At 71.8% G+C, this 57,230-nt stretch carries 48 protein-coding genes (1 of these 48 running past the window's edge); 18 read left to right on the top strand and 30 right to left on the bottom strand.

Going from position 1 to position 57,230, the window contains the following annotated elements; all coding sequences use genetic code 11:
• Together ACFWY5_RS43380 and ACFWY5_RS43375 are read right to left on the bottom strand one after the other, a co-directional pair.
• Positions 1–104, bottom strand: partial view of a sensor histidine kinase gene (locus ACFWY5_RS43380; RefSeq protein ID WP_379638339.1) — the beginning only. It extends 1,708 nt beyond the left edge of the window; the window shows 104 of its 1,812 coding nt (coding positions 1–104); its start codon is at positions 102–104; its stop codon lies off the left edge, out of view.
• A complete protein-coding gene (locus tag ACFWY5_RS43375; RefSeq protein WP_379638338.1) occupies positions 91–774 on the bottom strand; it encodes a response regulator in 684 nt (227 codons plus the stop codon). Before ACFWY5_RS43375 ends, ACFWY5_RS43380 begins: the two co-directional genes overlap by 14 nt.
• An 80-nt stretch (positions 775–854) precedes the next feature.
• Here ACFWY5_RS43375 and ACFWY5_RS43370 point away from each other — a divergent pair, with 80 nt between their 5' ends.
• On the top strand, positions 855–1,388 hold the full coding sequence (locus ACFWY5_RS43370; RefSeq protein ID WP_379612044.1) for a hypothetical protein: 534 nt from the start codon (positions 855–857) through the stop codon (positions 1,386–1,388).
• Here the strand turns inward: ACFWY5_RS43370 and ACFWY5_RS43365 are convergent.
• Together ACFWY5_RS43365 and ACFWY5_RS43360 are read right to left on the bottom strand one after the other, a co-directional pair.
• Positions 1,385–2,509, bottom strand: a complete 1,125-nt coding sequence (locus ACFWY5_RS43365) for an MFS transporter (RefSeq protein ID WP_379612045.1) — start codon at positions 2,507–2,509, stop codon at positions 1,385–1,387. The two genes, ACFWY5_RS43370 and ACFWY5_RS43365, sit on opposite strands and share 4 nt — an antisense overlap.
• Before the next feature lie 150 nt (positions 2,510–2,659).
• Positions 2,660–3,160: a TetR/AcrR family transcriptional regulator gene (locus ACFWY5_RS43360; RefSeq protein WP_379612047.1), complete on the bottom strand. Its 501-nt coding sequence runs from the start codon at positions 3,158–3,160 to the stop codon at positions 2,660–2,662.
• Between the two features lie 54 nt (positions 3,161–3,214).
• Between ACFWY5_RS43360 and ACFWY5_RS43355 the strand changes: the two genes are divergently transcribed.
• A complete protein-coding gene (locus ACFWY5_RS43355; RefSeq protein WP_379612048.1) occupies positions 3,215–4,378 on the top strand; it encodes a cysteine desulfurase family protein in 1,164 nt (387 codons plus the stop codon).
• Entirely contained in the window at positions 4,375–4,866 is a 492-nt protein-coding gene (locus tag ACFWY5_RS43350; RefSeq protein WP_379612049.1) for an HIT family protein, read from the top strand. The genes ACFWY5_RS43355 and ACFWY5_RS43350 overlap by 4 nt, the downstream gene beginning before the upstream one ends.
• A 48-nt stretch (positions 4,867–4,914) precedes the next feature.
• Here ACFWY5_RS43350 and ACFWY5_RS43345 read toward each other — a convergent pair whose 3' ends face one another.
• The 12 genes from ACFWY5_RS43345 to ACFWY5_RS43290 form a co-directional block, all read right to left on the bottom strand.
• On the bottom strand, positions 4,915–5,868 hold the full coding sequence (locus tag ACFWY5_RS43345; RefSeq protein ID WP_379612050.1) for an electron transfer flavoprotein subunit alpha/FixB family protein: 954 nt from the start codon (positions 5,866–5,868) through the stop codon (positions 4,915–4,917).
• Positions 5,869–5,887: 19 nt separating this feature from the next.
• Positions 5,888–6,667 (bottom strand): electron transfer flavoprotein subunit beta/FixA family protein, encoded by a 780-nt coding sequence (locus tag ACFWY5_RS43340; RefSeq protein ID WP_379612051.1) that lies wholly within the window; start codon positions 6,665–6,667, stop codon positions 5,888–5,890.
• A 199-nt stretch (positions 6,668–6,866) separates the two neighbouring features.
• Entirely contained in the window at positions 6,867–8,090 is a 1,224-nt protein-coding gene (locus ACFWY5_RS43335; RefSeq protein WP_379638337.1) for a serine/threonine-protein kinase, read from the bottom strand.
• 35 nt (positions 8,091–8,125) lie between these two features.
• On the bottom strand, positions 8,126–9,901 hold the full coding sequence (locus ACFWY5_RS43330; RefSeq protein ID WP_379612054.1) for a serine/threonine-protein kinase: 1,776 nt from the start codon (positions 9,899–9,901) through the stop codon (positions 8,126–8,128).
• A gap of 16 nt (positions 9,902–9,917) precedes the next feature.
• On the bottom strand, positions 9,918–11,984 hold the full coding sequence (locus ACFWY5_RS43325) for a protein kinase (RefSeq protein ID WP_379638335.1): 2,067 nt from the start codon (positions 11,982–11,984) through the stop codon (positions 9,918–9,920).
• A 191-nt stretch (positions 11,985–12,175) separates the two neighbouring features.
• The gene (locus ACFWY5_RS43320) at positions 12,176–12,706 is read right to left on the bottom strand and encodes a YbaK/EbsC family protein (RefSeq protein ID WP_379638334.1); all 531 of its coding nucleotides are present in this window, start codon (positions 12,704–12,706) and stop codon (positions 12,176–12,178) included.
• Between the two features lie 25 nt (positions 12,707–12,731).
• Positions 12,732–14,276 carry a flavin monoamine oxidase family protein gene (locus ACFWY5_RS43315; RefSeq protein WP_379638333.1) on the bottom strand — a complete coding sequence of 515 codons (1,545 nt, stop codon included), beginning with the start codon at positions 14,274–14,276 and terminating at the stop codon, positions 12,732–12,734.
• The gene (locus ACFWY5_RS43310) at positions 14,273–15,124 is read right to left on the bottom strand and encodes a M55 family metallopeptidase (protein WP_379638332.1); all 852 of its coding nucleotides are present in this window, start codon (positions 15,122–15,124) and stop codon (positions 14,273–14,275) included. Before ACFWY5_RS43310 ends, ACFWY5_RS43315 begins: the two co-directional genes overlap by 4 nt.
• Positions 15,112–16,317, bottom strand: a complete 1,206-nt coding sequence (locus ACFWY5_RS43305) for a DUF6395 domain-containing protein (protein WP_379612059.1) — start codon at positions 16,315–16,317, stop codon at positions 15,112–15,114. Before ACFWY5_RS43305 ends, ACFWY5_RS43310 begins: the two co-directional genes overlap by 13 nt.
• Complete coding sequence (locus ACFWY5_RS43300; protein WP_379638331.1) at positions 16,314–16,601, bottom strand: hypothetical protein; 288 nt, start codon at positions 16,599–16,601, stop codon at positions 16,314–16,316. The genes ACFWY5_RS43305 and ACFWY5_RS43300 overlap by 4 nt, the downstream gene beginning before the upstream one ends.
• Before the next feature lie 20 nt (positions 16,602–16,621).
• The gene (locus tag ACFWY5_RS43295; RefSeq protein WP_379638330.1) at positions 16,622–17,245 is read right to left on the bottom strand and encodes a class I SAM-dependent methyltransferase; all 624 of its coding nucleotides are present in this window, start codon (positions 17,243–17,245) and stop codon (positions 16,622–16,624) included.
• 14 nt (positions 17,246–17,259) lie between these two features.
• Positions 17,260–17,829, bottom strand: coding sequence for a TetR/AcrR family transcriptional regulator (locus tag ACFWY5_RS43290; RefSeq protein WP_379638329.1), 570 nt, complete (start codon positions 17,827–17,829; stop codon positions 17,260–17,262).
• A gap of 68 nt (positions 17,830–17,897) precedes the next feature.
• On the opposite strand from ACFWY5_RS43290, the gene ACFWY5_RS43285 reads away from it, so the two are divergent.
• Positions 17,898–18,722 (top strand): alpha/beta fold hydrolase, encoded by an 825-nt coding sequence (locus ACFWY5_RS43285; RefSeq protein ID WP_379638328.1) that lies wholly within the window; start codon positions 17,898–17,900, stop codon positions 18,720–18,722.
• A gap of 72 nt (positions 18,723–18,794) precedes the next feature.
• On the top strand, positions 18,795–19,247 hold the full coding sequence (locus tag ACFWY5_RS43280; RefSeq protein WP_379638327.1) for a hypothetical protein: 453 nt from the start codon (positions 18,795–18,797) through the stop codon (positions 19,245–19,247).
• A gap of 1 nt (position 19,248) precedes the next feature.
• Here ACFWY5_RS43280 and ACFWY5_RS43275 read toward each other — a convergent pair whose 3' ends face one another.
• Positions 19,249–19,851, bottom strand: a complete 603-nt coding sequence (locus ACFWY5_RS43275) for a TetR/AcrR family transcriptional regulator (RefSeq protein WP_379638326.1) — start codon at positions 19,849–19,851, stop codon at positions 19,249–19,251.
• A 93-nt stretch (positions 19,852–19,944) separates the two neighbouring features.
• On the opposite strand from ACFWY5_RS43275, the gene ACFWY5_RS43270 reads away from it, so the two are divergent.
• Both ACFWY5_RS43270 and ACFWY5_RS43265 read left to right on the top strand, forming a co-directional pair.
• The gene (locus ACFWY5_RS43270; RefSeq protein WP_379638325.1) at positions 19,945–21,138 is read left to right on the top strand and encodes a glycoside hydrolase family 1 protein; all 1,194 of its coding nucleotides are present in this window, start codon (positions 19,945–19,947) and stop codon (positions 21,136–21,138) included.
• 185 nt (positions 21,139–21,323) lie between these two features.
• On the top strand, positions 21,324–21,935 hold the full coding sequence (locus ACFWY5_RS43265; protein WP_379638324.1) for a class I SAM-dependent methyltransferase: 612 nt from the start codon (positions 21,324–21,326) through the stop codon (positions 21,933–21,935).
• Here ACFWY5_RS43265 and ACFWY5_RS43260 read toward each other — a convergent pair.
• The 6 genes from ACFWY5_RS43260 to ACFWY5_RS43235 are packed head-to-tail and all read right to left on the bottom strand — an operon-like array spanning position 21,932 to position 28,539.
• Positions 21,932–22,705 carry an enoyl-CoA hydratase/isomerase family protein gene (locus tag ACFWY5_RS43260; RefSeq protein ID WP_379638323.1) on the bottom strand — a complete coding sequence of 258 codons (774 nt, stop codon included), beginning with the start codon at positions 22,703–22,705 and terminating at the stop codon, positions 21,932–21,934. The two genes, ACFWY5_RS43265 and ACFWY5_RS43260, sit on opposite strands and share 4 nt — an antisense overlap.
• A gap of 19 nt (positions 22,706–22,724) precedes the next feature.
• Positions 22,725–23,741 carry an ABC transporter ATP-binding protein gene (locus ACFWY5_RS43255; RefSeq protein WP_379638322.1) on the bottom strand — a complete coding sequence of 339 codons (1,017 nt, stop codon included), beginning with the start codon at positions 23,739–23,741 and terminating at the stop codon, positions 22,725–22,727.
• Positions 23,738–25,228: an ABC transporter permease gene (locus ACFWY5_RS43250; protein ID WP_379638321.1), complete on the bottom strand. Its 1,491-nt coding sequence runs from the start codon at positions 25,226–25,228 to the stop codon at positions 23,738–23,740. The genes ACFWY5_RS43255 and ACFWY5_RS43250 overlap by 4 nt, the downstream gene beginning before the upstream one ends.
• Complete coding sequence (locus ACFWY5_RS43245; protein ID WP_379638320.1) at positions 25,228–26,226, bottom strand: iron ABC transporter substrate-binding protein; 999 nt, start codon at positions 26,224–26,226, stop codon at positions 25,228–25,230. Before ACFWY5_RS43245 ends, ACFWY5_RS43250 begins: the two co-directional genes overlap by 1 nt.
• Complete coding sequence (locus ACFWY5_RS43240; RefSeq protein WP_379638319.1) at positions 26,213–27,586, bottom strand: hypothetical protein; 1,374 nt, start codon at positions 27,584–27,586, stop codon at positions 26,213–26,215. Before ACFWY5_RS43240 ends, ACFWY5_RS43245 begins: the two co-directional genes overlap by 14 nt.
• Positions 27,553–28,539, bottom strand: coding sequence for an NAD-dependent epimerase/dehydratase family protein (locus tag ACFWY5_RS43235; RefSeq protein WP_379638318.1), 987 nt, complete (start codon positions 28,537–28,539; stop codon positions 27,553–27,555). Before ACFWY5_RS43235 ends, ACFWY5_RS43240 begins: the two co-directional genes overlap by 34 nt.
• 79 nt (positions 28,540–28,618) lie before the next feature.
• Between ACFWY5_RS43235 and ACFWY5_RS43230 the strand changes: the two genes are divergently transcribed.
• Together ACFWY5_RS43230 and ACFWY5_RS43225 are read left to right on the top strand one after the other, a co-directional pair.
• A complete protein-coding gene (locus ACFWY5_RS43230) occupies positions 28,619–30,202 on the top strand; it encodes a lysylphosphatidylglycerol synthase domain-containing protein (protein ID WP_379638317.1) in 1,584 nt (527 codons plus the stop codon).
• A 25-nt stretch (positions 30,203–30,227) separates the two neighbouring features.
• Positions 30,228–32,123, top strand: coding sequence for a histidine kinase (locus ACFWY5_RS43225; RefSeq protein ID WP_379638316.1), 1,896 nt, complete (start codon positions 30,228–30,230; stop codon positions 32,121–32,123).
• On the opposite strand, the gene ACFWY5_RS43220 is transcribed toward ACFWY5_RS43225, so the two are convergent.
• Positions 32,049–32,654, bottom strand: coding sequence for a DNA-binding response regulator (locus ACFWY5_RS43220; RefSeq protein ID WP_379638315.1), 606 nt, complete (start codon positions 32,652–32,654; stop codon positions 32,049–32,051). The genes ACFWY5_RS43225 and ACFWY5_RS43220 overlap by 75 nt on opposite strands.
• 90 nt (positions 32,655–32,744) lie before the next feature.
• Between ACFWY5_RS43220 and ACFWY5_RS43215 the strand changes: the two genes are divergently transcribed.
• A complete protein-coding gene (locus ACFWY5_RS43215; RefSeq protein ID WP_379612080.1) occupies positions 32,745–33,182 on the top strand; it encodes a VOC family protein in 438 nt (145 codons plus the stop codon).
• On the opposite strand, the gene ACFWY5_RS43210 is transcribed toward ACFWY5_RS43215, so the two are convergent.
• Positions 33,183–34,532, bottom strand: coding sequence for an FAD-dependent oxidoreductase (locus tag ACFWY5_RS43210; RefSeq protein WP_379638313.1), 1,350 nt, complete (start codon positions 34,530–34,532; stop codon positions 33,183–33,185). It lies immediately after the preceding gene.
• A 136-nt stretch (positions 34,533–34,668) separates the two neighbouring features.
• Between ACFWY5_RS43210 and ACFWY5_RS43205 the strand changes: the two genes are divergently transcribed.
• Complete coding sequence (locus tag ACFWY5_RS43205; RefSeq protein WP_379638312.1) at positions 34,669–36,576, top strand: N-acetylmuramoyl-L-alanine amidase; 1,908 nt, start codon at positions 34,669–34,671, stop codon at positions 36,574–36,576.
• Between the two features lie 33 nt (positions 36,577–36,609).
• On the opposite strand, the gene ACFWY5_RS43200 is transcribed toward ACFWY5_RS43205, so the two are convergent.
• Positions 36,610–37,689: an alkene reductase gene (locus ACFWY5_RS43200; protein WP_379638311.1), complete on the bottom strand. Its 1,080-nt coding sequence runs from the start codon at positions 37,687–37,689 to the stop codon at positions 36,610–36,612.
• 102 nt (positions 37,690–37,791) lie between these two features.
• Here ACFWY5_RS43200 and ACFWY5_RS43195 point away from each other — a divergent pair, with 102 nt between their 5' ends.
• Positions 37,792–40,710, top strand: coding sequence for an AAA family ATPase (locus tag ACFWY5_RS43195; RefSeq protein ID WP_379638310.1), 2,919 nt, complete (start codon positions 37,792–37,794; stop codon positions 40,708–40,710).
• On the opposite strand, the gene ACFWY5_RS43190 is transcribed toward ACFWY5_RS43195, so the two are convergent.
• Together ACFWY5_RS43190 and glgP are read right to left on the bottom strand one after the other, a co-directional pair.
• On the bottom strand, positions 40,707–41,582 hold the full coding sequence (locus ACFWY5_RS43190) for a MurR/RpiR family transcriptional regulator (RefSeq protein WP_312896764.1): 876 nt from the start codon (positions 41,580–41,582) through the stop codon (positions 40,707–40,709). The genes ACFWY5_RS43195 and ACFWY5_RS43190 overlap by 4 nt on opposite strands.
• Before the next feature lie 22 nt (positions 41,583–41,604).
• A complete protein-coding gene (gene glgP / locus ACFWY5_RS43185; protein ID WP_379612085.1) occupies positions 41,605–44,175 on the bottom strand; it encodes an alpha-glucan family phosphorylase in 2,571 nt (856 codons plus the stop codon).
• 248 nt (positions 44,176–44,423) lie between these two features.
• Here glgP and ACFWY5_RS43180 point away from each other — a divergent pair, with 248 nt between their 5' ends.
• The 3 genes from ACFWY5_RS43180 to ACFWY5_RS43170 are packed head-to-tail and all read left to right on the top strand — an operon-like array spanning position 44,424 to position 49,636.
• Positions 44,424–46,556 carry an alpha-1,4-glucan--maltose-1-phosphate maltosyltransferase gene (locus ACFWY5_RS43180; protein ID WP_379638309.1) on the top strand — a complete coding sequence of 711 codons (2,133 nt, stop codon included), beginning with the start codon at positions 44,424–44,426 and terminating at the stop codon, positions 46,554–46,556.
• 23 nt (positions 46,557–46,579) lie between these two features.
• A complete protein-coding gene (treS, locus tag ACFWY5_RS43175; protein ID WP_379612088.1) occupies positions 46,580–48,292 on the top strand; it encodes a maltose alpha-D-glucosyltransferase in 1,713 nt (570 codons plus the stop codon).
• A gap of 3 nt (positions 48,293–48,295) precedes the next feature.
• Positions 48,296–49,636: a phosphotransferase gene (locus ACFWY5_RS43170; protein WP_379638308.1), complete on the top strand. Its 1,341-nt coding sequence runs from the start codon at positions 48,296–48,298 to the stop codon at positions 49,634–49,636.
• On the opposite strand, the gene ACFWY5_RS43165 is transcribed toward ACFWY5_RS43170, so the two are convergent.
• The gene (locus tag ACFWY5_RS43165) at positions 49,633–50,493 is read right to left on the bottom strand and encodes an NAD(P)-dependent oxidoreductase (RefSeq protein WP_379612090.1); all 861 of its coding nucleotides are present in this window, start codon (positions 50,491–50,493) and stop codon (positions 49,633–49,635) included. The genes ACFWY5_RS43170 and ACFWY5_RS43165 overlap by 4 nt on opposite strands.
• Before the next feature lie 58 nt (positions 50,494–50,551).
• Here ACFWY5_RS43165 and ACFWY5_RS43160 point away from each other — a divergent pair, with 58 nt between their 5' ends.
• On the top strand, positions 50,552–53,668 hold the full coding sequence (locus tag ACFWY5_RS43160; RefSeq protein WP_379638307.1) for a BTAD domain-containing putative transcriptional regulator: 3,117 nt from the start codon (positions 50,552–50,554) through the stop codon (positions 53,666–53,668).
• On the opposite strand, the gene ACFWY5_RS43155 is transcribed toward ACFWY5_RS43160, so the two are convergent.
• Entirely contained in the window at positions 53,653–55,203 is a 1,551-nt protein-coding gene (locus ACFWY5_RS43155; RefSeq protein WP_379638306.1) for an MFS transporter, read from the bottom strand. The genes ACFWY5_RS43160 and ACFWY5_RS43155 overlap by 16 nt on opposite strands.
• A 124-nt stretch (positions 55,204–55,327) precedes the next feature.
• Here ACFWY5_RS43155 and ACFWY5_RS43150 point away from each other — a divergent pair, with 124 nt between their 5' ends.
• Both ACFWY5_RS43150 and ACFWY5_RS43145 read left to right on the top strand, forming a co-directional pair.
• Positions 55,328–55,981, top strand: coding sequence for a hypothetical protein (locus ACFWY5_RS43150; RefSeq protein WP_379638305.1), 654 nt, complete (start codon positions 55,328–55,330; stop codon positions 55,979–55,981).
• A 1-nt stretch (position 55,982) separates the two neighbouring features.
• Complete coding sequence (locus tag ACFWY5_RS43145; RefSeq protein WP_379612093.1) at positions 55,983–57,134, top strand: copper amine oxidase; 1,152 nt, start codon at positions 55,983–55,985, stop codon at positions 57,132–57,134.
• Positions 57,135–57,230: the final 96 nt, after the last annotated feature.

Below are 57,230 nucleotides of genomic sequence, written 5' to 3'. Positions count from 1 at the left end.
GAGGTCAGGGTGCCGACGACCCAGGCGGTCGCGGCGACGGAGCAGACGGCCACGAGTACGGAGGCGGCGAGCAGCTTGACCCGCAGCCCGCTACGGCGCCGCATCGACGAGCTTGTAACCGACGCCGTAGACGGTCAGCAGGGTGACGGGGCGGCGGGGGTCGGGTTCGAGCTTCTTGCGGAGGTTCATCACGTGCATGTCTGCCGTGCGTTCGGTGATGTAGCGGTCGAAGCCGTGGATGTGCTCCAGGAGCTGGCGGCGGGTGAAGACCCGTTCCGGTTCCGCCGCCATGGCCGCCAGGAGCTGGAACTCGCCGGGGGTGCACTCGACGGGCCGTCCGCCCTGCCGTACCTCGTGGCGGAGGGGGTCGATGAGCAGGTCGCCGATGGCGTGCACCGGGGCGGCGGCGCGCACGCGGCGGCGCAGGAGGGCGCGGGCGCGCGCCATCAGCTCGCGCGGGCTGAACGGCTTGGTCATGTAGTCGTCGGCGCCCAGGTCGAGGCCGAGCAGCAGGTCGTCCTCGGTGCTGCGGGCGGTCAGCATGAGCAGGGGCACGTCGGACTCGGCGCGCAGCACGCGGCAGACGTCCAGGCCGTCAACGCGGGGCAGCATGAGGTCGAGGATGACGAGGTCGGGCTCGGCGGCGCGGGCCGCGTCGATGGCGGCGCGGCCGTCGTGCACGGCGGTGACCCGGTGGCCCTCGTGTTCGAGGTAGCGGCGGATCAGCTCCGCCTGGCCCTCGTCGTCCTCGGCGATCAAGACATGTGCCCCCATGCGCTTCACGGTATGTGACAAGACAGGTTCCCCATGTCATCCTGACAAGTCCCTTAAAAGCGGGCGGCAGGGTGAGGCCCATGAAGCTCACCAAAGCACTCGCCGTCGCCGGTCTCACCGCCGTCACGCTGGGCGGCGGCATGGTCGCGGCGCACGCCGCGACCCCCACCCCGGCACCCGCGCCTGTCAAGACCCCCGCGCCCGCGCCTGTCGCGGACAAAGCGGAGAAGGGGGTACGGCTCCCGCTCGACTACACCGAGGCCCGGCTCCTCCGCCTCAGGGAGGCCTACAACCGCTGCCTCAAGGCGCAGGGCGTGAAGTTCACCTCGGCCCCCGCGGTCATGGGACAGGGCGGCATCGGCGTCCCGGCCAAGGGCCAGGAGGCCAAGGTGAAGCGCTGCGCGGACAAGCGGGTGCTGATGCCCAAGGCGATGGACCCCAGGTACAACCGGAACTACGACGCCGACCTCCGTGAGTGGGTACGCCTGCTCAACGCCGCCGGGGTCAAGGTGAAGGCCGTGAAGGGCGGCTGGAACTACACCGAGACCCCGAAGATGGGCAAGGCGGAGCGCCTGGAGATCGAGCGGCGCACCCGCGTCGAGGCCTTCTCCTAACCGGCCTTCGCCAGCTCGCGCTCCTCGCCCCGCTCCGGCATCCTCACGGGGGCGAGGAGGCGCGGGCGCGGCAGGAAGCGGGCGGCCAGCGCGATCAGCAGGCCGAGCACCACGGCCAGGCCCAGCGCGGTGCGCAGTGAGGTCACGTCGGACAGGAACCCGATCACCACGGGGCCGAGCAGCAGTCCGGCGTACCCCATCGCGCCCGCCTGGGCGATCGCGCGCCCGGGGGTGTCCGTGGCGGTTCCCGCCAGGGACATCGTCACCGGTGCGATCGTGGCGACGCCGAGGCCGACGAAGAACATCGCGGCCAAGGCCATGATCGGCGTCGCCGCGGTCAGCACGATGGCGAAGAAGGCGGCCGTGGCCAGCCCGGAGGCGGTCATCAGGCCCTTCACCCCGAAGCGGGACCGCAGGCGGTCACCGGTGAGCCTGGCCAGCAGCATGCCGGCCTCGAAGATCGGGTAGCCGAGCGCGGCCAGCGCCTCGGGGGCGCCGAGCGAGTCGCGCATGAACAGGCCGTTCCAGTCGGCCACGGTGCCCTCGACCATGAAGGCGAAGAACATGATGGCGCCGAGCAGGTAGACGACCGGGGGCAGGCGCTTCTTGCCGGTCTCGGTCACCGAACCCGCGACGGGCTTGTCGGCCAGGTACGAACGGCTCACCCACACCATGACGGGCAGCGAGACGAGGGCGATGAGCGCCAGGTTGGCGGTCAGCGACAGCCCCGAAGCGATCGACAGGGAGCCGATCACACCCGCGCCGATGGCGCCGACGCACCAGCCCGCGTGCATGCTGTTCATGAGCGGCCGGCCGTACGCCTGCTCGACCGCCGAGCCCTGGGCGTTCATGGCGATGTCGACCGCGCCGAACGCCATGCCGAACAGCACCGCGGTCACCAGCAGCACCGGCAGGTTGGGCGCGAAGGCCAGTCCGAGCAGGGAGAGCGCGGTCATGGGACCGCCGACCCGCAGGACCGCCCTGCTGCCCGCGCGGCTCATGACGCCGCGCATCGCCTGCATGCTGACGAGCGCGCCGAGACCCCAGGCGAGCAGGACGCCGCCCACCTCCGCCGCGGACAGACCGAGTTTGTCGGTCAGCGCGGGGATGCGCACGGTCATGGTGCCCACCATCAAGCCGGCAAGGACAAAGGTGAGGATTGCCCCGAAACGGGCAGTCCTCAGGTCGCGGGTCATCACAGGTTCCTTTCACACGCACAAAGAAGAGGGGCACGGCCGCCGGGCCGTACCCCCTGTCAGGAAGGGTTTCGCTCAGAGGAGCGCGAGCAGTCGCCGCTCGAGCGCGGCGAGCTCCTCCTCCGAATGCAGGCTCGGGTCGTGGCTGGCTACGTCCCACAGGCCCTCACAGGCCAGGCGGACGATCTGGGCGGCGACCGGGTCGGGCTCGTCCTTGACGCCCTCGGAATGCCAGCGGCTCATGGCCTCACGCAGCGGCGTGAGCAGGAACATGTTCCCGGAGGCTCCGGTCACCACGGCCCATCGTCGGAGCCGGCCGGAGCGGATCGCCGCCATCGTGGCGCCCAGGTAGCGTTTGCTGTAGGTGTCGTACGGCTGCGCCGCCATCAGCTCGTCGAAGTCGCCGATGAGGCGTTCGGCCATCGCTTTGATCAGCGCTTCCTTGGTGCTGAAGTGATAGAGCAGCCCGCCCTTGCTCACTCCCGCACGGTCGGCCACGGCGGCCAGCGTGAGCGCGTCGGAGCCATGGTCACAGAGGAGTCCCTCCGCGGCATCCAGCAACTCGTCTCTACGCATACCTGACACTGTACCGTCCGGACGGTACAGTAGCAAGCGAGATACCCTGGACGGGTGACCAGACCGTCGGCCTACCTTGATCACGCGGCGACCACCCCCATGCTCCCCGAGGCGATCGAGGCCATGACGGAGCAACTCGGCCGCGTGGGCAACGCCTCCTCCCTGCACGCCGCCGGCCGCCAGACGCGCCGGATCGTCGAGGAGTCACGCGAGTCCATCGCCGACGCCCTCGGCGCCCGCCCCAGCGAGGTCGTCTTCACCTCCGGCGGCACCGAAGCCGACAACCTCGCCATCAAGGGCCTGTACTGGTCGCGCCGCCCCGCCGACCGCATCCTCATCAGCTCCGTCGAGCACCACGCCGCGCTCGACCCGGCCCAGTGGCTCGAACGCAGCCAGGGCGCCCGCGTCACCCTCCTGCCCGTCGACCCGGTGGGCCGCGTCGACCCGTCGGAGCTGCGCGCGGCCATCGCCGACGACCCGTCCGGCGTGGCCGTGGTCAGCGTCATGTGGGCCAACAACGAGGTCGGCACCGTCCAGCCCGTGCGCGAACTGGCCGCCGTCGCCCACGAGCACGGCATCCCCTTCCACACCGACGCCGTGCAGGCCATCGGCCAGTTGCCCGTCTCCTTCGCCGAGTCCACGGCCGACGCGCTCACGCTGACCGGGCACAAGATCGGCGGCCCGATGGGCGTCGGCGTCCTGCTGCTGGCCAGGGGGCTGACCCCGGTCTCCGTCCTCCACGGCGGCGGCCAGGAGCGCGACGTACGCTCCGGCACCCTCGACGCCCCCGCCATCGCCGGGCTCGCCGCCGCGGTGCGCGTGGCCGTACGCGATCAGGAGCACGAGCACGCCCGCCTGACCGCCCTGCGCGACACCCTCATCCAGCGGGTACGGCAGGCCGTCCCCGACGTCGTGCTCAACGGCGACCCCGTCGACCGGCTGCCCGGCAACGCCCACTTCTCCTTCCCCGGCTGCGAGGGCGACGCCCTGCTCATGCTCCTGGACGCCAAGGGCGTGGAGTGCTCGACCGGCTCCGCCTGCTCGGCGGGGGTCGCCCAGCCCTCCCACGTCCTGCTGGCCATGGGCGCCGACGCGGCCGCCGCCCGCGGCTCACTGCGCTTCACGCTGGGCCACACCTCCACCCAGGAGGACGTGGACCGCCTGGTCGACGTCCTCCCCGCCGCCGTCGAACGCGCCCGCCGGGCGGGCCTGTCGTGACCGGCAAGATCCCCTTCGACGTCGCCGCCTACCACGAACGCGTCCAGCGCAACCCGTGCTTCATCTGCGCGATCGTGGCCGGTGACCCCGCCTACGACGTGGAGAAGGTCTTCTACGAGGACGAGCACCATCTGGCCTTCCTCGCCCGCTACGCGACCCTGCCCGGGTACGTGCTGGTCTGCCCGAAGGCGCACGTCGAGCACGTGGTCCGCGACCTCGACGAGGACGCCTACCTGGCGCTCATGGGCGTCGTGCGCCGGGTGGCGCTGGCCGTGGAGGCGGTGGTCCCGTCCGAGCGGACCTACGTGCTCTCGCTCGGCAGCCGGCAGGGCAACTCCCACCTGCACTGGCACGTGGCGCCGCTGCCGCCGGGCGTTCCGTACGAGCGGCAGCAGTACCACGCGCTGATGGCCGAGAACGGCGTGCTGGAGTGGAGCCCCGAGGAGGGCGAACTCCTGGCCGCACGGCTCAGGCGGGCGCTCGGGTGAAAGCGGACGGCGCCGGAGCCCGCGAAGGGTCCGGCGCCGCCCGTGTGACTACTTGCGCTTGTTGACCTCTTCGGTCAGCTGCGGCACGACCTGGTGGAGGTCGCCCACCACGCCGTAGTCCGCGAGCTCGAAGATCGGCGCCTCGGGGTCCTTGTTGATCGCGACGATGGTCTTCGCGGTCTGCATGCCGGCCCGGTGCTGGATGGCGCCGGAGATGCCCGCCGCCACGTAGAGCTGCGGCGAGACCGTCTTGCCGGTCTGGCCCACCTGGAACTGGTGCGGGTACCACCCGGCGTCCGTCGCGGCGCGGGAGGCGCCGACGGCGGCGCCGAGCGCGTCGGCCAGGCCCTCGATGACCGAGAAGTTCTCGGCCGAGCCCACACCTCGGCCGCCGGAGACCACGATGGCGGCCTCGGTCAGCTCGGGTCGCGCGCCCTTCTCCTGCTTGACCCGGTCGACCACCTTGGCCGCGCGGGCGGCGTCGGACAGCGCGACCGCGACCTCCTCGACGGCGCCGGCGCCCGCCGCGGCCACGGGGGCCGTGGAGTTGGGGCGTACGGCGACGATCGGGGTGCCCTTGGCCACCTTCGACTTGACGTTGACGCCACCGCCGAAGATCGACTGGTCGGCCACGAAACCGTCGCCGAGGCCGACGGCGTCGGTGATGACTCCGGAGTCGGTCTTGACGGCGAGGCGGCCGGCGATCTCCTTGCCCTCGGCCGTGGCGGCGACCAGGACGGCGGCCGGCGCGGCCGAAGAAACCAGCTGCGCGAGCAGCTCGGCCTTCGGGGCCACGACGTAGTCCACGATCTCCTGGGCGGAGGCGTTGTAGACCTTGTCGGCGCCGTACTCGGCGAGCTTGGCCGTGGCGGCGTCGCTCAGGCCGGGACCCGCCCAGACGGCCGACGGGGAGCCGAGGGACTTGGCCAGCGTCAGCAGCTCAAGCGTGACCTTCTTGACCTCGCCGTCGACGTGTTCGACCAGAACGAGAATTTCCGACATATCAGCAAAACCCCCGTTCTCAGATGAACTTCTTGGACGCGAGGAAGTCGGCGGCCTTCGCGCCACCGTCGCCCTCGTCCTTGACGATCGTGCCGGCCGCGCGGGGCGGGGCCGCGGCGAAGTCCACGACCTCCGACCAGGCGGCGCCGAGGCCGACCTGACCCGCGTCGGCGGAGATGTCGGCCACGCCGAGCGTCTCGACCGGCTTCTTCTTGGCCGCCATGATGCCCTTGAAGGACGGGTAGCGCGGCTCGTTGATCTTCTCGACCACGGAGACGACCGCCGGCAGCGACGCCTCGACCTTGTCGTAGCCGTAGTCGGTCAGGCGCTGGATCGTGATCGAGGAGCCCTCGACGTCGACCTTGTTGGCCAGCGTGAGCTGCGGCGCGCCCAGGCGCTCCGCCAGCATCGCGGGCAGCACGCCGGTACGCGCGTCGGTGGACTCGGAGCCGAGGATGACCAGGTCGAACCCGATCTTCTTCAGCGCCTGAGCCATCGCGTAGGAGGTCGAGAGCGCGTCCGAGCCCCGCAGGGCGTCGTCGGTCAGGTGGACCGCCTTGTCGGCGCCCATGGCCAGGGCCTTGCGGATGGTCTCGGTGGCCTTGCCGGGGCCCATGGTGAGAACGGTGACCTCACCGCCATGGGCCTCCTTGAGTTTCAGCGCCTCCTCGACCGCATACTCGTCAAGCTCGTTCACCACGCCGTCGACGGCGTCACGGTCGAGCGTCTTGTCATCGGACCGCAGCTTGCGCTCGGTCGCCGTGTCGGGAACCTGCTTCACGCAGACGACGATGTTCATGGCCGGTGGCCGACCTCCCGTTTTCGCCGGATAGCTCGGTAGAAAGCTCGTGCGGTGTCCAGAGTGCCAGGTGCCAGGGGTGGACCGCGTCGGCGGGTCACCCCTCGCTCCTGAGTCGCTATGTTACCCATGAGTAGCTTGAGGGCAAACTCGCAGGTGGCCCCAGCTTACCGAACTTTGTTCCAGAGTCGGGGTGTGATCAGGCCGACATGAGGAAGACCACACCGGCCACCAGCGCGGTCCCGGCGAACACGGCCAGAGTGAGCGGGCTGAAGAACGTGCTCAGCCCGAACCACAACGCACCCGTCCCCGCCATCGTCGCCAGGTCCGCCACGATCCTGCGCCTCCTGAACGGCCGCCGCGAGGCCAGCGCCACCCCCGCGTCGGCCACGATCGCCAGCGCGAAGGCCGACAGCAGGAACAGCGACACCTCGGGCAGATGCACACGGGCCGCCGCGGCCAGCAGCGACACGAACAGCCCCGACCCGATCACCCACCGCCTGCGCACCTTCTCCCGGTGCAGCGCGCGCTCCAGATCCACGTCCCGCCGGACGCCGGGCCGCCATTCGCGGGTGGGCTCGGCGTGCGGATCGGCCACCAGGAGCGGCGGCTGCGCCGTACCGGAGGAAGGTCCGCGGGTGTGACCGCCGCGCGGGGCCGGTGTGGCGCCCAGCACGGCACAGATGCGCGCGGCCGTCGGCCGCGCGGCGGGCTCGCGCGCCAGGCACTCGCGCAGGAGCGGGGCCAGCCACTCCGGCACGCCGTCGAGGTCGGGCTCGTGATGGACCACCCGGTAGGCGACCGCGGAGGCGGGCCCCTTCCCGTACGGCTCCCGCCCCGTGGCGGCATAGGCCATGGTGGCGCCGAAGGAGAACACGTCGGCCTCGATCCCCGCCTCCCGCCCTTCCAGCAGTTCCGGCGCGAGATAGCCGGGCGTCCCGATCACCGCGCCCGAGGCGGTCACCGACAGGGAGTCGAGCGCGAGCGCGATCCCGAAGTCGATCACCACCGGCTCGCCGTCGGCCATCATCACGTTGGCCGGTTTGAGGTCTCGATGGGTCACGCCCGCCTCGTGCATGGCCGACAGCGCCTCGGCCAGCCCGGAAGCCAGCAGTCGCAGATCGGCGACCGGCACCGTGACGGCGGACAGCGGCTTCCCCTGCACATACCTGGTCACCAGGTAGGGCCGCTCGCCGTCCAAGGAGGCGTCCAGCACCTCCGCCACCCGCGCCCCGCGCACCCGCCGCATCGTCTCGACCTCACGCGCCAGCCTGGTCAGAGCGGCGTCGTCGGCGGCCACGTGCGGATGCAGAATCTTGACCGCCACCGTCCGGCCCTCGGCGTCGAGCGCGAGATGCACCTCGCCGAACCCGCCCGCGCCGAGCCGGGACAGCAACCGGTACGGCCCCAGTTGCTCGCTCATACCCATCCTTTCCCCCGGTGGCAGGGACGGGACACTCAGGACCAGGGTGACAAGAATCCCAGCCCTGTCTTCTTGAGCAGGTCGTCGGCCAGGCCGGTGAGGAGGCTGACGGCGCCGTCCTGGGCTTGGGCGGTCAGGCGGTCGATGACTTCGGAGGGAGGCTCCCAGGGGGTCCAGACGGTCTTCTGGCTGAAGGCGAACAACACCGCCAGCAGGGTCAGGGTGCCGACGGCCACCGTGGCGACCAGGGCGGCGCCAGGAGTGCGCAGCACGCTCGTCAGGCTGCGGGTCACGGCCTTGCGCGGAGCGCCGCCGCCGGGCAGGACGAACAGGCCGAGCGTGAAGGCCCCGGCGGCGTAGGCGGCGGCGCCGTTGATGCTCATGCCGCCGCCCCAGCGCAGGATGCCCCAGACGATCGCGCCGAAGGCCAGGGCGAGCGGCACGTGCACGAGGGTCATCAGAGCGGCCTTCACCAGCGCCCACGGGGTGCCGACGATCGCCAGCAACGCGTCGGCCGAGCTGCCTCCGCCGCGCGCCCGCCGCCGGTTCACCATCTCGCCGAACAGGTACTCGCCGACGCGCAGCACGACCGCGAGCGCGATGGCGACCGCGCCGACGGTGACCGGGACCATGACCGTCATCGCGGTCAGCCCCACGAGCAGCAAGAACCCGACGAGCTGGCTGCCGACGACGAAGCGCTTGCGCTCCCCCGGCGGCGTGTACGGCCTGGCCTGCGTCTGCGGCGCGGGCGGCGGCGTATAGGGACGCACCTGGGGCGGCGCCGGATAACCGGCGACCCGCTGGTCGGTACGCGGCAACGGCGCCGGCACGTAGGGCGGCGGCGTGGGGTTGCGCGGCGCGGGCGGCGGCTTCTCCACCCGCTGCTTCTCCACCCGCGGCGGCTTGGCGTACTCGACCGGCGGCAGCAGATCGGAGTAGTTGTCACCGGCGGGCAGCACGCGCGTGCCCGACGAGGGCGGCGGCGCGGTGGGCACCTCGTGGAAGGCGGTCCTGGTCGGGTCGAGCTGCCTGGCCATCCGCAGGAGTTCCTGGGCGCCGGGCCGCGAGCGGGCGTCGACCTGCAGGGCACGGCTCAGCCAGCCGCGCAGCCACATCGGCGCCTTGTCGAGCTGGGCCCGGCCTTCCATGATGTTGAAGCAGACCGCCTCGAACGTGCCCGTGCCGAACGGCGGCGCGCCCGTGGCGGCGAAGAAGACGGTGGAGGCCAGCGCGTGCACGTCGGCCGCCTGGGTGATCTCCGAGTCGCGGATGATCTCGGGCGCCAGATAGCCGGGCGTGCCGACGAACATCCCGGTCTGGGTCAGCCGCGTGGCGTTGACCAGGTGCGCGATGCCGAAGTCGATGACCAGCGGCTCCCCGCCCACGAGCATGACGTTGGAGGGCTTGAAGTCACGGTGGATCACGTCGGCCGCGTGGATGGCCACGAGCGCCTGACAGAGCCCGCGCGCCAGCCGGACCAGCTCGTAGTCACGCAGCGCCCCGTCGGCGAGGACGGTGTCCTCCAGCGTGCGGCCCGGCGCGAACCGGGTCACGACGTACGGCTGCCCGCCCACGAGCTCGGCGTCGAGCACCTCGGCCACGTGCGAACTGCGCACGCGCCGCATGGTCTCGACCTCGCGGGTGAGCCGGTCGCGCGCCTTGAGGTCGGCGGCGACATGCGGGTGCAGGACTTTGATGGCCACCTGGCCGCCGTCGGCGTCCATGCCCAGGTGGACCACGCCCATGCCGCCCTCGCCGATCTTCCTGACCAGCCGGTACGGCCCGAGCCGCTCTGGAACCTGCGTGTTCATCGCCTGGCTCCCTGCATCATCCCCCCGACTTCGACAGTTTCCCGAGCTGATCTTCCAGCTGCGAGACGTTCGCTGGTGTCCATACTGCGCGCAAATTCGGCGACGTGCCGAACGTACCGATGGCGAGCACCAGTGAAAGCGCGGCGCCCGCCGCGAGCACCCCGGCCATCACCATGGCCGCTGTCCTTGAGGGTACGAGGGATGAGAGGGTCCTGCGCATCTGGCGGCCAGGTCCCTCGACGCCGGGACCGGCGCAAATGGTCCAGATGGCGACGGCCGCGCCCCAGGCCAGGGCGTTCTCCGGCTCGCTTCTGCCCAGCACCGTGAGCAGGAGGGTGACCGGCAGCCCGAGGATGGCGGCGTACAGGACCAGCGCCAGCGTGATCCCCGCCGACTTGACCAGCGCCTTCGGGTGGCCGAAGACACGCAGCACGTCGAGCGCGGCGGCGCCGGTGGAGCGGCGCGCGCTCAGCTCGGGCTGGGCCAGGTCCGCGGCGCGCAGGAGCAGGGCGACCGGGAGCGCCACCAGGGCCACGAGGACCGGGGCGAGCGCGGCCAGGACGATCATGATGATCAGGAGCATCGCGCCGGCCACGCCGTACGCGCGGGACCGCTGCAGGAGCTGTCCCGGACGTACTCCCGGGATGTACGGCTCGCGGCGCGTGGCCGGGTCCTGCGGGTACTGCTGCTGATGCGGCGGCGCCTGCACCGGAACGTAGGGCGGCGGCTCGGAGCGCACCCGCGCGGTCGGCACGTCGCCCTCGCGCGGAGGGGGCGGGTAGCTGTTGTGCCAGCCCTGCTGACCCGGCCACGGCACGCTGGGGGCGCCGCCGCCGTCCTGCATCTGGCGCAGCTCTTCCGGGGTGACCCTGCGGGTGGGCCACGGGTCGCCCTGGGCGGGAGCCGGCTGGTAACCGGGCGGCCGGGCGTGCTGGTCGGAATGCGCGGGGCCGGGCGGGGGCGCGCCGTGCTGAGGTGGCGCCTGCGCTCCCGACGCGGCGTGCGGGGGCTGCTGGCCGTGCGGGGGATACGTGCTGACGTGCGGGCCCTGACCGCTGTGTCCCTGACCGCCCTGGCCGCCCTGGCCGCTTTGGCCCTGGCGTGGGTCCGAGGGGGCCGGCGGGGTCTGGCCCTGCTGCGGACCTGAGGTGGCGGGCGGGGCCTGGCCGCCGTTCTGGGGGCCGTTGGGGAGCAGGGAGACGTACTGCTGGGGAGGCAGGGCCGGGGCCTGGGAGTCGCCGGTACGGTCCGTGCGGGGGACGGTGGAGATCTCGTCCGGGACGGTTCTGGCCGACTTGGGCAGCAGCCGCGCGGTCTGCTCCGCCAGTTCGGCCGCCTTGGGCCGCCTGGCGGGGTTGCGCTGGAAGGCCGCCTTCAGCAGCGGCTGCAGCACCGCCGGGGCCGCGCTCACGTCGGCCTTGCCCGCGGTGATGTTGTAGAAGATCATCTCCAGCGTGCCCTTGCCGAAGGGCGGCAGGCCGGTGCCGGCGAAGAGCAGCGTGCCCGCCCAGGCGTGCACGTCGACCTCCGGCCCCGCCTCCTGGCCCTCGATGATCTCGGGCGCGAGGTAGCCGGGCGTGCCGATGAACATGCCGGTCTGGGTCAGCCGGGTGGCGTCGACCGCCTGGGCGATGCCGAAGTCGATCAGCACCGGCTGGCCGTCGAGGATGAGCACGTTGCCCGGCTTGAGGTCGCGGTGGATCACGCCCACGGAATGGACGGCGGACAGTGCGGAGGCCACGCCGTGCGCGACCGCGAGCAGCGCGGGCAGCTCCAGCGGGCCGTCGTCCCTGACGATCTCGTCGAGGGCGCGCCCGGCCACGTACCGGGTGACGATGTACGGCCGATGACCCGTGACGTCGGCGTCGACCACCTCGGCGATGTACTTGCTGCGCACCCGCCGCATCGTCTCGACCTCGCGCGAGAGCCGCCGCCTGGCGACCTCGTCGCCGGCGACCTCGGCACGCAGGACCTTGACCGCCACCTGCCGACCATGCTGATCGACAGCGAGGTGGACAACGCCCATTCCGCCTTCACCGAGCCGCCTGAGCAGCCGGTAAGGGCCAAGTCGGTCATCGTTCATGGCATGAAGCACCATACCGGCTTAATCCCCGCCCACGAGATGAACCATGGGGCCACATTCCCACTCGTACAACGTCCGGATCAGCCCCATCGGTTTCCCATCCAACGGTCTCGAATACGTCTCAATGTCTAATGGTCGCGTCCGCTCTGACCTTCGTTGGCATCGTTCCTCGCTCTCTACGGTCAGAGCTCCTACGCTCCAGTGGCCAGGTCGAGCACCTCAGCGCCCTTCAACCCGGCCAGCAGCGCCCCGGAGACGGCGAGCTTGGACCTGCGCACGCCGCTGCCGATGACGACCCTGTTATGCGATGCCACGTTCGAATCAACCAGGATAGGCCAGTCCGCAGGCAGTCCGAGCGGGGTGATGCCGCCGTACTCCATGCCGGTCAGCTCGACCGCCTCGGCCATCGGCGCGAAGCTGGACTTGCGGACGTCGAGGTGCTTGCGGATGACGCCGTTGACGTCGGCCCGCATGGTCGCCAGCACCATGCACGCCGCGTACCGCACCTCACCGCCCCGCTTTCCGGCCACGATCACGCAGTTGGCCGACTCGTCGAGTGCCACGCCGTACCTCTCACAGAACGCGGCGGTGTCGGCCAGGCCGGGGTCGATCGCGGCCACGTGGACGTCGTCGTCGGCGAACGCGCGCACCGCCTCCGCCACCGGGCCGGCGAGGAGCTCCGTGTGTGTCGCCGCAGGCTGCCAGTGCAAAGTCTCTTCCATCCTCAGGACCTTACGCCCGCCGTCGTTACGGTGACTGCAGCACTCGTTGATGCAGTTGCGTGACGGCGTTGCGCGCGGACTCCATGGCCCCCGCCTGCCAGGCGATCAGGTGGGTGAGCCAGTCACCCGCGAAGTAAACCCTTCCGCTGGGGCGTTGCAGAAGAGTGAAGGACGAATCAAAGGAGGGCCAGCGGGCCCATCCGCCCTGGATGTGCGGCTGGCGTTCCCAGGCGACGGAGACGTCGGACAACAGCTCGGCCCGGTACTTCTCGCCGTGGATCTTCTTGCCCTGGGTGAGTGCCCGGCGGCGGCGGTCCTCGGGGGTCAGGGCGCCGTACAGCTCGGCGTGCTCGTCGCTGGTGTAGTAGCCGACGATGAGGCCGCGCCGGGAGTGGTAGCCGTGGGAGGGGTACCAGATGTGGGTGATGTCGAGGTCGGTCTCGGTGATGCCGCCGTAGATCCGGTCGTCGATCTCCCACCAGCGCCGGCCGTACTCCAGGCCGATCTTGCCGGCGGCGACCGGGATGGGCCGCTTCAGGGCGGCCGTGACGTCTGCGCCGAGGTTGTGCGTCATCCTGGCGAGGATGTGCGGCGGGAGTGTGGCCAGGCAGTAGTCGGCGGTCAGGGCGCCGCCGTTCCAGGTGACATGAACGTCCTTCTCGCGGGTGGTGACTTCGGTGACCTGGACGCCGGTCCTGATGCGTTCGGGGCCGACGGCGGCGGTCAGGGCCTTGACGATGGCGTCCATGCCGCCGACCGGCTGGAACATGGGAGTGGCCTGTTCGTAGCCGAAGTCGTTGGTGATGGCGCGGCCGGTGGCGGCGGCGAGGACCTGGTGGAGTGAGCCGGGCGGGTCGAGCTGGATGCCGTTCTGGGTGGCCGGATATTTCACGAATCCGCGGCGGGCGGAGCCGTTGTAGTCGTAGGCCGGGCCGAGGTCGCCGAAGCGGCGCAGGAACTCCAGCAGCCGTTCCTTGTCGTCCTTGGTGAGCTTGCGGTTGAGCTGGCCGACATTTGTGGCTTTGGCGAGGAGTTCGGCGACATATCCGTACATGTCGGCTCGGGCGGCCTTCGCCCGGACCGTCTGCCCGTTGGTGTGCACGAACGCGTTGGCGTTGTTGTTGATGAACGCCTCGATCGGAATGCCCAGCTCGCGGCAGTAGTCCATGGTGACCATCCACGGCGCGATCCGCCCGGGCCCGGCGTTGAAGTACACGCCCTCCCCGAACCGCACGTCCTGCGCGGGCCCGCTCATCTCGGTCAGCCGGTCGCCGCCGCGCAGCGTCAGGTTCCGCCCGCCCGCCTGCGCCCGCGCCTCCAGCAGCGTGCAGTCGTAACCGGCCTTGCCCAGCTCGTACGCGGCCGTCAGCCCCGCGACCCCCGCCCCGATGATCACCACCTTGGCCGCGGCCCTGCCGCGCAGCGTGAAGTCGCCCGGTGACGGCGGCGTGAACGCCTTCTCCTGTTCGCCGGGCGCCAGCCCCAGCGCCCCCATCGCCGCGTACATCGCCCCCGCACCCCCGGCCGCGCCGATCCCGACCAGGAGCCCGCGCCGGGTGACCGTGTTCATCCGTAAGGGCCACTTCCGCAGGCGACCTGACCGCCGATGGTCGCGAACAGCCCGAACAGCGCCATGATCTGGGTGAAGTCGTCGGTCGTGAACTCGATGTGGCGCGTCCCCGCCGCCTTCACACCCGGGATCAGCGCCACCGCCGCCGCGATGGCGGTGGAGTTCCACTCCACTCCCAGCGTGTACGGCGCCGCCACCGCATAGGGCGTGAAGTCCGCGACCCGGTTCAGCGCCCGCTCCGTCGCCGCCCGGATCCTGGCCTGGGCCACGCTCGGCGGCAGCAGTTCGGCGGAGAACTTGTCGATGCCCTTCTTGACCGCGACCGTCTCGACGTCGCCGAGCAGCTCGCGCGCCTCCTCGCCGACCGCCTCGTCCCCGGCGACCAGCACCACCGGCACCCCGTGGAACCCGGCGCACGCGGCCACGATCCTGGTCTCGCCGCAGACCTCGCCGTTGAGGTAGACGTTCTGGATCTCCTTGCCCATCCACGTGTGGTTGAGCACCCCGTGCGGCACCCCGGCCATGGCGTGGTAGCCGACGAAGCAGGCGGCCTGGAAGGAGGCGTCGAGTCCCTGGGCCATCCGCTGCGACTTGCCCGGCCCTCTGATGAGCGTGGCGCGCGGGTCGAGCAGGTCGATCCGCAGGTTCTTCGTGGAGCCGTGCGCGTCGTTGACCAGCACGTTCGTCGCACCGGCGGCGAACGCTCCCTCGATCGCCGCGTTGGCGTCAGCCGTCATGAGCTCGCAGCCGCGTTCGTAGCCGCGCTTGCCCGCGTGCATCTCCTCCGGGTCGGTCAGCCCGGTCACGCCTTCCATGTCGACCGACAGGTAGACCTTCACGATCCCCATTCCTCCACGCGCCGTGCCTCGCCGGGCGTCATCAGCCCGGCGTTGTCCGCCATGAACGCACTCGCCGGCTCGCGCCACGGCTCGGGGATCTCCGCCAGGGCGGGCGGGTAGCAGCGCTCCAGCCAGCTCGTGGACTCCTCCGTGGCGTCGAAGTAGTCGAGGGCTCCGGCAAGTATGGAGCTTTCCACACCGGGGATGCGGGCCAGGCCGTACTCGATCATCTCCATGCCGCCGTAAGGCGGCTTGCGCAGCCACTTGCGCACCACGGCGCGGTCGGCGGTGAGCGGCGTGTCGAGGGGCCGCCGCTCCACGGCGGCCTGGATGATCTCCTTGTAGAAACACTTCCCGCAGGTACGGCAGGGCCCGTCGCCGCCCTGGAGACACCAGCGGACCTGGGCCCTGAGCGCGGAGCCGAGCGCCAGCCGCATCGTCACGGCCTCGCTGACCCCGCCGACCGGCAGCACGATGGGCACACCGGCGGCGGCGAACAACCGGCCCCACGCCCCGTGCGGCGCCCACATCGGGTTGTCCGGCGTGAACCGCAGCAGGTACCGGTCACCGCCCAGCCACCGTGAGCCGAGCTCGTAGCCGAACGCCAGCCCGCCGAGGTCCATCCGGTCGGCGAGCAGCAGCGCGCCCGCCGCGACGGCGTGGTGCTCGGGGTAGCCGGGGCGCGGCTCGGCGAGCGTGAACTCCAGGTCGGAGGTGACCGTGGTCAGCTCGCGGCCCGTCTTCTTCGCCAGCTCGGCCAGCACGTCGGAGCGGTAGTGGGTCCACCGGTTGGGCACCCTCGGGTGCGGCACCCGTCTGAAGTGCACGAACGGCGCCTCGGGGAAGATCGCCGCGGCCGCGACGGAGTCGGCGCCGCCGCTGTAGGAGATCGCCAGCGTCCGGCCCTGGCTCCTGGGCGGCCCGCCGACGGGGCCCGCCTCGATCCGCCACCCGTCGTGCAACGCCCGCGCCACCTCGGCGGAGACGGGCCGGTCGAACGTGATCCGCCTGCGGGTCCAGGGCGCGACGACCGACCAGGCGGCCACGGCGAACAGGTCGGGGTGCGCGTCGTCCGGCACGCCGCCGAACGCGCACGAGCTGGTCCTGAGTTTGACCGGGTGCTCGTCGGCCGCTCTGCCGGTGATCTCGTCCTCGGGGTCGAGGCGGAAGGTCAGCCCGGCGCCGTCCCAGACGACCCTCACGAGCGCTCCTTGAGCCCGTCTATCGCCTGCCAGACCAGCACCTCGTTCTGCAGGACGTGGTCGAGCGCGTCCGCCGTCTCCTTGGACAGCCGCTGCGCGTCACCGGTCCTGGAGGTGAGCTGCCTGACCTCCTCCTGGAGGGTGACGACCTCGCGCCGGAGCGTCTGGACCTCCCAGAGGGCGTCCTTGATGTCCTGGCGATGATCCGCGACCGAGATGTACCGGGAGTCGAACCAGCCACGTACCGCCCTACGCAGCCGTACAGGAACCAGGACGCGCATCATGAACCGTCACCATACCGGCATCAGCCCCCATATTCGGCTGTTCTCCCGGGCTTCTCCCAGATCACCGAATACCGGCGCAGCAGGTGGCGGCGGTACCGCGATCCGGGCAGCAGTCGCCGGGCCTTCCGCCGTACCTGCCCGTATCCCATCTGGACGTCGGCGGCGGGCATGCCCGGCGGCCCGGCGGCCCGGCGCACCTTCTTGATCAGCCATACGACGGCCAGCCCCGGGACCCTGACCAGCCAGTCCGCCAGGGTGACGTCGCGGGCCAGCCCGACCACCACCAGCCTGCCGCCGGGACGCAGCAGCTCGCGCATCCTGACCAGACCCGCCTCGAAGTCCATGTGGTGGATCGTGGACACCGAGCAGATGAAGTCGAACCCCTCTCGCGGCAGGTCGGCGACGAGGAAGTCGCACTCCAGGAGAACGACGTCCCGGCTTCCTCCGGTCCGCTCCCGGGCGCGCGCGATCATCTCCGGCGAGGTGTCCACGCCGGTGACCCGCCCGGCCTTCCCTGCCAGCTTCGCAACGAGCAGGCCGTCCCCGCAGCCCACGTCCAGCGCCTCCGCGCACCCCTGCGGCACCTCGCGCAGAATCCCGGAGTGGCGGGCGACATTGGTGTTCCAGTACGTCTCGTCTGGCACGGGGTGGCCGTCTCCTATCGGGATGCGCGCAGGCCGTTCAAGGTGATGGCGACAAGGCGATGGACCGCGGCTTCCGACGGCATCCCGGTGGCCGCGGTGAGCGCGTGCAGGCAGTACGCGGCCAACTCGTCCGGGGCGGCGTCGACACGGACGACGCCGGACTCGGCGGCATCGGCGATCAGGTCGCGGACCATGGTGTGGACGCGATGGTAGGCGCCGGCCACGTCCTGGTCGCGGTGCAATTGGGCGGCCAGACCGGTGTCCGGGCGGTGGTGGGCCAGCTCGGCGCAGGCGGTCAGCACGGCTTCGAGGCGTTCACCCGGATCGGTGGCCAGCGCACGGACCTGCTCCAGCCGCTGGAGATGGTGCTCGACGTGGCGCTGGTGCCACGCGTGCAGAATCGCCTCGATATCGGAGAAGTACTTGTACAGGGTGGCGCGTCCGATTCCGGCCTCGGCGGCGATGCTCGACATCGTCACCCCGGTAAGTCCTCGTTCGGCGACCAGGGTCGCCGTGGCGTCGAGGATCGTCTCGCGGGCGTCGCGGCGGTGCGCCTCGACGATCTCCTTCCACTGCGCGGCCATCCTCGTAGCGTACAGGCCGTAGACACAGTGTCTTGTCTACCAACAACGTGTCTCTTAGAGTGTCGCGCATGCCGAAACTTCGGGTGCCCGGCGCCGTGCTCTCGTACACGACGACCGGGGCCGGGCGGACGCTGCTGCTGATACCCGGCGCGGGCGGCACCGGCCTCGCGTTCGCGCGGGTCGCGCGACGGCTGGCGGCCGAGTACACCGTGGTTCGTTACGCGCGTCGCGGGTTCTCCGGCAGCCGCGCCGAGGAGCCGCCCGGCGAATCCCTGCTGGCCGACGACGCGGATGACGCCGCTCGGCTGATCGAACATGTCGGCCCCCGGCCCGCCGCCGTGTTCGGCGAGAGCTCGGGCGCGCTGGTGGCATTGGAACTCCTCACCCGGCATCCCGGCCACGTGGACGCCGTCGTACCGTTCGAACCACCCGCGATGCGCCTGCTGCCCGACGGGCAGCGCTGGATCGACCTGTTCCACGACGCGTACGCCACCTACCGCCGGCACGGTATGCGGCCCGCGCTGAAGTTGTTCCGCGAGAACACGTTCGCCGAGCCCGACCGCAAGGCCATGAACGCCGGCAGGGGACTCCACCTGCTCATCCCACCGATACGGGCGAATGTCGCGCACTGGTTCGAGCATGAGCTCCGGCCGTATCCCGCGGGCACGCTCGATCTGACCGCCCTGGCCGCGCGGCGCACCAAGATCATCCCAGCGGTGGGCCGGGCCTCGCGCGGGTATCCCTGCTACCGGGCGACCATGGAACTCGCCGACCGGCTCGGCCTCCAGGTCGCGGAGTTCCCCGGCGGCCACCTGGCCCACCTCACTGAACCGGCGGCGTTCTGCCGAGAGCTCGGGCGACTGCTCACCAACCGGGTCGATGACCCCGGATAGCCCCTCGACGCGGTTTCACCGGTCTGGTAAGCCTGAGAAAGGACCCTGGACAAGCTGTCGAGGTGATCTTCGATGGGTCATGGGCGATTACGCGTACTGGCCACGGGGGCGGTCGTTCTCGTTTCCGGGCTGAGTCTGTGCGCGGCCCCCGCCGACGCCGCCGGCCCCGTCGGGGGCAGTTCGCGTGCGGCGAGCGCCTTCGGCTGCACGGTGAAGGCCGTGGTCAGCTGGAACAGGAACGCGAACAGGTACACCTACCGGGGCTTTGGATCCTGCGCCAAGACCCGCAAAATGCGCATCTGGTGCTTCCCTGTTCACCGCCACTGGAACGGCATCTCGGCGACCTGGCATTCGCACACCGGATACGAGATTCGTCAGGGACCGAACGTCACGAGGCGTGTGGACACCGGCGGCTCGACGATCAGCGGCGGGAATGAGAACACCTACAAAATCAACTGCAAGCTCGAACTCGACGGCAGGTTCTGGCTGCGCGTGAAGGTGGAAACCGCGCCCTTCCATCTGTAGTTCAGGGCGAGCGCAGGGCCGCCAGGAGCGTGCGGTGCAGGGCGGCGAGGTCGGCCGCCATGTCGATCTCCGGCTCCAGCAACCACTGGATCTGCAGCCCGTCCAGGGCGGCGATCAGGATCCGCGCGGCCCACTCGCTGTCGATCCGACCAGGGCCGGGGCCGGGGTCGGGGTCGGGAGCGAGGACGGGGTCGGCCAGGGCGGCGGCGCCCTCGCGGCGGAAACGGGCGTAGCGCTCGGCGAAGAAGTCGTGCGCCGGGTGTTCGGGCTCGGCGGCTGCCGCAGCCACGTCGAGGAAGAGCTTGACCAGGCCCGGCGTGGAGACGTTGTCGGCCAGCATCTTCGCCCCGGCCGGAGGGTCGGTGAGGGCGCTGCCGTACATCTCGGCGCTGATCTCGTCCCTGGCCTCGAGTACGGCGGTCAGCAGGGCTTCGCGGCTGCCGAAGTGGTGCAGGACTCCGGTGTCGGTCATGCCGACCCGTTTGGCGATGTCGCGCACCGACACCTTGCGGCTTCCGGCCTCGGCGTAGATCTCCAGGGCGGCGCGGAGGATCTGCTCTCGTTTGGCCGAGGTCTTGGCGTAGGGGCCCCGTGGTGCGCTCACGCGGAGGATTCTAGCGACACGAAACTATTGAGGTTCAAGGTTTTCGTGGCTACGCTGAGGCGCCATCCACCCCCCACCTGGAAGGACCCGTTCGTGCCTCTTCCTGATGGTTTCCTCTGGGGAGCCTCCACCTCCGCCCACCAGACCGAAGGCGGCAACACCAACAGCGACTGGTGGGCCATGGAGCACAACTCCACCGGCACCGGCCACATCAAGGAACCCAGCGGCGACGCCTGCGACAGCTACCACCGCTGGCGCGAGGACATGGACCTGCTGGCCGGACTCGGCTTCACCGACTACCGCTTCAGCATCGAGTGGGCCCGCATCGAACCGGCGCCGGGCGAGTTCTCGCGAGCGGCGCTCGACCACTACCGCCGCATGGTCGACGGCGCCCGCGAACGCGGGCTGCGGCCCATGCTCACCTTGCACCACTTCAGCACCCCGGCCTGGTTCAGCCGGCGCGGAGGTTGGGACGCGGCCGAGTCCGCCGAGTTGTTCGCCCGTTATGTCGCAGCGGCCGCCCCCGTGTACGCCGAAGGCGTCGAGCACGTGTGCACCATCAACGAACCCAACATGCTCGCCACCATGGCCGGATTCATCCAGCTCCTCACCACCGGCGCCGCCATGCCCGAGGCGGGCCTGCCCGAGCCCGACCAGGCCGTCTCCCAGACCCTCATCGACGCCCACCGCCGCGCGGTCGAGGCGGTCAAGGCCCACGCGCCCCACGTGCGTACCGGCTGGACCGTCGCCAACCAGGTCTACCAGCCGCTGCCCGGCGCCGAACACGTCGCCGCCGCCTACTCCCACCCCCGCGAGGACCTCTTCCTCCAGGCCGCGGCGGACGACGACTGGCTCGGCGTGCAGTCCTACACCCGTACCCGCATCGGCCCCGACGGCCCGCTGCCCGTGCCCCCGGACGCCGAACGCACCCTGACCGGCTGGGAGTACTACCCCGCCGCGCTCGGTCACGCCCTGCGCCACACCGCCGCCGTCGTCCCCGGCGTCCCGCTGATCGTCACCGAGAACGGCATCGCCACCGCCGACGACACCCGCCGCGTCGCCTACACCGGCGCCGCCCTCACCGGTATGGCGGAGGCGATGGCCGACGGCGTCGACGTGCGCGGCTACTTCCACTGGAGTGCCCTGGACAACTACGAGTGGGGCACCTACGCGCCCACGTTCGGCCTCATCCACGTCGACCGGGAAACGTTCGCCCGCACCCCCAAGCCGTCGGCCGCCTGGCTGGGCGCGATCGGCCGCACCCGCGCTCTGCCGTACCTGCCGTGAACACCCTCGCCGTGCTTGCGATCAGGTCGGTGCGCTGAGTCCTCCGGGAGGCCGCACCCGCGTTGCGCGTGAAATCCCAGGTCATCGCCCCTTCTCTGGCACAGTGGACACGTGGAACGGCAGCAGGGAACAAGCGCTCCGGCAGTTCGGCCCACGCCGCGAAGAGGCCGGAACGAGCGTCGACCATGAACCACAGACCCGCCGACGACAGCCGCATCGCCTTCCTGCTGGAATTCGCCCGCCACCCGATGACCGTCGGCGCCGTGACACCGAGCAGCACCGCCCTGGCGCACGCCATCACCGCACCGATCCCGCACACCGGCGACCCGGTCGTCGTCGAGCTCGGCGCGGGAACCGGCGCATTTACCCGAGTGATCCAGCGACTGCTCGACGGCCGCGGCCACCACATCGCGGTGGAGAGCAACGAACAGTTCGCCCGCCGGCTGGCCGCCCGGTTCCCCGGCGTGGACGTCGTGGCCGGCACCGCCGAGCAGCTGCCCGCCCTGCTGACCCGGCGCGGTCACCTGCCCGCTGACGTGATCGTCAGCGGGCTGCCGTGGGCCGCGTTCCCCCCGGCCAAGCAGCGCGACGTCCTCGCCGCCGTGGTCGGCTCACTCTCCCGGGAGGGCGCTTTCACCACGTTCGCGTACGCACACCTGCGCTGGGCAACCCCGGCACGCAGACTGCGCCGATCCCTGGAGGCGTCCTTCGAAGAAGTGGTGGTGGGCCGGACCATCTGGGCCAACCTGCCCCCGGCCTTCGTCTACCACTGCCGCCGCCCCACCGAGACGTCCTAGTTGCCGGTGAACTTGGGTTTGGTTTTCTCGGCGAAGGCGCGCATGCCGACCTTGGCGTCCTCGGTCGCGAACAGGCCGGAGAACTGCAGGCGTTCGATCTCCAGGCCGGTGTCCAGGTCTACTTCCAGGCCCTGGTCGACGGCCTGTTTCGCGGCTCGCAGGGCTATGGTCGGGCCGGCCGCGAAGGTCGACGCCCATTCCAGTGCCGCCGTGTACACCTGGTCGTCGGCGACCACCTTGTCCACCAGGCCGATCGACAACGCCTCCTCGGCGGTCACGTGGCGGCCGCTGAAGATCAGGTCCTTGGCCTTCGACGGGCCCACCAGTCTCGGGAGGCGCTGGGTGCCGCCCGCGCCGGGGATGATGCCGAGCAGGATCTCGGGCTGGCCCAGTTTCGCGCCTTCTCCGGCCACTCTGAAGTCCGCGCACAAGGCCAGCTCGCATCCGCCGCCCAGCGCGTATCCCGAGATCGCCGCGATCACTGGCTTGCCGATCCTGGCCACGGCGGTGAAGCAGTCCTGGAGGGTGCGGGAGTGGGCGGACATGTCGGCGTAGGACATGTCGGCCATTTCTTTGATGTCGGCTCCGGCGGCGAAGACGCGCTCGCCGCCGTAAAGGATCACGGCCTGCACCACGGGGTCGGCGTCGACCAGGCGGGCGGCTTCACCGATCTCCTGTTGTACCTGCCCGTTGAGGGCGTTCATCTTTGGACGATCGAGTCTGATCGTCGCGATCCGGTCGGCCACCTCGACACGCACGAACTCACCCATGCCAGGCACGCTACCGGAATCACTCTCCGAAGAAGAGGACGGGCCCTTCCACCCGCACCCCCACCCTGTCGCCGACTCGGTGCGCCGCCTCTCCCCTCGCCCGGGCGCGCACCACCCCGCCGTCCGGCAGCACCACCGTGACGGCGGCGTCGTGGCCGAAGAACTCCACCCGCTCCACCCGGGCCGCGCCGCCGCGTTCCAGCACAAGCTGCTCAGGGCGCAACGCCACCCAGCCGGTTCCCGCCGCGCCGTCGCCGGGCCGTAGCGAGCCGAGGGCGCAGGTCACGGTCCCGTTCATGGCGACGGCCTCCAGGACCACCGCCTCGCCGACGAACGTCGCCACGCCCAGGTCGGCGGGGCGGGCGTAGAGCTCCTCCGGGGTGCCCTGCTGGACGATCACGCCGTCCCGCATCACGGCCACGGTGTCGGCCATCGACAGCGCCTCCTCCTGGTCGTGGGTGACCAGGACCGCGGTCGCGCCCGCCTTCTTGAGCGCCGCGCGCACGTCGTCGCGGACGGTCCCGCGCAGCGAGCGGTCCAGCGCGTTGAACGGCTCGTCGAGCAGCACCACCCCCGGCCGCGGGGCCAGCGCGCGGGCGAGCGCGACCCGCTGCTGCTGTCCCCCACTCAGCTGGTACGGCATCCGCGAGCCGTATCCCCCAAGCCCGACCAGCTCCAAACACTCCTCAACCCGCTCCAGAACCCCACCCCCAGCCCGCCGGAAAAGCCCGCGAACCAGCCCGAACCCCACATTCCCCGCCACCGACAGGTGCGGGAACAACGCGGCGTCCTGCGGCACGATCCCCACCCGCCGCTTCTCCGGCGCCAGCCCGCCCACCTCGGCCCCGCCGATCCGCACCGACCCGGTCTCGGCCCGTTCGAACCCGGCCACGATCCGCAGCAACGTCGTCTTCCCGCACCCGGACGGCCCCAGCACCGCCGCCAGATCCCCGTCGGCCACCTCCAGCGCGGCGCCACGCAACACCGCCGTGCCACCGAACGCCTTCGTCACCCCGGAAACGGCAAGCCCGCTCATGTCCACCGCCTTCCCAGCAGGAATCCCGGCACGGCGGCCAGCGCCATCAGCAGCGCCGCGTACGGCGCCGCCGCCGCATAAGCACCGGCCCCCGTCTCCGTCCACAGCCGCGTGGCCAGCGTCTCCATGCCGGTGGGCCGCAGCAGGATCGTGGCGGGCAGCTCCTTCATCGCGGTGAGAAACACCAACGCCGCCCCCGCCAATACCCCCGGCAGCGCCAGCGGCAGCGTCACCTGCCGCACCGCCCCCAGCGGACTGCGCCCCAGCGACCGCGCCACCTCTTCCAGCACCGGCGGCGACTGCAGAACAGAGGCCCGAACCGCCCCCACCGCAGCGGGCAGAAACAACACCGCATAGGCCAGCACCAGCAACGGCCACTGCTGATAGATCGGATAGGCGTACCGCACGGCGAAGAACACCAGCGACAACGCGATCACCACACCAGGCAGCGCATGCCCGACATAAACCGACTGCTCGACGCCCCGGGAAAGCCGCCCCCGGTACCGAGCAGCGACAATCCCCACGGGAACGGCCAACGCCACGGTCAACACCGCCCCCGCAGCGGAGACACCCAGCGTGGCCCCGGTAGCAGAGAACAGCGCCCCCAGATCGAGCCCGCGCGAAGACCCCGCCACCAGCCAGTAGAGGATGCTGACCAGCGGAAACCCGGCCGCCAGCGACGCCACGAGCGTGACCCAGGCCAGCGCGGGCGCCTTCCAGGTCCGTACGACGACCCGCCGCCGGGCCGGGCTGCCCCGCAGGGCGTAGGCGGCCCGCCCCCGCGTACGCCCCTCGGCCAGCACGATCAGCAGAGTGATCACCACCAGCGCCAGACCGAGCACAGCGGCCGGAGTGCGATCGAAGCCCGCCCGGTAGGACGTGTAGATCTGCGTGGTGAACACGTCGAAGCGCATGATCGACACGGCGCCGAACTCGGCCAGCACGTACATGGCCACCAGCAGCCCGCCCGCCGCCGCGGCCGGCCGGAGCTGCCGGACCACGACGGCCATGCGCCCGCGGCCGAGAGACAGCGCGACCTCTTCGAGCGCAGGATCCATCCGGCCGAGCGCCGCCGCCACGGGCAGGTACACGTACGGGTAGGTGCACAGCGTGAGCACCAGCGCCGACCCCCAGAACCCCGAGACACCGGGGAAGGCGGCCACCCACGTGTACGCCGCCACGTACGACGGCACCGCCAGCGGCAACGCGGCCAGCGCGCCCCACACCCCGCGCCCCGGCAGGTCGGTCCTGACCACCAGCCATGCCAGCGACACCCCCACGACCAGGCAGGCGGCCGTCACCACCGCCGCCAGCCCGAGGCTCCGAACGGCCAGCTCCGCCGTACGGACGCGAAGGAGCACTCCCGCGAACGCGGCGGGACCGCCCTCGGCCGCCCGCACCACGAGATAGGCGACGGGCGCGAGCGAGAGCGCGGCCGCCAGCAGGGCGGGCACCAGCAGCGCCGCGGGGACGCGGCCGCGCGGCATCAGACGAGGCCCGTGTCCTGGAGCAGTTTGAGCGTCTGCTCCAGCGAGTCGAGCTCGGCCAGGTCGATCCGCGGGCCCTTGAGGGCGTCGAGCTTGGGCAGGGCGGGATCCGGTTCGACCCCGGCGACCAGCGGGTACTCCTTCGTGGCCTGCGCGAAGTACTTCTGGGCGTCAGGGCTGAGCAGGTAGCCGACGGCCTTCTGGGCGGCGGGCGCGTGCTCGGACGCCTTGAGCGTGCCGGCGCCGGCCACGTTGATGAGCGCGCCGGGGTCGCCGCCCGGCAGGTAGGCCAGCTTGGAGGGGATCTGGCCCTGTTCCGCGGTCTTCTCGTACCAGTAGTAATGGTTGATCAGGCCGAGATGGAGTTGCCCGGCGTCGACGGCGTTGAGGATCTTGATGTTGTCGCCGAAGCTCTGGACGCCGTTGGCCTTCATGCCGGTCAGCCACTTCCTGGCGGCGTCCTCGCCTTTGAGCACCCGTAGCGCGGTCACGAACGCCTGGAAGGAGGCGTTCGTCGGCGCCCAGCCGACCTTGCCCTTCCACTGGGGGCCGGTCAGCTCGAAGACGCTCTTGGGCGGCGCGGTCACCGTGCGCGGGTCGTAGACGATCACCCGGGAGCGGCCGGAGACGCCCACCCAGTCGGCGCCGCGGTACTGCGGCGGCACCTTCGCCAGCGTCTCCTGCGGCACCGGCGCGAGGACGCCCTGCTTGGACAGCGCGCCGAGCGCGCCCGCGTCCTGGGAGAAGAAGACGTCGGCGCGGGTGCGCTCGCCCTCTTCCATGATCTGGGCGGCCAGCTCGGCGCTGTCGCCGTATCTGACCTGGACGTTCAGGCCGGTGGCCGACTTCAGGCGGGCCAGCAGCGGCCCGACGAGCTTCTCGTTGCGGCCGGAGTAGATCACCAGGGAGTCGTCGGCGAAGCCCTCGGCCCCGCCGGACCCGCATGCGCTCGCGGCCAGCAGGACCAGAGCCGCGGCGATCAGCCTACGCACGGACATGGGACTTCCTCAGGTTGATCGTGAACAACAGGACGAGCACCGCCGCCCACGCCAGATGCGCGGGCCAGAAGCCGGGCCGCCGGTAGTCGGGCAGGACGCTCGCGACCGCCCGGTAGACGGGCGAGGCGACCTCCTGGAAGCCGGACACCCAGGTGAGCCGCCCGGCCAGGCCGCCGGCGGCCAGCCAGGCGTAGGTGAGCACGCCCGACAGGCCGAGCGCCGCCGCCGCGACGCGTTTCCAGGTGCGGTCCAGCCAGCACAGGATGAGGATCAGGGCCAGCGGGAGCACCACGACGAGCTGGCGGCCGGGCCACCAGAAGCCGTGCATGGTCACCGCCGCGAACGTGGCCGTCAGCCAGCCCGCCGCCAGCGGCAGCACGAGGCTCACGCGCCTGATCCCCAGCGCGAGCGCCGGGACCAGCAGGAGCCAGGCGGGCTGCCAGGCGGCCAGGCCGTACCCCTGGTCGACCAGCAGGCCGGTCAGCCGCAGCGCGCGTCCGGCGAGGTCGGGGGCGAAGCCCATCACGCCCCACTCGCCGGAGTTCTGGAAGTGGTCGCCGCTGGCGTAGACGGTCCAGCCGCCCCAGATCACGCGGTGAACGACCAGGTACAGCGCGCCCATGACGGCGAAACCCGCCAGCAGCGCCTTCGACCGGGTACGCCACAGGCCGAGCGCGGCCAGTGCCAGCGCCACGGGCACGTACTTGACCGACAACCACGGCAGCGCCGACACCACCGCGGCGAAGGCCCAGATCCTCGGGGTGCCCAGGAGCGCGACGGCGCCGACCGCGGCCAGCGCCGCGGGCACCTCGGGGTAGACCTGCTGTCCGTAGACGGCCAGCGGCGCGCTCGCCGCCGCGATCGCCACCCCAGCCGTCGCGATCTTCAGGGGTACGGCGAAGCGGCGCACCGCCGTCCACAGGGTGAGGACGGCCAGGGCCCCGGCCATCAGCGCCATGACCGCCTTGGCCGCCACCCAGCCGCCGAGACGCATCGGGATCGCGAGCACGATGGGCAGCAGCGGGTCGTGCGGGCTGATCTGGGCGCCGCCGTCGAGCACCTCGGTCTGGACGGGCAGCTCCGCGCCACCCCACGGGACCCAGCGGCGTCCGGCCAGTTCGTCGGAGATGTCCAGCGAGCGGTCCTCGGCCAGGGAGAGGGCGGTGAGCAGGTACTGGGGTTCGTCCACGGCCACGTGCGCGCCGAACGTGGACGGCACCCCGATCCCCAGCGCCGCCGCCACGACGGCCACCACCCCGGCCAGCGCCATACCGCGGTAGAGCCCACCGGAGCCCACACGGGCGACGGCGACACCCGGCCCCGCGATCACGACGTCGCCGCCAAACCAGGAGCCGCCCAACCAGGAGCCACCAGACCAGGAGCCGCCAGACCGGTCGCCGCCAGACCGGTCACGGCCGATCCGGTCGCGGCCAGGACGTCGGTGGTCGTGGTCCGGACATGGGCGTACTGGCGGCGGACCACGTCGAGCAGGTCGGTCTCCGGTGTCCAGCCGGTCAGCGCGCGCAACCGGCGGGTGTCGGCCAGCGAGTCGCCCGGCTCCACCGGCGGGGCGGGCTCGATCGCGTAGCGCACCTCCGCCCCGGTCACCTCGGCCACGGCTCCGGCCAGCTCCCGCAGCGTGCGTCCCCGGCCCGTGCCGATGTTGACCACGCCGGGCACGCCGGTCAGCGCGATCATGGCCTGCGCGGCCTGCCGTACGTCGGTCACGTCGCGGGTGCGCTCCAGTGAGCCGAGCACCCGCAGCGGGCGGCCGCGCGCGGCGGCCGCCAGCCAGAGCGACAGCGCCATGTCCGGCCGCTGGCCCTCCCCCGCGACGGTGAACGGGCGGACCACGGTCACCGGCCGCCCGGCGCACAGGTGTTCCAGGGCGAGCTTGCTGCGGGCGTAGCCTCCGGCCGGGCGGGGCTGGTCGGTCTCGTGACTGGGACGGCCGTGGCGGGCGCCGCCGTACACGGAGCTGGAGGAGGTGATCATGAGCGGGACGCCGCGCGGGACCGCGGCCAGCACCCGCGCGCCCGCGAGCACGTTGTCGCGGTGCCTGCGGCGGGCGAGGCCGCGGTCGTCGCCGCGCACGCCGGGGCAGCCGGCCAGGTGGTAGACGGCGTCGGCGGCTGCCAGGGCGGCGCCGACCAGGTCGTCGTCGTCGAGCAGGTCGGCGGTGAGCGCGGTCAGCCCGGGGCGGGCGGCTTGCGTCCGCCGGTCGACGCCGATCACCCGCCGGCCCGCGGCGAGCAGCGCCTCCGTCAGGGCCCGGCCGATGAAGCCCGCGGACCCGGTCACGACGACTGTCACCCGCGTCCCTTTCGCTGGAGCGCCAAAGAGCTAGGTAAAGGTAGCCTAACCTCACTCCTTCCAGCCACAAAGGTGCCTCATGGGGAACGTCACCAGGGCGGCCCGGCGGATCGCCGGCGTGGTGCTGCTGGCCGTCGCGTGCTGGTACCTGACGCGGGTGGTCTCCGGCCCCGACCTCGCCACGGCCGCCCGCGCGCTGCTGTCCGACCCGCTCGGCCTCGCGCTCGCCCTCATCCTGTACGGCGCCGCCTTCGCCCTGCGCTCGTGGTCCTGGACCCGGGTGCTGCCCGGACTGCCCGGCGGCCAGGCCTGGGCGGCGGTCCACGTGTCGCTGCTGGGCAACCACGTGCTGCCAGCCCGCCTGGGCGAGGCCCTGCGCGCCACCTCGGTCCTGCGCCGGACCCGCCTGACCGACGCCAAGACGGTGGTGGCCTCGGTGGTGGCGGTGCGGGCGGCGGACCTGTTCGCGGTGCTCGCACTGGCCCTGGTGGCGGCCCCGGCGCTGGTCGACGGGCTGGCGGGTGGGTGGGTGTGGCCGGTCGCGGCCGTCCTGGCGCTGGTGACGGCGGCGGCGTTCCGTTTCCTTCCACAGGCCAAGGTGCCGCTGGTGACGGTGTGCGCGCTGGTGGCGTGGGTGCTGGAGGCGGCCGTGGTGTACGAGGTGGCCAGGATGAGCGGCGTCGCGCTGAGCCCGGCCGACGCGGTGGCGGTGACGGCCGTGACCATCGCCGCCCAGACGGTCGCGGTGACCCCGGGCGGCATCGGCTCCTACGAGGCCGCGGCGACCGCGGCGCTCACCGCGCTGGGCGTCGCGCCGGGCCCGGCGTTCGCGGTGGCCCTGCTCACCCATGCGGTCAAGACCGCGTACTCGCTGGCCGTCGGCGTCCCCGCCCTCTTCGTCCCGGCTCCCGGCTACTTCGGCAGGTTCCGCCTGCCCCGCCGCCTGCCGCCCCGCCCGCCGTACGAGGAGCCCGCGCCCGGCGCCCCGGTCGTGGTGTTCATCCCCGTCCACAACGAGGAGGCCACGATCGGCGAGGTGGTGGCCCGCCTGCCCCGCACGGTCTCCGGCCGCCCCGTCGTCACGCTGGTGATCGACGACGGCTCCGCCGACGCCTCCGCCGACCGGGCGCGGGCCGCGGGCGCCACGGTGCTCCCCCAGCCGCGCAACCTGGGGCTGGGCGCCGCCGTCCGGCGCGGCCTGGCCGAGGCGAGCGCCAGGGGCCCGGCCGTCGCCGTCTACCTGGACGCCGACCTCGAGTACTTCCCCGAGGACCTGGAGTCCCTGGCCGCGCCCGTCCTGAGCGGCGCGGCCGACTACGTCGTCGGTTCCCGCTTCTCCGGCACCATCGAGCGCATGCTCCCCCACCGCCGCTTCGGCAACCGGGTGCTCACGCTCTGGGTCCGCTGGCTGACCCGCCGCCGCGACCTCACCGACGGCCAGAGCGGCTACCGCGCCTTCTCCCCCGAGGCGGCGCGCGCGGCCGAGGTCATCCACGACTACAACTACGCCCAGGTCCTCACCCTCGACCTGCTCGCCAAGGGCTTCGCCTACCAGGAGGTCCCGATCCGCTACGCCTTCCGGCAGAGCGGCGAGTCCTTCGTCAAACCCGGCCGCTACCTTCGCAAGGTGATCCCGGCCGTGCACCGCGAGCTCAATACGTGACCTGAGGCCTCTACCCTGCGGCCCCATGAACGCACCGGCGCTACGCCTGGCCCGGCTCGTCGCGGCCGGGGTCAGCGCGGGCTTCGCCTTCGGCGGGGTCATCGGCATCGTGTACTCCAAGGACCCCGCGCCGATGAAGGCGCTGGCCTACGCCCTGCTCGCCGTCCTGTTCGCGCTGCACCTGCGCAACTGCGTACGGCGCGCCGACGGCCGCAGACCCGGCGGCTGGCCCTGGACGCTGGCCGTCCAGGTGGTGCTGACCGGCGCCGGTCTGCTGCTGTTCCCCGCCACCTGGTACGGCAACACCGGTTTCCTGGCCGCCGCCATGCTGCTGCTGTTCCGGCGGCCGTGGCCGAAGTGGGGCGGGTTCGCGCTGGTGCTGGCGGCCCAGTTCGCCTCCACCCTGACCGTGCGCCCGATGGTGACCGAGGGCCTGTACGTGGCGCTCGGCCAGACCGCGTTCGTGGGCATCGCCCTGTACGGCGTGGTCCGCCTGACCGACCTGATCGCCGACCTGCGCGGCACCCAGGCGGGGCTGGCCGCGGCCGTGGTGGCCAGGGAACGGCTGGCCTTCGCCGAGGAGCTCAACGAACGGGTGGGCGCCGGGCTGGAGCGCGTGGTCGGGCACGGCGAGGCCGTACTCGCCGCCGAGGACCGGGAGCGCGCCCGGCACGAGCTCGACACGGGGCTGAGCACGGCCAGGCTGGCCCTGACCGAGGTCAGGTCGGTCTCGCACACCACCCGCGAGGCGGCGCGCAGCCGTCCGGTGGCCGCGGACCTGACCACCAGGGTGGCGTCGGTGCTGGTGGTGGCGACGATCCTGCTCATGATCGTGCCGCGGGAGCTGCGGCAGGTGGCGCTGGCGCCGCCGCCGCCCGGCCTGCTGGCGTTGTTCGGGGCGTCGCTGGTGCTGATGGTCGGGCTGCATCTGCGGGCGTGCCTGTGTACCGACCGGTACTGGCCGTGGGTGCTGGCGGCGCTGGTGCTGGTCACCTATCTGCCGAGCCTGGCTCTGGGGCCGAAGCTCTGGTACGTGGCGGCGTACCTGCCGGGGGCGGCGCTGGCGCTGGTGCCGGGGCGCCCGCGGTGGGCGGTCGCGGCGGCGGCGATGCTCGGCGACCTCTACTACCACGCGGCGGTCACCGGCTGGGCCGACAACGCGCTCGACACCGCCTACGGCCTGGTCTACATCGCCGAGCGGGCGCTGATCGTCTACGCGCTGTGGCGCATGGCGCGGCTGGCCGCCCAGATTCACGAGGCCAGGATGGAGCTGGCCAGGGTGGAGGTCGCGCGCGAGCGGCTGCGCTTCGCCCGTGACCTGCACGACCTGCTCGGCTACGGCCTGTCCGTGGTGGTGCTGAAGGCCGAGCTGGCCGTGCGGCTGCTGGACCGCGACCCCGCGGCGGCCAGGCGGGAGCTGTCCGACGGTCTTGACGCCGCCCGCCAGGTGCTGTCCGACATCGACTCGGTCGCCTCCGGCTACGGCACGATCGCGCTGGCCGACGAGATCGCCTCCGCCCGCGCGGTGCTGGCCGCCGCGGGCGTCGAGCTGATCGCGGACGTCTCCGACGAGCGCCTGCCGGACACGCACGACGCCGTGCTGGCGACCGTGCTGCGCGAGGCGGTCACGAACGTGCTGCGGCACAGCGACGCCCGCCACGGCACGCTCGTCCTCGCGGTGGACGACGCGACGGTGGGGCTGCGCCTGGCCAACGACGGGGTACGCGCCCCCGTCCACGAGCCGGGATCGGGACTCGGCAACCTGCGCGAACGGGTCGAGATCCTGGGCGGGCAGCTGTCGATCGAGACCGGGCCGGACACGTTCGCGCTGGCGGCGGCGCTGCCGCTAGATCCAGCCCTCGTCGGCGGCGATTCTGATCGCGTCCACCCGGTTACGCGCGTTGAGCTTCATGACCGCTGACGACAGGTAGTTGCGTACCGTGCCTCGGCTGAGCGACAGCCGTACCGCGATCTCGTCGGGCTCGGCGCCGGTGGCGGCCTGGCGCAGCACGTCGACCTCCCGCGCGGCCAGGGGGCTTTCGACCCTGCGCAGCGCGGCGAGGGCGAGTTGCGGGTCGACCACCTGCTCGCCCGCCCGCACCTTGCGGATCGCGTCGATGAGGTCGCCGGTGGGCGAGTGCTTGAGCAGGAAGCCGCTGACGCCCGAGGCCATCGCGCGGCGCAGGTATCCGGGCTTGGCCAGCCCGGTCAGGACCAGCGTGGCGCAGGAGGGCAGCTTCTCGCGCAGTTCGGCGGCGGCCGTGAGGCCGTCCAGTTCCGGCAGGTCGATGTCGATGACCGCGACGTCGGGTGCGTAGGTCACGGCCGCGGGGACGATCTGGTCGCCGCGTTCCACGGCGGCCACCACCTCGAGGTCGTCCTCCAGCGCGAGGACGGCGGTGAGCGTCTCCCTGAGGATGCGGACGTCCTCTGCGATCAGCACACGGATCACTGTGAATCCTTCACACGGGATCGGTGAATGCGGCACTACCTGGAGTTACTTCCGATTGGCGACTATACAGACACACGAGAGGAGCACGTCATGCAGAAGATCACCCCTTACCTCTGGTTCCACGACCAGGCCGAGGAAGCCGCCAACCACTACGTCTCGATCTTCAAGAACTCCCAGGTCGTCGACGTCACGCCGATGATCGTGACCTTCGAGCTGGAAGGCCAGCGCTTCCTGGCGCTCAACGGCGGCCCGCAGTTCACGTTCAACGAGGCGATCTCGCTCTACGTCGACTGCGAGAGCCAGGAGGAGGTCGACGAGCTCTGGGGCAAGCTGCTGGAGGGCGGCGGCGAGGAGGGCCGGTGCGGCTGGCTCAAGGACAAGTTCGGGGTCTCGTGGCAGATCATCCCGAAGGCGCTGCCGCGCCTGCTCAGCGACCCCGACCCGGCCAGGGCCGAGCGCGCGATGCAGGCCATGTTCACGATGGGGAAGATCGACGTGAAGGGCCTGGAGGCGGCGGTCGAGGGCTGATCAGTCCTCCACGACATGCCGGGTGAAACGGGTGCGCGCCGCCGACCAGGCGGCGTCGTCCCAGCCCCCGGCGGTCAGCGCGGCGACCGCGTCGTAGGCCATGGCCATGGCGTGGTGGGTGTTGTCGTGGGCGAACAGCCCGAGGCGCCCGAACGTGGTGACCCCTTCCACGCCGCCCGCCCAGGCGTCGAGACCGGCCAGGTGCTCGGCGTAACCGGTGCGGTAGACCGGGTAGACGTGCGGCAGGCGGCGTACCTCGATCCCGGCGAGGTTGACCGGCGGCAGTCCCGAGCGGGCCAGGCACTCGGCGATCAGCCCCGAGAAGTCATCACATGTCCAGATCTCGTCGCCCACCTGGCAGGGGATCTCGAAGCACAGCACGCTGCGATCGGCCGGATCGGCGGCGCTGACGCGGTAGTTGGCGGGCTCGGAGACGCGGGTGACAGGGGTGCCCGCGTCCGGGAGGTAGTGGGCGTCGTACGGGGTCCACCTGCCGCCCTCGTGCACCGCGTAGACCAGCACCATCGCCCGGAACTCCAGCCGGGCCGCCGCGCTCAGCACCCCCGGCCCCGGTCCGGGTTCGACCAGCCTGGCCAGCAGCGGCATCGGGATCGTCGAGAACACGTGCCCGGCACGGATCTCCCGCCCCGCGTGCACGACGCCGCCGGACACCCGGGTGCAGGCGGTCCCGAGCCGGATGTCGGCTCCGGCGGCGCTCGCCGCGTCGGCCAGCGCCTCCGCGATCTGGCCGAAACCGCGCCTGGGGTAGTGGAAGACCCTGCCCTGGCCGTTCGGGGCGCCGCGCAGGACTCGGCGGGCGATCTTCCACGGGCTGTCGGCGGTGACCCGCCTGCGCGCCTGGTCGCCGTCGATCTCCTCGCCGGGCAGGCCCCAGAGCTTGCGGGCGTAGGGCTCGTAGAGCGCGCCGTACAGCGCCGGTCCCAGGCTCGCGCGCAGGACTTCGGCGTAGGTGCCCCCGGCCGGCCGTACACGCAGCGGGGAGGTGAGGGCGTCGCGGGCGACACCCCCCACCAGCCGGTACGGCAGCCGCCGCACCAGTTCCCCCGCCCGGAGCGGAAACCCGACGAACCGCCCCGCCACCCGCAGCCGCCCGTTGCGCGGCCGGAGCTGCAGGTCCGTGCCGAGCAGCCCGCGCAGGGCGGCCAGCAGGTGCGGCGGCGTGGCGGGGTGCAGACGGTGGCTGCCGTGGTCCACGCGCACCCCCGCGACCTCGAACCCGGCCGACAGCCCGCCGACGTGGTCCGCGCGCTCCAGCACGACGACCGACAGGCCGCGCGCGGCGGCCCGCCAGGCGGCCGTCAGCCCCGCCGGACCAGCTCCGAGGATCACCAGATCCGCACCTGTCACAGCGGATCAGCCTATGAGACGTTAAGTAGTGAAAAATTCCTTCGCAAAACTCTCGCCCGAGAAGGAAAATGTTGAGACGCTGACTCCACCTGAAGCCCCCCAGTCCAAGGAGCAGTGAATGCGCAGAGCCTTGGCGATCGTCGCCTTGCTCCCGTTACTCAACATTCCGGCGGCCCACGCCGACGAACCCGCCGACCGGCAGCAGGCCTTCGCCGCGGCGGCCAAGGAGTTCCAGGTGCCGGCGAGCGTGCTGCTCGGCGTCTCGTACCTGGAGTCGCGCTGGGACGCCAACACCGGCCGGCCCAGCAGCGACGCCGGATTCGGCCCCATGCACCTGACGGACGCCGCCGCCTACACCGGCTCCAACCACCATGAGGAGGGCGAGGAGGACCCGCGCGGCGACGACAGCAGGCCCCTTCCCCCACGCGAGGAGGCTCCGCCGGCCCCGGCCGAGATCCCCGAGTCGCTGCGGACCATGGAGAAGGCCGCCGAGCTGACCGGCGAGACCCACGAGAAACTGCGCACCGACCCGGCCGCCAACATCCGCGGCGGCGCGGCGCTGCTGGCCTCCTACCAGAAGGCGCTCGGGGCCCCGCTCAGCGACGACCCGGCCCAGTGGTACGGCGCGGTCGCCCGTTACTCGGGCGCGGAGGAGAAGGAAGCCGCCCAGTTCTTCGCCGACGAGGTCTACACCACGATCAAGCAGGGCGCCGAGCGCACCACCGACGACGGCCAGCAGGTCAGGCTGACCGGCGTACCCGGGCTCGGGGCGATCAAGGAGTGGCTGGACAAGCTCGGGCTCAAGCCCCCGCGCCGCGACGGCGTCGAGTGCCCGTCCACGATCTCCTGTGAGTGGATCCCGGCCAAGCAGGCCGAACTGCCCAACGGCAACTACGGCAACTTCGACACCTCGAACCGGCCCTTCAACCAGAAGGTCGACTACATCATCATCCACGACATGGAGGGGTACTGGCGGCCCTCCATCGACCTGCTGCTGAACCCCGCCCGCGCGGCCAGCTGGCACTACTCGCTGCGCTCCAACGACGGGCACATCGCCCAGCACATCAAGACCAAGGACGTCGGCTGGCAGGCCGGAAACTGGTACGTCAACGCCAAGTCCATCGGCCTGGAGCACGAGGGCTTCCTCGCCGAGCGCGGCTCCTGGTACACCGAGGCCATGTACCGCACCTCCGCCAAACTGGTCCGGTACCTCGCGCTCAGGCACGGCGTCCCGCTCGACCGCGCGCACATCCTCGGCCACGACAACGTCCCCGGCACCCTGCCGACGACCGTGCGCGGCATGCACGAGGACCCCGGGCCCTTCTGGGACTGGGACCGCTACTTCAAGCTGCTCGGCGCGCCGTTCCACCCCTTCGGCGGCCCGAACGCGGGCTCGGTCATGATCAAGCCGGACTTCGCCACCAACAAGCCGTACTTCTACGGCTGCGACCGCAAGCAGCCCGAGCTCGACTGCCCGCCCACCAGCGCCGCCACCGTCTGGCTGCGCAAGGAACCGCGCCCCGACGGCCCGCTCGTGGACGACATCGGCAAGCGCGGCGCGGGAAGGTCCATCTACAGCGTCTACGACCACAGCGCCCGTGCCGTCACCGGACAGCGCTACGCCGTCGCCGATCGCCAGGGCGAGTGGACCGCCATCTGGTACCTCGGGCAGAAGGCCTGGTTCCACAACCCCGCCTCGGCCCCGACCGCGATCCCGTCCATGGGGCTCGTCGTCACCCCCAAGAAGGGCCTCGCGACCGTCCCCGTGTACGGCAGGGCCTACCCGGAGCAGGAGGCCTACCCGGCCGACATCCCGTACCAGCCGATCACACCGCTGATGTACACGTTCTCCGCGGGCGAGAAGTACAGCTTCGGCGGCGCCCGGTTCGGCGAGTACTACCGCGCGGTCACCATCGACCCGTCCACCCACAAGGTGGTACGCGGCAAGACGCTCTACTACCAGATCCAGTTCGGGCATCGCGTGATGTTCGTCAAGGCCAGTGACGTGACCCTGTCCTGGGCCTGATCACCGGGCGGGGCGGCCGGGCCGCCCCGCCTCTCACCTGCTCCCGACCAGGACGGGATAGTCGGTGTAGCCGCGGTGGTCGCCGCCGTAGAACGTGGCCGGGTCGGCCAGGTTGTACGGCCCGCCCGCCTTGATCCGGGCCGGAAGGTCGGGGTTGGCCAGCCAGTACGCCCCGAGCGTGACGGCGTCGGCCAGCCCCTCGCGCAGCGCGGCGGCCGCCTGCTCGGGAGTGCCCGACTGGGCGCCGGGCTCGGCCTTCGGGTTCAGGATCAGCGTCCCCGGCCATGTGGCCCTGATGACCTTGGTCAGTTCCCTGTCCCACTCCATGATGTGCAGGTAGGCCAGGCCGTACCGGGAAAGGGCGCGCGCCAGCGCCGGGTAGAGCTCGTCGGAGTCCCGCTCCCTGATGCCGTTGCTGGGGTTGCGCGGGGAGATGCGGAAGCCGACCCGCTCCGGCCCGATGGCGTCGCCGACCGCCTGCGCGACCTCGACGGCCAGGCGGATGCGGTTGTCCACGCTGCCGCCGTAGGCGTCGGTGCGGGCGTTGGCGCTGCCGCACAGGAACTGGTGGATGAGGTAGCCGTTGGCCCCGTGCAGCTCGACCCCGTCGAACCCGGCGGCGAGGGCGTTCCCGGCCGCGGCGACGAAGTCGTCCACGGTGGCGGCGATGTCGGCGAGCGTCATCTCCTTGGGCGCCGGGTGCTCCAGCAGGCCCTCGGGGGTGTAGAGCCGCTCACCCGACGCGATGGCCGACGGGCCGTGCGGCAGCGCGCCGTCGGGGTAGAGCCACGGGTGCCCGACCCGGCCGGAGTGCATCAGCTGGGCGAACATCCGGCCGCCGCGGGCGTGCACGGCGTCGGTGACCTTGCGCCAGCCCGCGATCTGCTCCTCGGAGTGCAGCCCGGGAGTGTCGATGTAGCCCTGGCCGATCACCGAGGGCTGCGTACCCTCCGAGATGATCAATCCGGCGGCGGCGCGCTGGGCGTAGTACTCGACGGCCAGCTCGGTCGGCACCGCGCCCTCGGCGGCACGGCTGCGGGTCATCGGGGACATGAAGAGCCGGTTGGGCAGTTCCAGTCTTCCCACGGTCACCGGCTCGAACAACTCGTTCATCACAACCTCTTCCTGCGTCAACGGGGCTGGCCACGAAGGTACGAGCGGCGGAATCACCGACGAATCCGTACGGTTTACTGGTCCGTGTACTTAGGAGGACGCGTGCTCTACGGCAGGACCACCGAGCAGGCCGGGCTCGCGGATCTCATCGCGCGGGCACGCGACGGACGCAGCGGCGCGCTGGTGATCCGCGGCGAGCCCGGCATCGGCAAGACCGCGCTCCTCGCCTGGGCGGAACGGCAGGCGGCCGGGGTCCGCGTGCTGCGCGTGACCGGGATCGAGCAGGAGGCCGACCTGGCGCTGGCCGGGCTGGCCCGCCTGGTGTGGCCGGTACGCGAACGCCTCGACCGGCTGCCGGACCCGCAGGCGGACGTGCTGAAGGCCGTGCTCAACGGCGGCGGCGCGCCGTCCTCCGACCGGTTCCTGACCGGGCTGGCGACCCTGAGCCTGCTGGCCGACCTGGCCGAGGACGAGCCGCTGCTGTGCCTGGTGGACGACGCCCAGTGGCTCGACCAGGCCAGTGCGGAGGCGTTGCTGTTCGCGGCCAGGCGCCTGGCCGCCGAGGGCGTGGCCCTGGTGTTCGCCACACGGGAGGACGGCTTCGCCGCAGCGGGACTGGCCGAGGTGCGGCCCTCCCGGCTCGACGCGGCCAGCGCGGCCGGGCTGCTCACCGAGCACGGCCTGGCCGCCGCGATGCGCCGGCACGTGATCGACGAGTCGGCGGGCAACCCGCTGGCGCTGATCGAGTTCGCCGCCGCCCAGCGCGACAGGCCGGCCGCATCGGTCCACCTGCACGTGGCCGACCGGGTGCTCGGCTCCTTCCGCGCCCAGATCGTGAACCTGCCGGAGCGTACGCGGCGCATGATGCTCATCGCCGCCGCCGAGGGACGCGGCGACCTGCCGATGCTGGTGAACGCCGGAAAGGTCCTGGGCGTCGGCCTCGATGACCTGGAGGCGGCCGAGCGGGCCGGGCTGGTGCAGGTGATCGACGACACGCTCGCCTTCCGGCACCCGCTGATCGCCACCGCCGCCTACCAGGGCGCGCCGATGGCCCGCCGGGTCGAGGTCCACCGCGCGCTGGCCCAGGCGAGCGTCACCGCCGACTGCCGCGTCCACCACCTGTCGGCCGCCACCACCGCGCCCGACGAGGACGTCGCCGCCGAGGTGGCCGACGCCGCCGGACGGGCGCTCGGGCGCGGCGCGTACTCCGCCGCCGTACGCCTCTACCGCCAGGCCGCCCGCCTGTCCCCCGGCGACGCCGCCCAGGTCGCGCACCTGGGCCACGCCGCCGGCGCCGCGCTCAGCGCCGGGCATCCCGCCCAGGCGGCCGAGCTGTCCGAGCAGGCGGAGGAGCTGGCCAGGACCGCGCCCGCGCACGGGTCTGGGCTGGCCGAGCTGGCCCAGGTGCGCGCGGCCGCGTTGTTCGAGCTGGGTGAGCGGGGGCGGGCCGTACACCTGCTGATGGAGCGGGCCGGGCAGGCCGAGACGGACCGCGCGGCCGAGATGCTGCGCGCGGGCGCGACGTACGCGTGGTTCTCGTGCGAGTCCGCCGCGGTGCGCACCGCCGCCGCGAGCCTGCACGAGATCGGCCGGCCCGACCCCATGGTGTACGGGCTGGCGCGGCTCATGGACGAGGACTACGCCGGCGGGCTGCCGCAGCTGGCCGGGTTCCTCGCCGAGCCGGAGGCGGGCAGGACCGCCGAGGCCATGTACACCGGCGTGATCGTCGGCGACGACGCCGCCACGCTGGCGCTGGCCGCCGCCGAGGTCGCCCGCTGCCGTGAGCGCGGCCTCGTGGGCGCGCTTCCCGAGGCGCTGCGGGTGCTCGCCCAGACGCAGGTACGCGCCGGGCTGCACCGCGAGGCCGAGATGGCCGTGGCCGAGGCGGCGGAGATCGTCAGGGACACCGGGCTGCCCCAGGACCTGCCCTGGCTGAAGGCCGTGCCCGCGCGCATCGCCGCCATCGAGGGCGACGCCGGCACCTGCCGTGAGCTCACCGCCCAGGCGCCCGACGAGGAACACGCCGGCACCGCCATCACCCTCAGCCTCCTCGACCTGGGCCTGGGCGACTACGAGTCGGCCCTGTCCCGCGTGGAGACCGCCTGGCGCGGGCCGGGCGCGAACGGCCTCGACCTCATCACCGCCGCCGCCGACCAGGTCGAGGCCGCGGTACGGCTCGGCCGCCCCGACCGCGCCCAGGCCCCGTTGCGCCGCTTCACCGCCTGGGCCGAGGCCACCGGCCAGCCCTGGGCCCTGGCAGTGGCCGCCAGAAGCCAAGCCCTGACCACCGACCCCACCCTCCCCACCTCCCCAGCAACCCCGCCCACCTCCGGGGTGACCACCTCCGAGATCGCCACCTCAGGGGTGGCCGGATCAGGGATGACCGGATCGGGGACGACCGACTCCGGACCCGGAGCGGGGTCCGGAGGCGGGGCGAGAGACGGCGCGGGAGCCGGACCCGGGAAGGGTGCCGAGGCCGGGAAGGGCACCGGGCCCGGGGACCGGGAGGGTGTCGGGCTTGGGGACCGGGAGGGTGCCGGGGCCCCTGGGGAGGTGGGTGCCGGGTCTGGGGTTGAGGAGTTGTTCTTGCGGGCCGTACAGCTGCATCGGGAAGGGCCGGGGCGGCCGTTCGAGCGGGCGCGGACCGAGTTGCTCTACGGCGAGTGGCTGCGGCGGGCCAGGCGGCGCAGCGACGCCCGCACGCCCCTCCGCTCCGCACTGGAGATCTTCGAGCGGCTCCGCGCCACCCCCTGGGCCGAGCGGGCCCGCGCCGAACTCCGGGCGACCGGCGACAGCGTCCCGGTGGCCGAGGCGACCGCGGCCAATCCGCGCGACCGGCTGACCGCCCAAGAGCTCCAGGTGGTACGGCTGGCCGCCGAGGGCCACAGCAGCCGGGAGATCGCCGCCCAGCTGTTCCTGAGCAAGCGCACGGTGGAGCACCACCTGTACAAGGCCTATCCGAAGCTGGGCGTCGGCAACCGCCGCGAGCTGGCCCGCCTCGACCTCACCGGCGCCGGCTAACGCTTCTTGACGAACTCCGCGACCGCCTGCCGGGTGCTCTGCAACGCCTCCTGCGAGGAGTCGAACGTGCGCTGGGCCACGCCCACGAACACGCAGTCGACCATGACGAGCTGGCTGATACGGCTGGCCATGGCGGCGGGGCGGAACTCGGTCTCCCGCCCGGCGGAGATCAGCACGTGCTCGGCCAGCTCGGCGATGGACGAGCGCGGGTTGTTGGTGATCGCGACCGTGGTGGCCCCGGCCTCGCCCGCCCGTCCCAGCGGCTCCAGCACGTCGGGCGTCTCCCCCGAGGTGCTGATGCCGATCGCCACGTCGCCGGGCTTGAGCAGCACGGCGCTGGTCAGCGCGAGGTGGGCGTCCTGGAAGGCGTGGCTGGACATGCCGATGCGCAGCAGCTTCTGCGCCATGTCCATGGCCACCAGGCCGGAGGCGCCGACCCCGTAGGCGTCCACCCGGCGGGCGCCGACGATCGCGTCGACGACCAGGCCCAGCCGCTCGGAGGTCAGCTGCGCCACGGTGTCGTTGATCGCCTCGGACTCGGCCCTGGCGACCTTGTGGATGACCTCCGACAGCGGATCGTCGGGGGCCAGGTCGCCGGGCACCAGCCGGTCCGGCTGGGCCGCGGCGGCGGCCAGCGCCAGGCGCAGCTGCGGGTAACCGGCGAACCCGAGCAGCCGGGCGGTCCGCACGATCGTGGCCTCGCTGGTGCCGGAAGCGGCCGACAGCTCGGTGATCGTGCTGCGCGCCACGGTGGCGGGATCCTCCAGGATCAGCCGGGCCACGGTCTGGGCGGCGGGCGTCAGCGACGGCAGCACGCCTCGGACCGTGGCCACCAGGGTGTCGGCACGCATGCCGTCGCGACTGTCGTCCACAAAAACGATTATGGGGCCAATGTCAGCGCAGTGTGCCGTTCGTCATACCCGCGGGTTCCTCGGGTACGGCGATGAGCCCGAGCTCGGCCCGCGCCACCGCCAGCGGATGCGAGGGCACCACGCGGACGGTGTAGCCGAAGGCGCCGGTGTTGTCGAGCGGGATCGTGCCCGTGTAGTGGGCGCGGCCGTCGTCGCCGGGGTGCCCGTCGAGCGTGAGCTCCAGGTAGCCGGGGTGGATCAGCTCGTCGTGCGGGCCGACCCTGCCGTAGGCCGCCTCCACCATGACATCGGAGGGGTCGAGGTCGCCCAGCGCGATCGTGGCGCGCAGTTCCAGGGCGGCGCCCACCTCGGGCGTGTCGCCGACGCCCGACGCCTCCACGTGCTCGACCCGTACCCCCGGCCAGGCCCGTGTCACCCGCAGCCGCCAGGCGGCGAACGACTTGGCGGGGGCGTACCCGTCGGCGGACAGGGCGCGGGCCGAGGCGGCGGCGGGCGCGTAGAGGCCGACCACGTAGTCGCGCAGCATGCGGCCGGCCAGCACCTTCGGGCCCAGCGAGGCGAGCGTGTGCTTGACCATCTCCAGCCAGCGCCTGGGCAGGCCCTCGGGCGAGCGGTCGTAGAAGCGGTCGGCGACCTGGTGCTCGATGAGGTCGTAGAGGCCGGCCGCCTCCAGTTCGTCGCGGCGGTCGGGGTCGGTGACGCCGTCGGCGGTGGGGATGGCCCAGCCGTTGGTGCCGTCGTACCACTCGTCCCACCAGCCGTCGCGGATCGACAGGTTGAGCCCGCCGTTCAGCGCCGACTTCATGCCCGAGGTGCCGCTGGCCTCCAGCGGGCGCAGCGGGTTGTTCAGCCAGACGTCGCAGCCCTGGACGAGCAGCTGGCCGAGTGCCATGTCGTAGTCGGGCAGGAAGACGATGCGGTGGCGTACGTCCTCGGAGTCGGCGAAGGTCACGATCTGCTGGATGAGCTTCTTGCCGCCCTCGTCGGCCGGGTGGGCCTTGCCCGCGATGAGGATCTGCACGGGCTTGTCCGGGTCGAGCAGCAGGGTCTTCAGCCGCTCGATGTCGGAGAGCATGAGCGTCAGCCGCTTGTAGGACGGCACGCGGCGGGCGAAGCCGATGGTCAGCACGTCGGGGTCGAGCGCCTCGTCGATCCAGCCGAGCTCGGCGTCGGAGGAGCCGCGGGCCCGCCAGGAGGCGCGCAGCCGTTCGCGGGCGCCCTCGACCAGGCGGCGGCGCAGGATGCCGCGGATCGACCAGATCTCGGAGTCCGGGATCTTCTGTACGCCCTCCCAGCCCTGGGCCCGCTCGATCAGGGCGGGCAGCTCGCGGCCGGCCAGTTCCATGAGCTCGCGGCCCACCCAGGTCGGCGCGTGCACGCCGTTGGTGATCGAGCCGATCGGGATCTCGTCGAGGTCGAAGCCCGGCCACAGGGTGTGGAACATCTCCCTGCTGACCTCGCCGTGCAGCTCGGAGACGCCGTTGACCCGCTGGGCCAGCCGCATGCCCATGATCGCCATGTTGAAGCGGTCGGGCTCGGCCTCCTCGCCGAGCGCCAGGATGCGGTCGACCGGGACCGTGGGCCAGGCGTTGTCGCCGCCGAACTGCCGCTCGATCATCTCGACGGGGAAGCGGTCGATGCCCGCGGGGACCGGGGTGTGGGTGGTGAAGACGGTGCCGGCGCGTACCGCCTCCAGGGCCTCGTCGAAGCTCAGCCGGGCCTCGGTCAGCTCGCGGATGCGCTCAAGGCCGAGGAATCCGGCGTGGCCCTCGTTGGTGTGGAAGACCTCGGGCTCGGGGTGGCCGGTGCTCTCGCAGTAGGCGCGGATGGCGCGTACGCCGCCGATGCCGAGCAGGAGTTCCTGCATGAGGCGGTGGTCGGTGCCGCCGCCGTAGAGGCGGTCGGTGACGTCGCGGGCGGCGGCGTCGTTCTCGGCCACGTCGGAGTCGAGCAGCAGCAGCGGAACCCGGCCCACCTGGGCGGCCCAGACCTGGGCGTGCAGGGTGCGGCCGCCGGGCAGGCCGACGCGGACGTGTACGTCCTTGAGCAGGGTCAGCGGCAGGCCGCCCGGGTCGAGGGAGGGGTAGTGCTCCAGCTGCCAGCCCTCGGGGGACAGCGACTGGGTGAAGTAGCCGTGGCGGTAGAGCAGGCCGACGGCCAGGATGGGCACGCCCAGGTCGCTGGCGGCCTTCAGGTGATCGCCGGCCAGGATGCCGAGGCCGCCGGAGTACTGGGGCAGGGCGGCGGCTATGCCGTACTCGGGAGAAAAGTAGGCGACGGCGCTCGGCGCGTCGGAGAGCGTCTGGTACCACCGGGGCGCGGTCATGTACTCGCGCAGGTCGTCGGCGGCGTCGGCGAGACGGCGCAGGAAACGGCGGTCGGCGGCCAGCTCGCGCAGTCTGGCGGGGTCGACGGCGCCCAGCAGGGCGACGGGATCGTGCCCGACCTGACGCCACAGCTCTGGGTCGACCTCTGCGAACAGGTCCGTCGTCTCCGGGTGCCATGACCAGCGGAGATTGTGGACGAGCTCGCCGAGTGCGGCCAGCTCCGCGGGCAGGACGGTGCGGACGGTGAACCTGCGGATAGCTCTCACGTTGGGAACCCTAGGGCGTCGAAGGGGCTTGCACGAGGTGATCGGGACCTCTGAGTCCCTCACCATGCGCATACCCCTTCAAACCCCCTTCCGACCAGAAGCATGAAGCGGGACTATTGGGGCAACTCCCCCATATGGCCGTCCCAGGGACACACTTGGGTGGCTTCCGCCGCCTCCCGCATCGAGATGCAAGGATCGTTCCTGCCACGTATCTGCTCTACGCGGACCGAGCCATGAGAACGGAAGCGATGATCGGACGAATTCCCATCACGGACATCCAGCCTGTCGTCGGATGCGGGCAGTGGCCCGCGAAGTCGGTAGCTGGTGAAACCTTCGAGATCTCCGCCACCGTGTTCCGTGAGGGACACGACGCCGTGGCGGCCGGGGTCGTGCTCACCTCGCCCGACGGCCGGCGCGGGCGGCTGAGACCCATGCTCGAACAGGGCAAGGGGACCGATCGCTGGGCGGTGCCCGTCACCTTGGCCGACGAGGGCGACTGGCAGTTCCGCGTGGAGGCGTGGAGCGACCCGATCGCCACGTGGCTGCACGACGCGGGGATCAAGATCCCGCGCGGGATGGACAGCGACCTGATGTGCGAGGAGGGCGCGCGCCTGTTCGAGCGCGCCGCCCGCGCCGTACGGCCGGCCGACTGCCCCCACCCGCTACGCCCCGCCCGCACCACCGCTACCACCACCACCGCCCCCACCAGCCCTGCCACGGCCGACGACACGCCGGCGGACGCGCCCGGCGAGAGCCCGTGCGGGCACCGGGTGGCGCTGCTGTCGGTCTCGGCGACCCTGCGCGACGAGGACCTCGACCCCCGGGCGCGGCTGTCGATCGCCCAGTTGCCGGACACGGCCGCGCTCCTGGCCGCCCACCCGCTGCGCGACCTGGTGACGCGGTCCAAGCAGCAACGGATCAGGGTGGAGCGGCGCCGGGCCCTGTACGGCTCGTGGTACGAGTTCTTCCCCCGCTCCGAGGGCGCGATCGTGGACGCCGCCGGCATCAGCAAGTCCGGAAATTTCCAGACCGCTGCCAAGCGCCTGCCCGCCGTCGCCCGCATGGGCTTCGACGTCGTCTACCTGCCCCCGATCCACCCGATCGGCCACGCCTACCGCAAGGGCCGCAACAACACGCTCACCCCCGAGCCCGACGACCCGGGCTCCCCCTGGGCCATCGGCTCCGAGGACGGCGGGCACGACGCGATCCACCCCGACCTCGGCACCATCGAGGACTTCGACGAGTTCGTCGGACGCACCCGCGAGCTGGGGATGGAGGTGGCGCTCGACTTCGCGCTGCAGTGCGCCCCCGACCACCCGTGGGTCAAGGAGCACCCGGAGTGGTTCACGATCCGGGCGGACGGCACGATCGCGTACGCGGAGAACCCGCCCAAGAAGTACCAGGACATCTACCCGCTCAACTTCGACAGGGACCCCGAGGGCATCTACACCGAGGTCAAGCGGGTGCTGCGGCACTGGATGGACCACGGGGTGCGGATCTTCCGGGTGGACAACCCGCACACCAAGCCGGTGGCGTTCTGGGAGCGGCTGCTGGCCGACGTCCACACGACCGATCCCGACGTGGTCTTCCTGGCCGAGGCGTTCACCAGGCCGCCCATGCTCCAGACGCTGGCGAAGATCGGGTACCACCAGTCGTACACGTACTTCACCTGGAAGAACTCCAAGCAGGACGTGGAGAGCTACCTGTCGGAGCTGTCCGGCGAGACCTCGCACTACCTGCGGCCGAACCTGTTCGTGAACACTCCGGACATCCTGCACGAGTACCTGCAGCACGGGGGCGTGCCCGCGTTCAAGATCCGCGCCGTCCTCGCCGCACTGTGCTCGCCCACGTGGGGCGTCTACTCGGGGTACGAACTCGCCGAGAACATCCCAGTACGGCCAGGCAGCGAGGAATACCTAGATAGCGAGAAATATCAGTACAGACCACGCGATTGGGTGGCAGCAGAGCGAGAAGGCCGCAGTCTCGCCCCCTTCATCACCCATCTGAATTTGTTCCGAAGAGCTCACCCAGCACTTCAGGAATTGCGTAACCTACAGTTCCACAGGGTTGACCACCCGGACATGGTCTGCTTCTCCAAGCGGCTCCCCGGCGCCTACGACACGAGCCTTCGCGACATGGCCACACGATGGCAGAGTTTGGGCGACGTCGTTCTGGCGGTCATCAACCTGGATCCGCACAACACCCATGAGGCGACGGTCGAACTCGACCTGCCCGCCCTCGGACTCGACTGGAACGCCGAGTTCGTCGTGGACGACGAGCTCACAGGTGAGTCGTACCGGTGGCGGCAGCAGAACTACGTGCGCCTCGACCCCCATATCCACCCGGCGCACATCTTCACCGTGCGAGCGGCTCACAGGTAACGAAGCCTTTCGGGGAGTCCAACTTGTCAGACACCGTGAACTCCGCTGCCATCCCCAACACCTTCGACGAGGAAAAGCCCCGCGACCCCCACTGGTACAAACGCGCGGTCTTCTACGAGGTGCTCATCCGGGGTTTCGCCGACTCCAACGGAGACGGTACCGGCGACATCAAGGGCCTCATCCAGCGCCTTGACTACCTTCAGTGGCTGGGTGTCGACTGTCTGTGGCTGTTGCCCTTGTACGAGTCGCCGCTGCGCGACGGCGGCTACGACATCGCCGACTTCATGAAGATCCTCCCGGAGTTCGGGGACCTCGGGGACTTCGTGAAGCTGGTCGACGAGGCGCACAAGCGCGGCATGCGGGTCGTCGCCGACCTGGTGATGAACCACACCAGCGACGCCCACCCCTGGTTCCAGGCCTCCCGGCACGACCCCGAGGGCCCGTTCGGCGACTTCTACGTCTGGAACGACAACGATGAGAAGTACCAGGACGCCCGGATCATCTTCATCGACACCGAGACGTCCAACTGGACCTACGACCCCGTGCGCGGCCAGTACTACTGGCACCGCTTCTTCCACCACCAGCCGGACCTCAACTATGAGAACCCGGCCGTGCAGGAGGCGATGCTGGAGGTCCTGAGGTTCTGGCTCGACCTCGGCATCGACGGGTTCCGCATGGACGCCATCCCCTACCTGTTCGAGGAGGACGGCACCAACTGCGAGAACCTGCCGAAGACCCACGCCTACCTCAAGCGGGTGCGGGCCGAGGTCGACCGCCTCTACCCCGACCGCGTCCTGCTGGCCGAGGCCAACCAGTGGCCGTCGGACGTCGTGGAGTACTTCGGCGACCCGGTGGGCGGCGGCGACGAGTGCCACATGGCCTTCCACTTCCCGCTGATGCCGCGCATCTTCATGGCGGTACGACGGGAGTCGCGCTACCCGATCTCCGAGATCCTGGCCCAGACGCCGAAGATTCCAGAGAACTGCCAGTGGGGCATCTTCCTCCGCAACCACGACGAGCTGACGCTCGAGATGGTCACGGACGAGGAACGCGACTACATGTACTCCGAGTACGCCAAGGACCCGCGCATGCGCGCCAACGTCGGCATCCGGCGGCGCCTGGCACCGCTGCTGGAGAACGACCGCAACCAGATCGAGCTGTTCACGGCGTTGCTGCTGTCACTGCCCGGCTCGCCCGTGTTGTACTACGGCGACGAGATCGGCATGGGGGACAACATCTGGCTCGGCGACCGCGACGGCGTGCGCACCCCGATGCAGTGGGACCCCGACCGCAACGCGGGATTCTCCGACTGCGACCCGGGGCGGCTCTACCTGCCGGTCATCATGGACCCGATCTACGGCTACCAGGCCATCAACGTCGAGGCCCAGCAGAAGAACGGCGGCTCGCTGCTGCACTGGACCAAGCGCATGATCGAGATCCGCAAGCGGCACCCGGTCTTCGGCCTGGGCGAGTTCATCGAGCTGAACTCCTCCAACCCGAGCGTGCTGGCCTTCGTGCGCGAACTGGGCGACGACCGCATGTTGTGCGTCAACAACCTCTCGCGCTTCCCCCAGCCGGTCGAGCTCGACCTGCGCAGATTCACCGGCGTCTCACCGGTCGAGACCATGGGCGGGGTACCTTTCCCACCGATTGGCGAACTTCCGTATCTTTTGACGCTTCCTGGGCATGGGTTCTACTGGTTCACTCTCCCACCGGCCAGAGCCCAGGAGGAGTAAGACGTGCTGGAGCAGCTCCTTGCCGCATGGCTTCCACAGCAGCGCTGGTTCGGCGGCAAGGGGCGCCCGATCGACTCGGTGTCGGTCGACTCGGACGTCGAGCTGGAGCCCGGACTCCAGCACGTGATCTTCGCGGTCTGGCAGGACGGCTCCCGCGAGCGCTACCAGCTCCTGCTCGGCATCCGTGACGAACTACCGGAAAGGCTGTCGCACGCCCTGATCGGCGTCATCGGCGACCAGTACCACTACGACGCGGCCCACGACGCCGACCGCACCGGCTGGCTGCTGGACGGCATGGCCCGCGACGCCTCCACCGGCGGCCTGCGCCTGCGCCACATCCCCGGCGTCGCCGTCGACACCTCACCGCGCAGCCTCGTGCTGGGCGCCGAACAGTCCAACACCTCTCTGGTGTACGGCGACGCGTACATCTGCAAGCTCTTCCGGCGGCTCATCCCCGGCGTGAACCCGGAGCTGGAGATCGTCCGGGCCCTGGCGGCCAGGAACGCGCCGCACATCGCGCAGCCGTACGGGTGGATCGAGGGTGAGCTCGACGGGACCGCGACCACGTTCGCGATCATGCAGGAGTTCCTCTCCACCGCCAACGACGGCTGGGACCTGGCCCTCGCCAGCGTCCGCGACCTGTACGCGATGCCCGAGCCCGTGGCCGAGTCCGGTGAGCGTGTGCTGGCCGCGGAGGCGGGCGGCGACTTCGCCGCCGAGGCGGAACGGCTGGGCGCCGCCACCGCGCGCATCCACGGGGAACTGGCCGCCGCGTTCCCGACCTCGACCGTGGAGCCGCACGAGATCAAGCGCATGGCCGAGGACTTCCGCCGCCGTCTGGGCCGGGCCATCGCCGAGGTGCCGGTGCTGCGTGAGCACGCCGGGCCGATCGAGGCCGCCTTCCAGGACCTGGACGAGGTGGCCGTCGAGGTGCCCATCCAGCGTGTGCACGGCGACTACCACCTCGGCCAGGTCATGCGCACGACCACCGAGTGGATCATCCTGGACTTCGAGGGCGAGCCCGGCCAGCCGCTGGGCGAGCGCACGGCCCTGTCCTCGCCGCTGCGGGACGTGGCAGGGATGCTGCGCTCCTTCGACTACGCCGCCCGCCACCTGCTGGCCGGCCACCCCGAGGCGGACCGCCTGGAGCCCCGGGCGGCCGACTGGTCCGCGCACAACCGGGCGGCGTTCCTGACCGGCTACCGGAGCGGCGGCGGCAACCTGGACGCGGCCCAGGTGCCGCTGCTGCGCGCCTTCGAGCTGGGCAAGGCCGTCTACGAGGTGGTCTACGAGGCGCGTAACCGCCCCTCCTGGATCTCCATCCCGCTGGCCGCCTTCGGCTAACGGCCGGGGTGCAGTTCCTCGACGAGGCTCTGCAGGCCGTCGTCCGGGTGCCCGTCGGCGACCCGCTTGTCCACCAGGTGCTTCAACGGGGCCAGCAGGTTGCCTTCGATGCCCTGCTCACGCATGGCCAGCGCGATGCTGTCGAGGCCGACCTGGTTCACGCCCAGGTTGGCCACGTCCGTACCCCATTGCCCGGCGTCGACCTCCTCCGCCCAGCGGTGCGCCAGTTCGCCCATCGCGCGCAACCACGGCACCAGGAGCGTCGAGGCGAAGTCGCCCACCGGCAGCCCGGCCGAGCGCACCAGCGCGAACGCCTGCGTGATGCCCGCGATCTGCCCGTACATGCCGGTCAGCATGGCCATGTCCAGCAGCGGCGCGAGCCCCGGGTCCGCGTCCACGAACCGCGCCTCGGCGAGCTGCCCCAGCGGCTCGGCGAAGCGGTCGAACACCTCCCTGGAGCCGCTGTAAAGGATCAGCGCGCCGGGCGCGCCGATCATCTGGGGAACCGCCATCACGCCGCCGTCGAGGTAGTCGGCGCCGCGCGCTCCGGCCCAATCCGAGGTACGGCGGGCCTCCTCGGGCCGCCCACTGGTCAGGTTGACCAGCGTCACACCCCGCAGATCCGTCTCCCCGAGCAGCCCGTGGACGGTGTCGTAGTCGAGGACGCACACGATCACCAGCGCCCCGGGCCGCACCGCCTCCGCGAGGTTCCCGGCGCGCTTGGCACCCATCGCGACCAGGGGTTCCGTCTTACTGTCGGTGCGGTTCCATACGGTTACCTCATGCCCGGCCTTGAGCAGGGTCTCGGCGAGTGCGGTGCCCATGAGGCCCAGGCCGACGATCGAAATCTCAGTCATGGCTCCAGCGTGCTGGCGTGGGGTTATGGTCGGCTTCTGAGCGAGTTATGGGGGGATTATGCGGTTCGGGGTGCTAGGGCCCCTGGAGGTGTGGGCGGCCACCGGGGAGCCGCTCACCGTGCGGGAGGCGAAGGTCAGGCTGCTGCTGGCGGCGCTGCTCGTGCACCGCGGGCGGCCGGTCTCCGCCGACCGGCTGGTCGAGGAGCTGTGGGGCGAGCGGCCGCCGCGTGACGCCCTCGCCGCGCTGCGGGTCAAGGTGTCCCAGCTGCGCGGGGCGCTGGCCGACCGCGACGCGATCAAGTTCCGCGCCGCCGGATACGTGCTCGACGTGCCCGCCGAGGCCGTCGACGCCGAACGTTTCCAGGCGCTGCTCACCGCGCCCGCCCCCGACGCGCGGGCACGGGCCGACGCGCTGGTCCAGGCGCTCGGCCTGTGGCGCGGGCCCGCCTTCGCCGGGCAGTCCGACCACGACGTGGTGCGCCCGGCGGCGGCCAAGCTGGAGGAGCAGCGCCTGTCCGCCCTGGAGGAGCTGGCCGAGGTGCGGCTGACCCTGGGCGAGCCGGTCGAGGTCGCCGACCTGGTGGCCGAGCACCCCCTGCGCGAGCGGCTGCGCGCCGCGCACATACGCTCCCTCTACCGGCAGGGCCGCCAGAGCGAGGCCCTGGCCGCCTACGCCGACCTGCGCGAACGCCTGGCCGAAGACCTGGGCCTCGACCCGTCGCCCGAACTCGCCGACCTGCACGCCCGGATCCTGCGCCAGGACCCGGCCCTGCAGGCGCCCACGCGTGCCCAGAGCAACCTGCCCGCCCCGCTCACCGACCTCATCGGCCGCGACGAGGCGGTGGCCGAGGTGAGCGCGCTCCTGGCCGACAACCGCCTGGTCACGCTGACCGGCCCCGGCGGCGTCGGCAAGACCCGGCTGGCCCTGGCCGCTGCCGCCGCCTCGGCCCAGGCCTTCCCTGACGGCACCTGGCTGGTCGAGCTGGCGCCCGTGCGCCCTCGGCGCGACGACCGGTGCGTGGCGGCGATCGTGGGCGAGGTGCTCGGGCTGCCCGACCACGGGCAGGGGTCCGTCGCCGAGCGGGTCGCCGCCGCCCTGTCCGGCAAGCGCGCCCTGCTCGTCCTGGACAACTGCGAGCACGTGGTCGAGCAGGTCGCGCCGCTGACCCGCCACCTGTTGCAGGCCGCGCCCGAGCTGCGCGTGCTGGCCACCAGCCAGGAGACGCTGCGGGTCAGCGGCGAGAGCGCCTGGAGCGTGCCGCCGCTCGCGCCGGAGGCGGCGATCGAGCTGTTCAGCGTGCGCGCGGGCGGCGGGCTGGTCGGCGACGCGGCCGTGGCGGAGATCTGCGCCCGCCTCGACGGGATTCCGCTGGCGGTCGAGCTGGCCGCCGCGCGGGCGCGCGCCCTGTCACCGCGCCAGCTCGCCGACCGGCTGGACGACCGGTTCCGGCTGCTCAGCACCGGGATGCGGGACGCGCCGGCGCGGCAGCGGACGCTCCGGGCGATGATCGACTGGAGCTGGGATCTGCTGAGCGAGCCGGAGCGGCTGGTGTTGCGGCGGCTGGCCGTACACGCTGACGGGTGCACGCTGGAGGCGGCGGAGCAGGTGTGCGCGGAGCCGGGCCACGACGTGCTCGACCTGCTGGCCAGGCTGGTCGACCGCTCGCTCGTGGTGGGCGGGGCGCGCTTCCGGCTGCTGGAGTCCGTCGCCGCCTACTCGGCCGAACGGCTGGCGGAGGCGGGCGAGTCCGACCTGGTACGCCGACGCCATCTCGACCACCACGTCGCGCTGGCCGAGCGGGCCGAGCCGTACCTGCGCGGGCATGACCAGCAGCGCTGGCTCGACACGCTCGACACCGAGGCGGCCAACCTGCGCGCGGCGCTCGACACCGCGGCCGCGATGGGGCTGGCCGAGCAGGCGCACCGCCTGGTGCGGGCGCTGGCCTGGTACTGGGTGCTGCGCGGCAGGCTGGGCGAGGCGCGGCGGTCGCTGGAGACGGCGCTGTCGCTGGCCGAGGATCCGCAGACGCGGATGTGGTGGGCCGGGGTGGCGATGTCGATGGGCGATCCCGTCGACCTCGATCCCGCCGAGCTGGACAAGGTCGACGATCCCGGACGGCGGGCCAGGCTGGGGTGGTTCCTGGGGATGGCGCTGTTCGGGTTCGAGAGCCCGGAGTGCAGCGACTCGCTGATCGGCCCGGCGCTGGAGACGTTCGTGGAGCTCGGCGACATGTGGGGCGAGGCCGCGGCGCTCAGCGTGCGGGCCAAGCGGGCCATGATGCGCGGCGAGCTGGCCGAGCTTCGGGCCGACGCCGGGCGGAGCCTGGAGTTGTTCAAGCTCGCCGGTGACCGGTGGGGGCAGACGCGGGCCACGGAGGTGCTCAGCTCGCTGGCCGAGATCGTCGGCGACTACGCGCGGGCGGCGGAGCTGCGCCGCGAGGGGCTGAAGGTGGCCGAGGAGCTCGGGTTGTGGAGCGACGTCACCTCGATCCTGTCCAAGCTCGGGCGGATCGCGCTGCTGGAGGGCGACTACGCGCTGGCCGACGACTACCACGAACGCTCCCGCAGGCGCGCGGTCGAGCAGGCCAACCGGCCGGCGGAGGAGGACGCCGAGGTCGGTCTCGCGCTGTCGGCCCGGCGGCAGGGGCGGCTGGACGACGCCGAGCGGCACCTGCGGCGCTGGCTGGGCTGGGTGCGCGAGGTGGCCGGCGAGCCGGGGGCGGCACTGATCCTGGCCGAGCTCGGCTTCATCGCCGAACTCCGCGGCCACGCCGTCCTGACCGCCGCGACGGGCCAGGACAACGCGGGGTTCGGCGCTGATCCGCCCGCCGCCGTGCTGGTGCACGCGGACGTCGCGGTCGCCTCGCATCTCGACGGGCTGGCCGCCGCGCGGGCCGTGGGCGATCCCCGGGCGATCGCGCTGTCCCTGGAGGGGGTGGCGGGGGCCAGGACGCTCCAGGGACGTCATGAGCAGGCGGCGGTGCTGCTGGGGCAGGCGACCGCGCTGCGGGAGGGGTCCGGGGCGCCGCTGCCGCCGGGCGAGCGGGGCGACGTGGACCGGATCGCCGCCCATGCGCTGGCGGGGCTGGGCGAGCAGCCGTACATGTCGGCCCGCGCCCGTGGCGCCGCCCTGCCCCTGTCCGACGTTCTCGACCTGGCCTACCGGGCCACCTGATCAGGAACGGGCAGCGCCTCCGGCTCCTCGCTCCCCTGGGCGCTCGTCGGCGGGACCATGCGCAGGGCCACGGCCGACAGCAGGGCGGCGGCCAGCAGGACCACGGCCCCGGCACCTGCGGCGACGTTGATGCTGGTGGTGAACGCCTCGCGGGCGGCGCTCGCCAGCGCGGTCCCCGTGGCCTCGGGGAGTTCCTGCGCGGCTGACAGGGCCCCGCCCAGCGTGTCGAGTGCCGCCCCCGGGGACACGCCGTCGGGCAGTTCCAGGCTGCCCCGGTAGACGGCGGCGGCGATGCTGCCGAAGACGGCCAGCCCCAGCGCGCCACCGAACTCCTGGCCGGTCTCCGACAGCGCGGCGGCCGAGCCTGAGCGCTCCGGCGGCGCGGCGCCCACGACCAGGTCGGTGCCGACGACCAGGAGCGGCGAGGCGCCCAGGAAGAACAGCACCTGGCCGCCGACCAGGAGCGCGACGCCACCGCCCGCGTCCACCTGGGTGAGCAGGGCGACGCCCGCCGCGCCGACGACCAGCCCGGCACCGGCCACGTACGCGGGGCGGATCTTCCTGGTCAGCAACGGCGCGACCAGGAAGCCGATGATCACGGCGACGCTCGGGGGCAGCGCCCAGAGACCCGCCTGCAGCGGGGACAGACCCTCGACGAGCTGCAGGTACTGCCCGGCCAGCAGGCCCAGCGGCGGGCCGATCAGGATGACGAGCATCAGCGTTCCGAGCGCGGCGCTGAACCGGCGCTCGGCGAACAGCTTCATGTCCAGGAGCGGGTCGGCGAGCCTGCGCTGCCTGCGGATGAACACGACGGCCAGGGCCAGGCCGGCGACGAGGGTGGCGGCGGCCGGCCAGGAAGGGCCGTACGTGGCGATCTCCTTGACCCCGTAGATGGCCAGCAGCGCGGCGGCGACGGAGAGCACCACGCTGGCCGCGTCGACGCGGCCGCTGCTCGGCGCGCGGTACTCGGGCAGCAGCAACGGCCCGGCGACCAGCAGGATCGCCATGACCGGCACACCCAGCAGGAACGCAGAACCCCACCAGAAGTTCTCCAGCAACGCCCCGCCGACGACGGGCCCGAGCACCATGCCCGCGGTGAAGCCGGTCATCCACAGGCTGATCGCGGTCGTGCGCTGGGCCGGATCGTGGAACATGTTCCTGATCAGCGACAACGTCGAGGGCATCAGCGTGGCGCCGGCGACGCCGAGCAGGGCGCGCGCGGCGATGAGCAACTCGGCGCTGGGCGCGTAGGCGGCCAGCACGGAGGCGGCGGCGAAGGCGGCCCCGCCGATCAGCAGCAGCTTGCGGCGGCCGATCCGGTCGCCGATGTTGCCCATCGTGATCAGAAAGCCGGCGATGAGAAAGCCGTAGATGTCGTTGATCCACAGGAGCTGCGCGGCGCTGGGCCGCAGGTCCTCGGTCAGCGCGGGAACGGCCAGGTGCAAGACGGAGACGTCAATGGAGATCAACAGGGTCGGCAGGATCAGGACCGCCAGACCGGTCCACTCGCGACGACCGGCACGTTTCATGTTCATGCAAATAAACGATAAAAGCTCAACTCGACTTGAGGTCAACCTGATATCGGCGATTGCCGGCCGGAACAACCCCGCCAACCACTACTCTTCGTAGGCCTTGTCTAACGAAGGGTAAGGAGGCGGCATGCGGCGCGTTGTTGTGGTGGCGGCCGCGGCCACCGGAATCTCGCTTTTCGCCGGCGCGGCCGTACTACTGACCGGCGAGGACGCCCCGGAGGCCGCGCGGACCGCGCGGACGACGCCCTCGCCGGGCGACCCGCTGACGCCCGGCGAGGTCAGCCGCGCGGGCGCGATCGCGACCGGGCCCTCCCACGAGCACATGAAGGCCGGCCGCGTCGAACTGCTCTACGTCGAGCGCGACGACGACAAGGCCGAGGACGACCGGCGCGCGGAGGCCTACCTCTACGACTACGCCGACGACTCGCTCATCGTGCGCACGGTCGACCTCGGCGACAACAAGATCGTCAGGGAGACCCGGGGCAAGGGCGTGCAGCCGCCGCCCTCCCCCCGCGAGGAGACGGCCGCCGCCGAACTGCTGCTGGCCCACCCCAAGCTCGGCAGGGGCGTGCGGCGTGCCTACGCCAAGGCCGCGGGCCGCGAGCTGCGCTCCGCCGCCGACCTGGGGCTGCGCGGGCTCATCTACTCCCAGCCCGGCGGGCCGTGCGCCACCCACCGGTGCGTGCGGCTGTTCGTCCGGCTGCCCGACGGCAAGCACCTCGACACCAGCCGCATCGTCATCGACCTGTCCGCCAAGAAGGTTCACACCCTGGAGTGGTGACTTGTTCCTGCAACTCGCTCTGGCGGTCTTCGTGGCCGCCGCCGGTTCCGTCACACCCCTCGCCTCCGGTACGGCTCCCGCGGAGCGTCCGTGCGGCTCGCCGTACCTGATCGACCGGGAGCTTCCCGGCGGCGCGCGCTGGCGGCTGTGCTGGGAGATGCGCACGATCGAGGGGCTGACGCTCAACCGGGTCACGTACGTGCCCAAGGGCTCGCCGGGCGTGAGCGTGCTGCGGAGCGCGGCGCTGGCGCAGATCCACGTGCCGTACGACTCGGGCGAGCCGCGCTACCACGACATCGGCTCGCTCGGCTCGGCGGCGATCCCGCTCACCGACGCCGACTGTCCGGGCGGCGAGCGGCGCAAGCAGGTGGTGTGCGTGACGACCAGGCCGCGCGGCCACGCCTACCTCAAGGACGGCTTCGGCGACCCGGCGCTGCGCAGGTCGAAGCAGGGACGCGAGCTCGTGGTGCTGTCGGCCTACCAGGTGGGCTGGTACACCTACATCGCCGAGTTCGTCTTCGGCGACGACGGCTCGATCACGCCGCGCGTGGGCGCGACCGGGTCACTGGCGGGCACCACGACCGCGCCCAAGCACGGCTGGCCGATCGGGGTGGGCGGCAGGCATTTCGAGGAGTCCCACAGCCACAACGTGTTCTGGCGGATGGACTTCGACATCCAGGGCGCCTCCCGCGATGTCGTGGAGCAGTACGACTTCGCCGGTGACAGGACGAAGAAGCGGGCGTTGAAGCGGACCGTCCTACGCCGCGAGACCAAGGCGGTCAACCGGCGGATGCGCTGGTGGCGCGTGGTCGATCCGAAGGTGCGCAACACCGATCTCCACCCGGTCAGCTGGGAGATCAACAACTCCGACAGCGCGCAGTACCGCGGCCCGTCGGACGAGGCGTTCACCCGCGCCGACCTCTACGTGACCCAGTACCGCTCCTGCGAACGCCTGGCCACCTACAACGTGGCTCCCAAATGCGGCAAGTCCGTCGACCAGTACGCCGGCCGCGAGCGCGTCAAGGACCCGGTGATCTGGGTGAACGTCGGCTACCACCACGTCGCCAGGGACGAGGACGCCGACCCGATGCCGGTCCACTGGCAGGGCTTCCGCATCACTCCGCGGGATGTGACGGCGAAGAACCCGCACTAGCTGTTCTGTCCTGAGAGGTTAGGTACGCGGTTGGCGGGTGGTTGGCCGCCGAGTGCGGTGTGGCCGCGGTGGTGATTGTAGGCGTGTAGCCAGGGG

Source organism: Nonomuraea sp. NPDC059007 (assembly GCF_042740555.1).
Taxonomy (GTDB): Bacteria; Actinomycetota; Actinomycetes; order Streptosporangiales; family Streptosporangiaceae; genus Nonomuraea.
The sequence above is the reverse complement of the archived record's forward strand: the minus strand, read 5'-3'. Positions and strand labels throughout refer to the sequence as shown.

Excerpts from the sequence above, each read along its gene's own strand:
- ACFWY5_RS43255 (WP_379638322.1), bottom strand. The coding sequence starts at position 23,741 with ATGAGCGGGCTTGCCGTTTCCGGGGTGACGAAGGCGTTCGGTGGCACG.
- ACFWY5_RS43180 (WP_379638309.1), top strand. The coding sequence starts at position 44,424 with ATGATCGGACGAATTCCCATCACGGACATCCAGCCTGTCGTCGGATGC.
- ACFWY5_RS43230 (WP_379638317.1), top strand. The coding sequence starts at position 28,619 with ATGGGGAACGTCACCAGGGCGGCCCGGCGGATCGCCGGCGTGGTGCTG.
- ACFWY5_RS43245 (WP_379638320.1), bottom strand. The coding sequence starts at position 26,226 with ATGTCCGTGCGTAGGCTGATCGCCGCGGCTCTGGTCCTGCTGGCCGCG.
- ACFWY5_RS43300 (WP_379638331.1), bottom strand. The coding sequence starts at position 16,601 with ATGATGCGCGTCCTGGTTCCTGTACGGCTGCGTAGGGCGGTACGTGGC.
- ACFWY5_RS43150 (WP_379638305.1), top strand. The coding sequence starts at position 55,328 with ATGCGGCGCGTTGTTGTGGTGGCGGCCGCGGCCACCGGAATCTCGCTT.
- ACFWY5_RS43365 (WP_379612045.1), bottom strand. The coding sequence starts at position 2,509 with ATGACCGTGCGCATCCCCGCGCTGACCGACAAACTCGGTCTGTCCGCG.
- ACFWY5_RS43205 (WP_379638312.1), top strand. The coding sequence starts at position 34,669 with ATGCGCAGAGCCTTGGCGATCGTCGCCTTGCTCCCGTTACTCAACATT.
- ACFWY5_RS43320 (WP_379638334.1), bottom strand. The coding sequence starts at position 12,706 with ATGGAAGAGACTTTGCACTGGCAGCCTGCGGCGACACACACGGAGCTC.
- ACFWY5_RS43370 (WP_379612044.1), top strand. The coding sequence starts at position 855 with ATGAAGCTCACCAAAGCACTCGCCGTCGCCGGTCTCACCGCCGTCACG.
- ACFWY5_RS43340 (WP_379612051.1), bottom strand. The coding sequence starts at position 6,667 with ATGAACATCGTCGTCTGCGTGAAGCAGGTTCCCGACACGGCGACCGAG.
- ACFWY5_RS43155 (WP_379638306.1), bottom strand. The coding sequence starts at position 55,203 with ATGAACATGAAACGTGCCGGTCGTCGCGAGTGGACCGGTCTGGCGGTC.
- ACFWY5_RS43200 (WP_379638311.1), bottom strand. The coding sequence starts at position 37,689 with ATGAACGAGTTGTTCGAGCCGGTGACCGTGGGAAGACTGGAACTGCCC.
- ACFWY5_RS43285 (WP_379638328.1), top strand. The coding sequence starts at position 17,898 with ATGCCGAAACTTCGGGTGCCCGGCGCCGTGCTCTCGTACACGACGACC.
- ACFWY5_RS43330 (WP_379612054.1), bottom strand. The coding sequence starts at position 9,901 with ATGAACACGCAGGTTCCAGAGCGGCTCGGGCCGTACCGGCTGGTCAGG.
- ACFWY5_RS43310 (WP_379638332.1), bottom strand. The coding sequence starts at position 15,124 with ATGGGGATCGTGAAGGTCTACCTGTCGGTCGACATGGAAGGCGTGACC.
- ACFWY5_RS43280 (WP_379638327.1), top strand. The coding sequence starts at position 18,795 with ATGGGTCATGGGCGATTACGCGTACTGGCCACGGGGGCGGTCGTTCTC.
- ACFWY5_RS43290 (WP_379638329.1), bottom strand. The coding sequence starts at position 17,829 with ATGGCCGCGCAGTGGAAGGAGATCGTCGAGGCGCACCGCCGCGACGCC.
- ACFWY5_RS43325 (WP_379638335.1), bottom strand. The coding sequence starts at position 11,984 with ATGAACGATGACCGACTTGGCCCTTACCGGCTGCTCAGGCGGCTCGGT.
- ACFWY5_RS43215 (WP_379612080.1), top strand. The coding sequence starts at position 32,745 with ATGCAGAAGATCACCCCTTACCTCTGGTTCCACGACCAGGCCGAGGAA.
- ACFWY5_RS43250 (WP_379638321.1), bottom strand. The coding sequence starts at position 25,228 with ATGCCGCGCGGCCGCGTCCCCGCGGCGCTGCTGGTGCCCGCCCTGCTG.
- ACFWY5_RS43160 (WP_379638307.1), top strand. The coding sequence starts at position 50,552 with ATGCGGTTCGGGGTGCTAGGGCCCCTGGAGGTGTGGGCGGCCACCGGG.
- ACFWY5_RS43360 (WP_379612047.1), bottom strand. The coding sequence starts at position 3,160 with ATGCGTAGAGACGAGTTGCTGGATGCCGCGGAGGGACTCCTCTGTGAC.
- ACFWY5_RS43165 (WP_379612090.1), bottom strand. The coding sequence starts at position 50,493 with ATGACTGAGATTTCGATCGTCGGCCTGGGCCTCATGGGCACCGCACTC.
- ACFWY5_RS43315 (WP_379638333.1), bottom strand. The coding sequence starts at position 14,276 with ATGAACACGGTCACCCGGCGCGGGCTCCTGGTCGGGATCGGCGCGGCC.
- ACFWY5_RS43335 (WP_379638337.1), bottom strand. The coding sequence starts at position 8,090 with ATGAGCGAGCAACTGGGGCCGTACCGGTTGCTGTCCCGGCTCGGCGCG.
- ACFWY5_RS43375 (WP_379638338.1), bottom strand. The coding sequence starts at position 774 with ATGGGGGCACATGTCTTGATCGCCGAGGACGACGAGGGCCAGGCGGAG.
- ACFWY5_RS43260 (WP_379638323.1), bottom strand. The coding sequence starts at position 22,705 with ATGGGTGAGTTCGTGCGTGTCGAGGTGGCCGACCGGATCGCGACGATC.
- ACFWY5_RS43265 (WP_379638324.1), top strand. The coding sequence starts at position 21,324 with ATGAACCACAGACCCGCCGACGACAGCCGCATCGCCTTCCTGCTGGAA.
- ACFWY5_RS43345 (WP_379612050.1), bottom strand. The coding sequence starts at position 5,868 with ATGTCGGAAATTCTCGTTCTGGTCGAACACGTCGACGGCGAGGTCAAG.
- ACFWY5_RS43225 (WP_379638316.1), top strand. The coding sequence starts at position 30,228 with ATGAACGCACCGGCGCTACGCCTGGCCCGGCTCGTCGCGGCCGGGGTC.